We start from the raw sequence: 57406 nt of genomic DNA, 5'->3' as shown, positions 1-57406 counted from the left end.
GCGATCCCTTCCGGGATCGAGCGCTCGCCGTGCGCCGCCGGGCGGCGTTGCTCCGCGCGCTCCGACAGGGTTACTCGGCGAAATGACCAGAAAAGTGGTCAATGCTGCAACGAAAACGCTCGCATCGGCATGCGGGCGCGTCTCGCTCGAAGAGGGCAGTGCCATCCAGGGAAAGACCTTGCTTCATCGGTCGATTCTGCACGCCGTGAACAGCAGTGCGATTCGTGGCAGCGTTCGCCCCGAATTGGCGGTAACACAGGGGAACAGATTGATCAGCGTCGACGTCGGTGGCAACGCTATTTTTTCCAGGCAGGCAGAACTCGTGAAGACAGCCAAAAAAGAGGTGCTGATTCAAACGTTCGCATGGGACCCCAATTCCACGGGCGCCCAAATGATCTTGGACTCGCTGGCAGGGCTGGCCGACCAACGAGCGGACGATGCAGAGAAGCTGGCAGTGCGCCTGATGGTGGACGAGGGAACCGGCTTGGCCAAGAAGTTCATGTTGATGACCTCGGCCAACAAGGGCAAACGCGCCGGCCCCAGTCGTTGGTCATCTTCGCCGCAAGCCCTGGTCGGAAACTATAAAAATAGGCCCGATCACAAGTACGCAAAGATCACCGAAAAAATTGATTTCCAGGTGCGGGTTTATCAGCATAGTTCGTCGAACTCATTGCACAGCAAATCGGTGGTGGTGGATGGGGTCGCAGCAGCCATGACGGGCGCTAACGTTCAGTCCAGAAACCATGGCGAAATGCCGGCCTACGATCTCGGCGTCACGATGTGCGGCCCGATGGCATCGGGTCTGCGCGACGACTTTGTGAGCCATTGGAACGCCGCCGTGAATCCCGATCAGGAAACACAGACCATGCGCTTGGCGCCTATACCAAACGCTATCGAACGGGATGAACCATCCGAAGGCGTTGTCATGGCGTTGCTGACGCGGACATCCAACTGGAACGTGCTGCATAACGGCGTTTCCAGTCCACAAAACCAAGGCTTCATCGCTGCGATGCGCAACGCGGAAAAAAGTATTCAGGTCATGACGCCCAACCTCAATGCGCCTGCTGTTCGCAACGAGTTGGTCCATGCTGCCAACCGAGGGGTGACCGTCCAGATACTGGTTTCGAAGGGGTTCAATGATGAGCGTGTGAAGGGGTTCATTGCGGGCGGTACGAACGATGAGTCTATTCGGGATATCGCCAGCAGAATAGGGGACAAGAGTCGCCTGGATATCCGATATTTTCAGAACCCGAAGCATCTAGGAACGGACCCTCTTCCAGACGGAAATGCCGCCGGTAACGGCGCCAGCCATGTCAAATTTATGGCGGTGGATGGAGAAGTCGTCATTGTTGGATCTTCCAACATGGACAAGACAAGTTGGCACTTCTCTGCCGAAACGAATGTGGCCATCCTCGATGCCGAGGCTACACAAACCATCGGCAACGCGGTATTCGCACCAGCGTGGAACAAGTCACAGCCCGTGCCGTGATCACCGGCTTTTTTGCAGCACCTCCAGAGCCTGCAGGCAATGGCGCAAGGCGCACCTGGGCGACGTGTCAGCCGAGCCTCTCCCCGGCTTTCCCGAAGGGTGGGTCCCGCAGGCAGGCGCTCGCAGCGTTGCGGCCCTTGCCAAGGCCGCAAGACTTGGCGGCGGCCCGCGCCTTGCGATCACCCGCCTGCGGGGCCCACGCGAATACGTCAAAGTGCATAACACGCTCTAGGGTCGGGGGAGTTGCGTCCGGCGTGCGGTAACAATGGACGTCGGGCACAGGGCGCTTCTGCGGTAGTTCTACATTCAAGCTCCACGAAGCGAGCTGACATTGCGGGCTCAAGCTTCGGCCGGCTTTGTCGATACAGTCACCCAGGGCCATGGTTTTCCTGGCACAGCCCGGTACGGAACTTCTTCCAAGATTGGTGACGCTTCATGTTGTTTTCTCGTTCCCGACTCGCCCCGCGCCTGGCCCTGGCTTTCGGCCTGGTATGCATCGTCATGGCGCTGGCCGCCGGCATCGGCATATGGCGCCTGACGCAACTCCAGGGTCTGGCCGACGATTTGGGCGGCGATTCGGCCGAGCGGGCGCTGCTGGCGCGGGAGCTGCACGCCATCGTCGTGCTCAGCGCGAGCCGCGCCGAGACACTGCTGGAGATCGACAACACCACCGCCTACGCCAAGCGGATCGAAGCCGACCGCAAGCTCACCTCGGTCCGCTCCGAGCAGGTGCGAAAGCGCCTGGACGAACTGACCGGCGACGCCGCCTCCAACAAGCTCTTCGCCGCGATCGACTCCGCCGGCGCCCGCTTTCGCGGTGTGCGGGACGGCCTGGTCAAGCGCCGCCAGGCCGGCGAGACGCTTCCGGCCGATGCGGTCGCCACGCAATTGCGTCCCGCCGTCGGCGCCTACACCGCCGCGGTGAACGACCTGGCCGAGCTGCAGCGCCAGCGGGTGGTCGAGGCCCGCGCCGCCGCCCACCACAGCGCGCGAACCGGCACGGTGCTGCTGGTCGCCGGCTCCCTGCTCGGCCTGGCGATCAGCGTGCTAGGCGCCTGGCTGTTGGCGCGCTCGATTCTGCAGCCGCTCTCGCATGCGTCGGGCCTGGCCGGCCGGATCGACCAGGGCGACCTCACCTCCAGCCTGCCGCCGGCCCGGCCCGGCAGCCGCGACGAGGTGCAGGCCCTGCTGGTCGACCTGGGCGGCATGCAGTCACGCCTGGTGGGCCTGGTGACCGACCTGCGCGGTGCCAGCGCCGCCGTGGCCGGCGCCAGCGCCGAGATCGCCACCGGCAACAACGACCTGGCGGCGCGCACCGAGCAGACCGCCTCCAACCTCGAAGAGGTGGCGGCCAGCATGGAGCAGCTGCTCGCCACCGTTCGCCAGACGGCCGATGCCGCCCGGCAGGCCAACGCGCTCGCCGCTTCGGCCGGCAGCGTGGCCGACAGCGGCCGCGACGCGGTGGCCAGGATGGTCGCGACGATGGAGGGCATCGCCGGTTCGTCGCGCCGCATCTCGGACATCACCGGCGTGATCGACAGCATCGCGTTCCAGACCAACATCCTCGCGCTCAACGCCGCGGTGGAGGCGGCGCGGGCCGGCGAGCAGGGCCGCGGCTTCGCGGTCGTGGCGAGCGAGGTGCGCAGCCTGGCCCAGCGCTCGGCCACCGCCGCCCGCGAGATCGGCGGCCTGATCGCCGAGAGCGTGCGCCAGGTCGACGACGGCACTCGACAGGCCCATTCGGCCGGTGCCACCATGGGCGAGATCGTAGATTCGGTCGGCCGGGTGACGGCCATCATCGGCGAGATCACACTCGCCACCGGCGAGCAGAGCGCCGGCCTGGGCCAGGTGAGCGAGGCGGTGACCCAGCTCGACCAGATGACCCAGCAGAATGCCGCACTGGTGGAGGAGTCGTCTGCCGCGGCCGAAGGCCTGAAGGCGCAGGCGCAGCACCTGGCCGACCTGGTCGGCACCTTCCGGCTGCCGGCCGGGGCATCGAACGCCCTGGCGCTGCGCTGAGAAGTTGCGAGAGAACCCGCTTCGCGACCCGATCGCGCCGCTGGGGTTCTCACCGTGCCGAAATACGGCTCCGGTCCGCGCCGCATCCCCGGGCCGCTCGAGACGGTTCTTTCACATCTCATGCGCCGACGTCCGGCGCGTCGCGCCTTCCGACAGGTTCTCGCGGTATCGGGCCGTGGCAACGCTCCGCGCCACGGCCTCGGCCACCTTGATGCCGTCCACGCCCGCCGACAAGATGCCGCCGGCATAGCTGGCGCCTTCGCCGGCCGGGAACAGGCCGCGCAGGTTGAGGCTCTGCAAATCCTCGCCGCGGGTGATGCGGATCGGAGACGAGGTGCGGGTCTCCACACCGGTCAGTACCGCGTCGTGCTGGTCGAAGCCCCGGATCTTGCGGGCGAAGGCGGGGAAGGCCTCGCGCATCGCGGCGATCGCGTAGTCGGGCAGTGCCTCGTGCAGGCTGCCCAGGCGCACCCCGGGCTTGTAGCTGGGCTGCACCGCGCCGAAGGCGGTGGAGGCGCGGCCCGCGACGAAGTCGCCGACCAGCTGGCCCGGCGCCTCGTAGGTGCCGCCGCCGAGCACATAGGCGTTCGATTCCAGCCGGCGCTGCAGCTCGATGCCCGCCAGCGGATGCGGCCGGCCCTGCGTGTCGTCGGCCACGTCGATGTGGCGGTAGTCGGTCGGGTAGTCGGCCGGGTCGATGCCGACCACGATGCCGGCGTTGGCGTTGCGCTCGTTGCGCGAATACTGGCTCATGCCGTTGGTGACCACGCGGCCCGGCTCGCTGGTGGCGGCCACCACCGTGCCGCCCGGGCACATGCAGAAGCTGTAGACCGCACGGCCGTTGCTCGCGTGGTGCACCAGCTTGTAGTCGGCCGCGCCCAGCAGCGGATGGCCGGCGTGCTTGCCCCAGCGCGCCCGGTCGATCAGGCCCTGCGGATGCTCCACCCGGAAGCCGACCGAGAACGGCTTGGCCTCGATGTGCACGCCGCGGCGGTACAGCATCTCGAAGCTGTCGCGGGCGCTGTGGCCGAGCGCCAGCACCACATGGTCGGTGCGCAGCTCCCGCACCGCGCCGGTGGCCTGGTCGAGCACCGTGAGGCCGCGCACCTGGCGGCCGGCGTGGCCGTCCTCTATCAGCACGTCGGTCACCTTCTGCTCGAAACGGATTTCGCCGCCCAACGCGACGATCTGTTCGCGGATGTTCTCGACCACCTTCACCAGCTTGAAGGTGCCGATGTGGGGGCGTGCCACGTAGAGGATCTCGGGCGGCGCGCCGGCCTTGACGAACTCGTGCGTCACCTTGCGGCCCAGGTGGCGCGGGTCCTTGATCTGGCTGTAGAGCTTGCCGTCGGAGAACGTGCCGGCGCCGCCTTCGCCGAACTGCACGTTCGATTCGGGCGTGAGCGTGCTCTTGCGCCAGAGCCGCCAGGTGTCCTTGGTGCGCTCCCGCACCGTCTTGCCGCGCTCCAGCACGATCGGCTTCAGGCCCAGCTGCGCCAGCACCAGCGCCGCGAAGATGCCGCAGGGGCCGAAGCCCACGACCACCGGCCGGGCCGGCGTGGCGAAGGGTGCGCCGGCCGGCGGGTACCAGGCCATGTCGGGCGTCGGGGCGATGTGCGGATGGCCCGCATGGCGGGCGAGCAGCGCGGCCTCGGCCGCCGGGTCGGCCAGTGTCACGTCGGCGATGTAGACCTGCAGCAGCTCGGCCTTGCGGGCGTCGAAGCTGCGCTTGTGGACATGCACGCCGGCGATGGCGGCGGGATCGAGGCCCAGGGCGGCGGCGGCGGCCCGGGGCAGGGCGTCTGCCGTATGGTCGAGCGGCAGCTTGATTTCGGAGAGGCGGATCATGTTCGTCGGGCCCGTGTTGATCGGGCAAAAACGGGTCGCAGAGGGCGCACATGATAGGGGCGGCCGGATGCCCGGGCCGGCGCAAGGCCGGCGCCTACTGGTCGGCGGCCATCTCGCTCAAATCCGTTTGCTATTAATTTAATAGCTAGAGGTCGACGTCTTACGCTGGCTACAGCTCTGTTTCACTCGAAAATGGGCTTCCGGGCCCGGCGCGTGTCATGCACTTCGACGTATCCGCGTGGGTCCCGCAGGCGGGCGATCGCAAGGCGCGGGCGGCCGCCGAGGCTTGCTGCCGTGGCCAGGACCTCTCGCCGGCTTTCGCGGGCACGTCACAGTGCATGACCCGCTCTGGGCGAGGACGGGCCCGCCGCGAAAGGGTCGGGCCGGCAGGAAGCCGTCGACCGAGAGGTATCCGAAAACCTCGCACGGCCTTGCGGGCGTCCAGCGCGGGCCACTGGCGCGCAGGTGGTAACTTCTGCAGCCTTTCCATACCGAGAGCCTATTCGCCATGTCCATTGCCTGCCTGCCGAGCCGCCTGGGAACGCTGTTGCTGCTCGCCGCCGCCGTGTCGGCCCACGCGGTGGAGCTTACCGTCACGATCGAAGGCGAGGGCCTCGGCAAGGGCGCGGTGCAGACCGCGCTGTACTGCGGCGCCGAGGGCTGGCTGAAGGACAAACCGGTGCGCGGCGAAACAGCCCGCGCCGGCGCGGACGGCCGGGCCGTCGTCGTGTTCCGCAAACTGGAGCCGGGCCGCTACGGCCTGTCGGCCTTCCACGACGAGAACGCCGACGGCACGCTCGACACCTACCCGCTCGGCATTCCCCGGGAGGCCTACGGCTTCAGCCGCGATGCGCGCGGCATGTTCGGCCCGCCGTCCTTCGACGCCTCGGCGATTGAGCTGCAGAAGGACACGGCCATCACGGTGCAGGTGAAATAGGGCAACCGTCGCGCACAGGAGGCGCCGGTCGCCCGACGCCGACGGCTACAGCCCGAAGATCGACCGGGTGAGCCGGGGCAGCGTCTTGTCGGCCGGCATCGCTTGGGCCAGGCAATGGCGGGCCCGCTCGACATGCGACTGCAGCCGCTGGCGCGCCGTTGCATGGCCGAGCAGCGAGACGAGGTTCGACTTGCCCACGTCCTGGTGGCAGTCCTTGCCCAGCGCGGCCGGCTCCATCTCCACGTCGGCCAGGTCGTCGGCCAGCTGGAACGCCTGCCCCAGGTGGCCGGCGGCCTCGCGCATCAGGTCGCGGGTGCGCGTACCGGCGCCGGCGGCCAGGCCGGCCAGCTCGAAGGCGGCGGCGAACAGGGCGCCGGTCTTCTGCTCGTTGGTGGCGCTGGCCGCGTCGGTGGTGCAGGCGGTGCCGGCTTCGTGCAGGTCGCGGTACTGGCCGGTGACCAGGCCGTCGAGCCCGACCGCATCCGACAGCACCCCGACCATTTCCGTGCGCACCAGCGGCGCCACATGCGGGGCGGTGGCGGTGGTGCGCCAGGCGCAGGCCAGCAGCGCCACCGCGGCGAGCATCGCCACGTCTTCGCCGAAGGTCACATGCACCGTCGGCTGCCCGCGGCGCAGCTGCGCATCGTCCATGCAGGGCATGTCGTCCAGAAAGAGGGAGGCGGCGTGCACCATCTCCAGCGCGCAGGCCACGTCGACCAGCTTGTCCGGGTCCAGCCCCAGACCCCTGGCCGACAGCAGCAGCAGCAGTGGGCGCACCCGCTTGCCCGGCGCCAGGGTGCCGTAGCGCATCGCGGCCGCGACCCGGTTGCGGCCGTCGGCGGGCAGCAGCGCGGCGAGCCGTTCCTCGACGGTGGCCCGCAGTTCGACCATCAGCAGCTCCTCGCCGTCCTCGCGTCGCGCGGTCGCATTCACAGGCGGCTGGGTTCCGAGATTGACGAGCATGGACGTGGTGGAAGGTACGGCAAAGGCGCTTAGCGTACACACCTTAGCCAAAAAGCGGTTGCGAGGGGCATGCCGGGCACAATCGCGACCACGTCCTACCTCCCGGGTGTACACAATAGCCCTCGCACGCCGCCGGCCCCCGCCGGAGCGCGACAAACCCATGCACCTCGCCTTCATCGCCCCTCCTTTCACCAGCCACGTCCGGGCGCTGGAAGCGCTCGCCGCGGTGCTGCTGGAGCGGGGTCACCGGGTCAGCTGGCTGCACCAAGCCGACGTGGGCGGGGTGGTCCGCGACCGGCGCATCGACTTCCACGTGGTGGGTGCGGCCAGTCGTCCGCCGGGCAGCCTGGAGGCGCTGGTGGCGCGCGCCGCCCGGCCGGGCGGGCCGCTCGGCCTGCGGCGGGTGATAAACGACGTGGCCGCCGGCACCGACATGTTGTGCCGGGAGGCACCGGCGCTGCTGGAGCGGCTCGGCGTCGACGCGATCGTGGCCGACCAGATGGAGGCCGCCGGCGGCCTGCTGGCGGACGGCCTCGGCATTCCGTTCGTGTCGGTCGCCTGCGCGCTGCCGGTCAACCGCGATCCGCGGGTGCCGCTGCCGGTCATGCCATGGGGCTATGCGGCCGACGAGCGCGGCGAGCATCTCAACGAAGGCAGCGCGCGGGTCTACGACTGGCTGATGACGCCGCACGCCAAGGTGATCCGCCACCATGCCGCGCGCTTCGGCCTGCAGGGCCGCGACACGCTGTCGGACTGCCTCTCCACCCGTGCCCAGATCAGCCAGACGACCGCCGGATTCGAATTCCCGCGTACCGCGCTGGAGCCTTACTTCCACCACGTCGGCCCGCTGCGCGGCGCGCGGGCCGAGGAGCCGCCGCTCGACTTGGCGCTGGACCCGGCACGGCCCTTCGTCTTCGCCTCGCTCGGCACGCTGCAGGGCGGCCGCTACCCGCTGTTCAAGCGCATCGCCCAGGCCTGCCGGGCCGAGGGACTGCAGCTGCTGGTGGCCCACTGCGACCGCCTGGGGCCGCGCGACGCGGCCGCGCTGCTGCGCCACGGTGCCACCGCGGTCACCGGCTTCGCGCCGCAGCGCTCGGCTCTGGACCGGGCCGACGTGGTGGTGACGCACGCCGGCCTCAACACCGCGCTCGACGCGCTGGAGGCCGGCACGCCGCAGCTGGCCCTGCCGATCGCCTTCGACCAGCCGGGCGTGGCCGCGCGCATCGTGCATGCCGGCACGGGCCTGCGGGTATCGCCGCCGCTGGCCAGCGTGGGTGCGCTGCGGCGCACGCTGCGGCGGCTGCTGGACGAGCGTTCCTTCGCCGAGCGCAGCCGTGCCCTCGGCGACGAGATCGGCGTCTCGGGCGGTGCCGCGCTGGCGGCCGACATCGCCGAGGCCGCGCTGGCGCCGCGTTCGGCCGCGGCGTCGCATGTCAAGGCCGCACACGAGGTCCGGAGCCCGACCCATGCCTGAAGCACCCGTCGCGACCGACCTCGACGCAGATCTGCTGTTGGTCGGCGGCGGCCTGGCCAACGGCCTGATCGCGCGCTGCCTGCGGCTCGCCCATCCGGATTTGCGGGTACTGCTGCTGGAAGCCAACCCGGCGCTCGGCGGCAACCACACATGGTCCTTCCATTCGACCGACCTGAGCGCCGCGCAGCGGGCCTGGATCGAACCGCTGATCACCTACCGCTGGGATGCGCACGAGGTGGCCTTTCCCGGCTACCGCCGACGGCTGCCGGGCGGCTACAACGCGGTCACGTCGGAGCGCTTCGACGCCACGCTGCGTGCCGAGCTGGGCGATGCGGTGCGCTGCGGCACGCCGGTCGATGCGGTCACGCCCACCACGGTGCGACTGGCCGGCGGCGGCGTGCTGCGGGCCCGGGCGGTGATCGACGGCCGGGGCCATCCGCCGGCCGCGCACCTCGCGCTTCGCTTCCAGAAATTCCTGGGCCAGGAGCTGCAGCTGGCGGTGCCGCACGGCCTGACCGCGCCGGTGCTGATGGACGCCACGGTCGACCAGGTCGACGGCTACCGCTTCGTCTACCTGCTACCCTTTACCGCCGACACGGTGCTGGTCGAGGACACGGTGTATGCCGACGGCGCCACCCTGTCGCGCGACCTGCTGCGCGGCCACATCGCCGACTATGCTGCCGCCCAGGGCTGGACGATCGTGAAGGTGCTGCGCGAAGAGGAGGGCGTGCTGCCGATCGCGCTGGCCGGCGATGCCGAGGCGCTCTGGCGCGGCATGGGCGGCGTGCCGCGGGCCGGCCTGGCCGCGGCGCTGTTCCACCCCACCACCGGCTACTCGCTGCCGCAGGCGGTGCGCCTGGCCGACCACTTGGCCGCGTTGCCCCGCTCGGCCTTCGACGACGGCCGCACGCTGCTGGCCGCGGTGCGGGCGCATGCGCTCGGCCACTGGCATGCGACCGGTTTCTTTCGTGTGCTCAACCGCATGCTGTTCCTGGCCGCGGCGCCCGCTGCGCGACGCAGGGTGATGTCGCGCTTCTACCGCCTGCGCGGCCCGCTGATCGCACGGTTCTACGCCGGCAGATCGTCGTGGCTGGACAAGGCCCGCATCCTGACCGGCCGCCCGCCGGTGCCGCTGGGTGCGGCCCTGCGTGCGGTCCTCTCGCCGGTGCCTTCCGCATCCGCCGTGCCTCCCCCGCCGTCCCCCGGCGGGCCGGCCCCAACGTCCCGCGTGGCACCTCTTCCATGACAACTTCGACAGCATCCCCGCCCACCGCCGCAGTCATCGGTGCCGGTTTCGGCGGCCTGGCGCTCGCCATGCGGCTGCAAGCCGCCGGCGTGCGCACCACCCTCTTCGAATCCCGCGACAAGCCGGGCGGCCGCGCCTACGTCTACCAGGACCGGGGCTTCACCTTCGACGCGGGGCCGACGGTGATCACCGATCCGTCGGCGCTGCAAGAGCTGTTCGCGCTCACCGGCCGCCGCATGGCCGACTACGTGGAGCTGCTGCCGGTCGCACCGTTCTACCGCCTCTGCTGGGAAGACGGCACCCACCTCGACTATGCCAACGACCAGGCGGCGCTCGACGTGCAGATCCGCGCACTGTCGCCGCGCGACGTCGAGGGCTACCAGCGCTTCCTGGCCTATTCCCGTGCGGTGTTCGAGGAGGGCTACCGCAAGCTCGGCACCGTGCCCTTCCTGCAGTTCCGCGACATGGTCGCCGCAGGTCCGGCGCTGGTGAAGCTGCAGGCCTGGCGTAGCGTCTACAGCATCGTGTCGAAGTTCATCGAGGACGAGAAGCTGCGGCAGGTCTTCTCGTTCCATTCGCTGCTGGTCGGCGGCAACCCGTTCGAGACCAGCTCGATCTATGCGCTGATCCATGCGCTGGAGCGCGAGTGGGGCGTCTGGTTTCCGCGCGGCGGCACCGGCGCGCTGGTGCAGGGCATGGTGCGCTGCTTCGAGGACATGGGCGGCACGTTGCGCCTGTCGACGCCGGTCGAGCGTATCGAGGTCGAATCGGGCCGGGTCACCGCGGTGGTGGCCGGCGGGCAGCGCCAGGCCTTCGACCAGGTGGCCTCCAACGCCGACGTGGTCCACACCTACGAGCGGCTCCTGGGCCACACCCCCCGCGGTGCGACCGAGGCCAAACGGCTGCGCGGCAAGCGCTTCAGCATGTCGCTCTTCGTGGTGCACTTCGGACTGTCGCGGCCGCAGCCGCAGCTGCGGCACCACACGGTGTGCTTCGGCGAGCGCTACCGCGAGCTGATCCACGACATCTTCCACGGCAAGGAGATCCCGGCCGATTTCTCGTTGTACCTGCATGCCCCCTGCGCCACCGACCCGTCGCTCGCGCCGCCCGGCTGCTCCAGCCACTACGTGCTGGCGCCGGTGCCGCACCTGGGCAACGCCGACGTCGACTGGCGCGTGGAAGGCCCGCGCCTGCGCGACCGCATCTTCGACTACCTGGAGCAGCACTACATCCCCGGGCTGCGCGAGAGCCTGGTCACGTCCCGGATGTTCACGCCCGACGACTTCCACAGCGAACTCAACGCCCACCTGGGCTCGGCCTTCTCGCTGGAGCCGGTGCTCACGCAGAGCGCCTGGTTCCGGCCGCACAACCGCGATGGGGAGATCCTCAACCTCTACATCGTCGGCGCCGGCACCCACCCCGGCGCGGGCGTGCCCGGCGTGGTCGGCTCGGCCAAGGCCACGGCGGGACTGATGCTGGAAGCGCTGCCATGACGGCGGCCGACGCCGCGGTCGAGGACACTGTCGTCGCCCACGGGGCGGAGGCGATCCGCGTCGGCTCGCACAGCTTCGCGGCCGCCGCGCGGCTCTTCTCCCCGCCGGTCCGTGAGGGCGCGGTGATGCTCTACGCCTGGTGCCGCCACTGCGACGACGTGGTCGACGGCCAGGTGCTCGGCCACGGCCAAATCGGCGGCGCGCGCGACGACGGCGCCGCCCGCCTGGCCGAGTTGCGCGAGCGGACGCGCCGCGCCTGCGCCGGCCGGCCCGGCGACGACCCGGTGTTCCAGGGCATCGCCGCGGTGGTGCGCCGTCACGGCATCCGGCCGGTCTATCTGGAGCAGCACCTGGACGGTTTCGCGATGGACGTGGCGGGCCACCGCTACACCACGCTCGACGACACGCTGGGCTACTGCTGGCGGGTGGCCGGCGTGGTCGGCGTGATGATGTCCCAGATCATGGGCCGCAGCGAGCCGGCGGTGCTCGACCGGGCCTGCGACCTGGGCATGGCGTTCCAGCTGACCAACATCGCCCGTGACCTGGTCGAGGATGCCGCCATCGGCCGCATCTACCTGCCCGCCGAATGGCTGGCCGCCGAGGGTCTGCCGGCCGATGCGCGCCTGGCCGAGCCACGCTACCGCGCCGCGCTGGCCCGGGTCGCCCAGCGCCTGGTGGATACCGCCGAGCCCTATTACGACTCCGCCGCCGCGGGCCTGCCGGCCTTGCCGCTGCGCTCGGCTTGGTCGATCGCCACCGCCCGCAGCGTCTACCGCGCCATCGGCCGCAAGGTGCAGGACCGGGGCGCCGCCGCCTGGGACCGCCGCGCGTCCACCACCGGGACCGAAAAGGCGCTGTGGGTGGCCGCCGCCGCCGCGCAGGCCGTGGCGTCGCGGATGCGCAGCCCGTCTGCGTCGGCGCGCGACGCGGGCCTGTTCCGCCGGCCGGTCTAGAGCGCGTCGGGTTTTTGCTGCGGCTGCCGGGCGTGCAGTTCCTGGATGCGGTGCCGCAGCTGCTCGGGCGCCGGCGCCCACAGGAAGCCGAACGACACGCAGCCCTGGCGTCCCTGTACCGCATGGTGCAGCCGGTGGGCCTGGTAGAGCCGCTTCAGGTAGCCGCTGCGCGGCACCCAGCGCCAGGGCCAGCGCTTGTGGACCAGCCCGTCGTGCACGAAGAAATAGAGGGCGCCGTACAGCGTCATGCCCGTGCCGATCCACTGCAGCGGCCAGCGGCCCGCCGTCCCGAGGGCGATCAGCACGATCGCGACGCCGGCGAACACCACCGCGTACAGGTCGTTCTTCTCGAACCAGCCGCGGGTCCGTTCGTGGTGCGACCGGTGCCAGCCCCAGCCCCAGCCGTGCATCACCCAGCGGTGCGCCGCCCAGGCGAAGACCTCCATGCCGACGACGGTGGCGAGGACGATGCCGATCGGCACCAGAGTGGTGCGCATGGGGGCTCCAGAAATCAGGACAGGGGCAGGGCGGACAGCTCTCGGAGTATGCCGCCGCGCCGGTCGCGCGGTGCCGTACCGGCCGGCGCCCACACCGGCTGCGCGGGATAGGCCTGCCGCACTGCGATAATCCGCAGGTGAAGTCCGCCGGACCGCCGCTGGTGCATGTCTCGAAAGAGCGCACTGGAGGAACGTCCGGACTGCACAGGACAGCGCAGGAGCTAACGGCTCTCCACCGCGAGGTGAGGATCAGAGCAACAGAGACGAGTCTGGGCGGGTACATGCCACCGAAGGTGTTCTGTGGGTGCCGGCGAAAGCCGGTAGTCGGCTGGCGCAAGCCGGTCGGCCCGGGCGCAAGCCCGGAGCCCACAGCCACCCTGGGCAGGCGGCGCCTGCCCAGGGTGAAACGGGCAATCTCTGCGCGCAGCAACACCAAGTAGGCCAGCGTCGATGTGGTTCCGCAGAGCTGGCGGGTAGGTGGCATCGAGCCGGGTGGGCGACCCCCGGCCCAGAGTAATGGCGGTCACGCCGGGCAACCGCAAGCGCGCCCGGCGCACAGAATCCGGCTTACAGGCGGACTTCACACTTTTTTCGTTCCGTGTACACGGTGGTGCGCAGGTAGTAACCGATTCGGCAGCAACGCTGCAGCCCAGCTAAGAGCGGCTAACACAACCCAGCGAAGCGGTTCTGGCTAGGCGCCGCATCGCAGACAGTACGAGTAGTACGACAAGGTGCGGCAACGACGCCAGAAGGGTTGTGTTAGCCGCTCTAACCGCCGCCACGCGTACCGGAGATCAGGGCACGGTGTCGGACCGCCGAAAGTCGTCGGCCGCAGGTTCCGGATGCGGGGACGATGCAGCGCTCGCCGCAGCCTTTTCGCTCCACTCGTCGGAGGACGCTGGCAAGCTTTGCAGTGCATCGAGATAGCGCTGGCGCCACCAGGCCAGGTCCTCCGTCGCCACGTTCTTTAAAAGCATGGAATGTCTGCGCTGGCGCTCGTCCAGCGGCATCGTCAAGGCCCGTTTGTAGGCGTTTGCGATGGCGTGTCTGTCATGCGGCTGAACCATGACCGAGGCGCTGAGTTGAGACGCCGCTCCTGCGCGTTCGGACAGCACCAGGACCCCGGGATTTTCGGGGGGCTGCGCCGCGACATATTCCTTGGCCACGAGGTTCATGCCGTCCGCAGAGGGCGTGACCACGCCCACCGGCCCCATGCGATATATCTCGGGCAACGCTTCGCGTTCCACCGAATGGTTGAAGTACAGCACCGGCTGCCAGGTGTCGGTTCCGAACTCGCTGTTGATCCTGTCCACCAGGGCGCGGGTCTTTTTGCTCAGATCGCGATACGCCTCCACGCTATCGCGTGTCGGCGCAGCGACCTGAACGAAGGTGACCTCTCCTCGCATCTGCGGGTTCTTGTCCAGGAGTTCGCTGAATGCTTCCAGGCGCGTCGGTATGCCTTTGCTGTAATCGAGCCGGTCGACGCCAATCATCAGGCGGCGCCTGCCTGCTTCGCTGCGCACCTTGTCCAGCACTTCCTTCGACTTGGGGGTGGGAACGAGCGCATTGAGCTTCCCGACATCGATCCCGATGGGAAATTCCTTGAAGGAGGTGCTCCTGCCGAAGCTTTTGACCTGCGAGCCGTCGGGCGCCGTGTCGAGGCTCTGCACTGCCATGTACCGGGAGGGGGAACTCCTGCTGAAACTCTCGGCACACGGGCCTTCTATCGCATCGCCCACACTTTCGGCTGTCACGTACTGGCGGAGGTTTTGCACGTCTTTTTCGCTCTGCATACCGACGAGGTCGTACGAGAACAAGGACTTCATCAACTGTTGGTGCCGAGGAATCTCCTTGATGACAGCAGGCGGCGGCAGCGGGATGTGATTGAAGAATCCCATCCGCTGCCGGCAGCCCAGGGCGCGCAATTCCTCCGCGAGAGGGATGAGGTGGTAGTCGTGAATCCACAGAACATCGTCGTTCTTCAACAGCGGGGCCAGCTGGGCGGCGAACATCTTGTTGACCTGCTCGTAGGCTTGGGAGAACTCCGGTTTCGGGTCTGCGTACTCCATCTTCTCGTGGAACACCGGCCACAGCACCGAATTCGCGAAGCCCGCGTAGTAGTTGTCGTGTTGCCAGCGGCTCAAGTCGATCTGCGCGAACGTCGTGCGGCCGAACTGTTGCGACCGGACGCACGGAGACGGCTCGTCATGCGTTTGGCCACTCCAGCCGAACCACAGCACCTTGGCTTCCTGCGACATCTCGCCCAATGCCACGGCAAGCCCGCCAGCCGCCGGTTTCGCAGGGTCTGGCAGCCGGTTGGACACGACGACGATGCGAGCGGCGTTGCATGGGGCGCTCGACATGTCGTCTTCTGCTCGTGGCGGCGGTGCTTGATTCGGACAGCTGTCGTGGCGTGCGGAGAGCGTTTCCAGCGATGGAGGTCCGGCAGGAAAATGGCGGGCCGATGCGGGTGGCGACGTTTCGTTGGGGTGACTCTGATCCGAAGCGGCCGTCCAGCGGGTGTCGATCTGGGCTGCGGTAGGAAGCATCTGCTGCTTTATTACTTTTCAACGTGGGCGGAACCGAGCCGTGTCGCGGTGACGGGCCGCTCGCTGCTGCATGAAAACGAAGTCTTCAACGGGTTGCCATGCGCAAATGCGCGTTAAGCGAAGCCATGTTTTTTAGCGCGAAGCGATCGCCCGCCGAGAGTCAAAACCGCTCGTACGGCATCAGATAGCGCCAGTGCCCCGGTTCCAGCCCGGCCAGGGCCATGCGGCCCACGCGGATGCGCTTCATCGCGCGTACCTTCAGCCGCACCGCCTCGCACATCTGCGCGGCCTGGCCGGGCCAGTGGCCCTTCGTCGCGAAGCGCAGGCCGGTCGTGCCCTCGCCGCTGCGGCTGATGCTGACCTTGGCGGGCAGCATCGCCCGGCCGTCGACCACCGGCGCGCGGTTGAGCCACTCCAGCGCCTCGGGCGAGACCGCGCCGCCCACCTCGACGATCAGCTCGTGCTCGACGAAGGCGGCTTCCTCCAGCAGCTTGCGCTGGATCCGCGGATCCTGGGTGAACACGATCAGGCCCGACGCGGCCGTCTCCAGCGGTGTCACGCACTGCTGCCGCGCGAAATGCCGTTGCAGGCCGCGCTCGGTCGATCGGTCCTGCGCAGATCGGTTGATCGGCTGCAGCAGCTGCAGTGCCGGGCCTTCCCGGCCGGGCCGGGCGCCGGCCTCGAAGCCGATCGGCTTGTGCATCAGCATCGTCACCGGCAGCGACGGGCCGGGTCGGGCCTTCGGGTCCACCGTGACCTGCTGCGCCGGATGCACCCGCTCCTGCGGCACGTCGACCATCACGCCGTCGACCTTCACCCATCCGCCCTCGATCAACTGCTCGGCCTCGCGGCGCGAGCATCCGCGCTGGGCGGCCAGGTGTTTGGCGAGGCGGAGGGTTTCGGTCATGGGGGTGGAGGCGGGAAGCGACGGGCGAAAGGTCCAGTGTAGGCGCGGAGCACGCGCCGTCTGCCTGTCGCTATTGTTGATATGGCTGGTGGCCGTCGCTGCTGGCCGGCATGATGGCGGCGCAAGGAGGACACGACGATGGCGACGGCGCTGGCGATGGGATGGAGCGAATGGGCCGGGCTCGACGGCCTGGGGCTGGCGGCGCTGGTGCGCAGGGGCGAGGTCACGCCGGCCGAGCTGGCCCGCCAGGCGGCCGCCGGGGTGGCGCTGACCGATCCGGCACTGGACGCGGTGGTCGAGCTGTTCGACGACGCGGTGGCCGATCCGCTCTGCGACGGCATGTCGCCCGACGGCGCGTTCGCCGGCACCCCGTTCTTCCTCAAGGACCTGGGGCCGACGCTCGCGGGCCGACTGCAGGAGATGGGCTCCCGCATGATGCAGGGCCACCGGCCGGCGCACGACAGCTTCCTCGCCGGCCGGATGCGGCGGGCCGGCCTCAACATCATCGGCCGCACCACCACGCCCGAGTTCGGCGTCTGCAGCTCGGTCGAGAACACGCTGCACCTGACCCGCAACCCGTGGGACACCGGCTACACCACCTGCGGCTCGTCGGCCGGCACCGCGACGATGGTCGCGGCCGGCGTGGTGCCGCTGTCGCACGCGACCGACGGCGGCGGCTCGATCCGGATCCCCGCGGGTGTCAACGGCAACATCGGCCTGAAGGTGTCGCGCGGCGTCTTCTCGCTGGCGCCGCACGCGTCGGACCTGACCGGGCTGGTGTCGATCCAGGGCTGCCACAGCCGCACCGTGCGCGACACTGCCGCCTTCGTGGACCACTGCCGCGGTGGCGCGCCCGGCGAGTTCATGCCGTTCTGGACGCCGGCGCAGTCGTACGGCGAACTGATCGCCACCGACCCGCGGCCGCTGCGCATCGCGGTGTCCCACGCATGGGGCGACTGGCGCGCGGTGCCGCACTTCGTGGCCGAGCTGGAGAAGGCGGGCCGGCTGCTGCAGGGCCTGGGCCACCAGGTCGAGTGGGTGACGCCGCCGGTCGACTTCCGGGCCGCGTTCGCCGCGCAGACCACCTGCTACATCAGCAACTTCGCCCAGATGATCGAAGGCCACCTGCAGCGGCGCGGCGAAACCCGGCCCGACCCGGACCTGCTGGAGCCGATCAACATCAAGATCTGGGAGGCGGGCCGCGGCATCTCGTTCGCCGAGCGGGCGGCGATGCAGGCGGTCTTCAACACCACCGCGCGGGCCTTCGGCGAATTCTTCGAAAGCTGGGACATCGTCCTCACCCCGATCACCGCGCTGCCCACCCCGAAGGTCGGCACCACCGAGTACCTCACGACCAGCACCAACCCGTCGGTGCACGACTGGTTCGAGAACCTCTGGCGGAACTTCGCCTACACGCCGCTCGCGAACCTGGCCGGCCTGCCGGGCATCTCGCTGCCACTGGGCACGCAGGAGAGCGGCCTGCCGCTGGGCATCCAGGCGCAGGCGCGGCAGGCGAACGACGGCCTGCTGCTGCAGCTGGCGGCGCAGGTGGAGCGCGCGATCGGCGGCCGCTGGAACGACGGCCGCCGGCCGGCTGTGCATGTGGCGCAGGGCGGCTAGTCGCGCGACGCGGCGGGGCGGGCCCGGCACCCGGCCGCCGTCGCACCGGCCGTCGCGGCGGCGGCCCGCCGGACCCACGATGCGCGCGGATAATCGCCCGATGCAGATCCGCTTCACCAAGATGCAGGGCGCCGGCAACGATTTCGTGGTGCTCGACGAAACCGGCGGCCCGCTCGGCCTGACGACCGCGCAGTACCGGTTCCTGGCCGACCGCCACTTCGGCGTCGGCGCCGACCAGATCCTCAGCGTGCGGCCCGCGCCGACGCCGGCGGTCGATTTCGAATACGTGATCCACAACGCCGACGGCGGCGAGGTGGAGCAGTGCGGCAACGGCGCCCGCTGCTTCGCCCGCTTCGTGCGCGACCAGGGCCTCGCCACCCGGGACGAGATCCGGGTCCGGACCCGTGCCGGCACCATCACCCCCCGCATCACCGCCGACGGCCGCGTGACCGTCGACATGGGCGCGCCGGTGTTCGACCTGCCGCAGGTGCCGTTCGATGCGGCCGGCGCCACGCCGCAGACCTCGGGCGGCTGGGAGACCTGGCCGCTGGCGCTCGGCGCCGCCGGCGTGTCCGTGCAGGTAGCGGTGCTCTCGATGGGCAACCCGCACGCGGTGCAGGTCGTGGACGACGTGGACACCGCGCCCGTCGCGCAGCAGGGCCCGTTGATCGAGCGCCACGCCAGCTTTCCCCGCCGCGTCAACGCCGGCTTCCTGCAGGTCGTGGACCGTGGCCATGTGCGGCTGCGGGTCTACGAACGTGGCGCCGGCGAAACGCTCGCCTGCGGCACCGGCGCCTGCGCCGCCGTGGTCGCCGGCATACGCCTCGGGCTGCTCCATTCGCATGTCGACGTGCAGACCCGCGGCGGCCTCCTCACCATCGCCTGGGCGGGCGGCGGCGCGCCGGTCTTCATGACCGGCCCGGCCACCACCGTCTTCCACGGCCATATCGACCTACCGGACCTCCCATGACCAGCCTGCCCCCTTCCGCCGACTCCGCCACCGCGGTGCCCCCGATCACCGAGGACGACATCGCCGACTACCTCGCCAACACGCCCGACTTCTTCGAGCGCCATGCCCAGGTGCTGGCCGCGGTGCAGCTCACCAGCCCGCACGGCAGCCGCGCGGTCAGCCTGCAGGAGCGCCAGGCCGAGATGCTGCGCGAGAAGATCAAGGGCCTGGAGCAGCGAATCATGGAGATGATGCGCAACGGCAGCGAGAACACGGTGATCGCCGACCGGCTTCAGCAGTGGTCGCGCGCGCTGGTCGCCGCCCGCGACGCCGCCACGCTGCCCGAGCGCATCGTGGCCGAGGCGCGGGAGCAGTTCCTCGTGCCGCAGGCGGCCATCCGCCTCTGGGACCTGGCCCCCGCCTATGCTGTGCAGCCGTGGGCCGCCGACGTGGGCACCGACACCCGCAGCTTCGCCGCATCGCTCGCCACGCCGTACTGCGGACCCAACCGCGGCTTCGACGCGGTGCGCTGGCTGGAGGCGCCCGAGCGCGCCGCCTCGGTGGCGCTGCTGCCGCTGCGCAACGGCCCGGTCGCGGCGCAGGGCCCGGTCTTCGGCCTGCTGGTGCTGGCCTCGGCCGAGGCCGACCGGTTCGACCCGGCGATGGCCACCGATTTCCTGGAGCGCATGGCCGAACTGGCCGGTGCCGCCACCGAGCGGCTGCGCGCCGTCCCATGAGCGCCGCCGGCCGGCTGGTGGTGCCTGGGGCGGGCGGGCGGCATACCGCACCGGCCGAGCGGCGCAAGGCCGCTGCGGCCGCGGCTGCATCGGCCGGTGGCACGGCCAAGTCCCCGGCGAAGGTCGGTGTCGCTCCCGCTCCGGCCGGAGAAAACGCAGACGCGACGCCCCCGCTCGGTCCGCTGATGGCCCGCTACCTCGAACACGCCACCTTCGAAAAACGCCTGGCCACCCGCACCGTCACGCTCTACGCGCTCGATCTGCAGAAGCTCGCGGACGCCTGCGCCGCGGCAGGCGTGGCGCCCGAGGCCGCGGCGCACCACCACATCCGCCGTTTCGTCGCCCAGATGCATGCGGGCGGCCGCAGCGCGCGCGGCATCGCGCTGATCCTGTCGGGCTGGCGCGGCTTCTACGCCTGGCTCGGCCGCGAAGGCCGCATCGCGCAGAACCCGGTGCAGCATGTGCGGGCGCCCAAGGCTCCCAAGCCGCTGCCGAAGGCGCTGCCGGTCGATGCCGCGGTGCAGCTGGCCGATTTCGCGGACCCGTCGGACGAGCCGCAGGATGCTTGGCTGGACGCGCGCGACGGCGCGATGGTCGAGCTGCTCTACGGCTGCGGTCTGCGGGTGGGCGAGCTGGTCGGCCTGGACGCCGCCCCCACCGCCGCCGGCCAGGCCGCCGGGCGCGGCTGGATCGACCTGCAGGACGGCATGGTCCACACCTGCGGCAAGGGCCGCAAATGGCGCAGCGTGCCGATCGGCGGGCAGGCCGCGGCGGCCATCGCGCTGTGGCTGCCCCAGCGGCTGGCCGCGCTGCCGGCCGATGCGCTGTCGCAGCCGGCGCTGTTCCCGGGCCGGCGCGGCACCCGGCTCACCCCGCAGGCGGTGTGGCAGCGCCTGCGCCGCCGCAGTGCCGCCGCGGGCCTGGCGGCGCCGGTGCATCCCCACATGCTGCGGCATTCGTATGCGAGCCACCTGCTGCAGTCCAGCAGCGACCTGCGTGCGGTGCAGGAGCTGCTGGGGCACGCGAGCATCACCACCACGCAGGTGTACACCCGGCTCGATTTCCAGCACTTGGCGCAGGTGTACGACGCGACCCACCCGAGGAAATAGTTCACCCCCAGGCTTCGCACTGCGTGTCTTCGCCTACCCCCTTTCCGGGGGCGCCGCCGAGCGACCGGCAGAGCCGGATCGCTGGCGGCCCTGGGGTCTTCGCTGCGCTCGACGGATGGGAATGCGATGCTATTGAAAGAGTAGCTGGAGGTCGGCGTGGGGCGACGGCCAGGGGCAATTTTTGTTCGGAAATCGGCGTGCTGGACAATCGGGGGCTTATGAAAACCATCCGCTTGCGCGAAGGCAAGGAGCGATCGCTCCTGCGCCGACATCCCTGGATATTCGAATCGGCCATCGCCAAGGGCGGCGGCGACAGCGGGGAGACGGTGCGGGTCGAGGGGCACGACGGGCGCTTCCTGGGCTGGGCGGCGTTCAGTCCGGCGTCGCGGATCCGGGCGCGGGTGTGGAGCTTCGACGAAGGACAGCGGATCGACGCGGGCTTCTTCCACGCCACGCTGGCGCGGGCGATCGCGGCGCGGGCCTGGTTCGATATCCAGAGCGACGGCCAGCGGCTGGTGCACGGCGAATCGGACGGGCTACCGGGGCTGGTGGTCGACCGGTACGGCGACGTGCTGGTGGCGCAGTTCGGCTCGGCCGGGGTGGAGCGCTGGAAACCGCAGATCGCCGACGCGCTGCTCCGGATCACCGGCCTGTCGCAGCTCTACGAGCGGTCGGATGCCAGCGTGCGCGCCCTCGAAGGCCTGCCGGCGGCTACCGGCTGGTTGCGCGGCGACGCGGCGGTGCCGACCGAGCTGACGATCCGCGAGCACGGCTGGCGCCTCACGCTGGACGTGGCCGAGGGCCACAAGACCGGCTTCTACCTGGACCAGCGTGACAGCCGCCGGCGCTTCTTCGAGACCACGCGGCGGCGCGGCTTCCAGCGGGTGCTCAACTGCTACTGCTACACCGGCGGCTTCACCGTGGCGGCGCTGGCGGGCGGTGCCGAACACGTCACCTCGATCGATTCTTCGGCACCCGCGCTGGAACGGGCCGCAGCGCATGTCGCATTGAACGGTTTCGACCCGGCGCGCGCTGAATTCCTGGACGCGGACGTGAACGCCGCGCTGCGCCGCTTCGCGCAGGAGGGCCGGACGTTCGACGCGATCGTGCTCGACCCGCCCAAGTTCGCGCCCACGGCGGCCCATGCCGACCGGGCCGCGCGGGCCTACAAAGACATCAACCGCATCGCACTGGGCCTGCTGGAGCCGGGCGGCGTGCTGTTCACCTATTCGTGCTCGGGCGGCATCCCGCCGGAGCTGTTCCACAAGATCGTCGCCTCGGCCGGGGCCGACGCCATGGTGGACGGCTTCATCGCCGAGCGGCTGATGGGCGCGCCCGACCATCCGATGACGCTCTCGTTTCCGGAAGGCGACTATCTCAAGGGCCTGGTCGTCGTGCGCCGGTCCTAGAGCGTGTTATGCACTTCGACGTAACCGCGTGGGTCCCACGAGCGCCTGCCCGCGGGACCCACCCTTCGGGAAAGCCGGGCAGAGGCCCGGCCGCCGCGTTGCAGTCCGCTTGCGGTATCCATACCGCGGTACATCCTGCGCCATGCCGCCGGGCCTCTCCCCGGCTTTCGCGGGTACGTCGAAGTGCATAACACGCTCTAGGGCATCCCGGGAAGGTGTTCGGGCAGCCAGCCGGGCGCGGCCAGCCGCAGGCCGTAGGCGACCACGTCGCGCGGCCAGTGCGCGGTGTGGCGCGCGAACGCCTCCCGATCGCCGGCGAAGAGAGCGCAGCAGGCGTCGTCGAAGCCCGGCGCATCGCCCGCCAGCGTGCGCAGAGCGCGGTAGGCAGCCTCGCGGGCACCTCGGACTTCGTCGTGTACATCGGCCGCGCGCTGCCGGGCCTCGTCGACCAAATGCCGCAGCGTGACCGACGCGCCGTCGGACTGCTCGCTGAGCCAGTTCCAGTGCCGCGGCAGCAGGCTGACCTGGCAGGCGACGGCGCTGCGCAGGAAGACGGCTTCCTCCTCTGCCGCCAAGTCGTCGCCGACGGCGGCTGTCGCCGCGGGCAGCCCGTCGGGTACAGTACCGTCGCGGCCACCACTCCAGAGCGGGGCGCCGCAGTCGTTTTCGATGAAGATGCCGAAGGAGGGATCGCGATGCCGGTCCCGGAAAACTGCCACCGGCGCCGAGAGCGAACTGCAGCTCTGGACGAAAGAGGGACAAGGCAGTTTGGGCGAAGCGAATGTCATAGGCACTGACGAGCGGTCACGATTCCATTCTACCCATGTAGAAACATATTTGTAAACCGCCGTATGTCCGTTCGACAAGAAAAGCCGGCACCGAAATCGCACTCGCTCGCTACACTGGCCGATTGCTCGTTTTTTCACCAGGACGCATCATGAGCCTCATACCCGCCACGATTCTTACAGGCTTCCTGGGATCCGGTAAAACCACACTGCTCAAGCGTGTGTTGTCGGAGGCTCACGGCCAGAAGATCGCGATCATCGAGAACGAATTCGGCGAGGAGAACATCGACAACGACATCCTCGTCTCCGAAAGCAAGGAGCAGATCGTGCAGATGAGCAACGGCTGCATCTGCTGCACGATCCGCGAGGACCTGCGCGAGGCGCTGCAGCTGCTGGCCGCCAAGAAGCGCAAGGGGCTGCTCGATTTCGACCGCGTGGTGATCGAGACCACCGGCCTGGCCGACCCCGGCCCGGTGGCGCAGACCTTCTTCATGGACGAGGAGATCGCCGAGAGCTTCTTGCTCGATTCGATCCTGACGCTGGTCGATGCCAAGCATGCCCAGACGCAGCTCGACGACCGCCAGGAGGCGCGCCGCCAGGTCGGTTTCGCCGACCAGATCTTCCTGAGCAAGACCGACTTGGTCGCCCAGGACGAGGCCGATGCGCTGATCCACCGGCTGAAGCACATGAATCCGCGTGCCCCGATCCAGGCGGTGCATTTCGGCGAAGTGCCGATCAAGGATGTGTTCGATCTGCGCGGCTTCAACCTCAACGCCAAACTCGACATCGATCCCGACTTTCTGAAGGAAGACGACCACGACCACGACCATGCCGAGGAGGGCGAAGCCTGCGACCATCCGTCGCACCAGCACGGCGCCGGTCACCACCATCACCATGACGACGATGTGAAGAGCTTCGCCTTCCGGTCCGACCGGGCGTTCGACCCGGCCAGGCTGGAGGATTTCCTGGGCGCAGTGGTCAACATCTACGGTCCGCGGATGCTGCGCTACAAGGGAGTGCTCCACATGCAGGGCACCGACAGGAAGGTGATCTTCCAGGGCGTGCACCAGCTGATGGGCAGCGACCTGGGTCCGGCCTGGGCCGATGGCGAAGCGCGCAGCAGCAAGATGGTCTTCATCGGCATCGACCTGCCGCGGGACATCTTCCTTCAAGGTCTGGAGCAGTGCCTGATCCCGTCGACATGATTCCGCGTTTTTCGTACGTCGCAGGCCCTGCCGCGGGTGCGGAAAGATTATATGACCGGGGGTGCGTGACCGACACTCCAAATCGATACAATCGCGCCCCGGCGACAAACCGGGGGCGATCGGCCACCGTGATGATGTCGTCAATCCCGCGAGGAGACAGCGAGTGACAGCCCAGTCCAAGAAACCCAAGAAGGCCGCCGGCCCGGCCCCTGTGCCGGAGGCGCCCGCAGCCCCCGTCGCGCCCGTCGCCACGTCCACGCCGGATGTGCCGCGCAGCACCCGTCCCTCGTCGCGCCTGACGCAGTTGACCGTGCCGTCGATGGCCCAGCATGCGGTCGCCTCCACGGCGGCCAAGGCCAGTTTCTCCCAGGCGTCGTCGTCGCCGGTGCCTGCGCCCGTGTCGTACACGGTGCCCAAGAAGGATCCGAAGCTCGCCCAGAACTGGAAGACCAAGTCGGCCGAGGAGCTGACCGACGAGGAAGTCCTGTCGATGGCCGACGCCGAATACATGAACGAGAAGCAGACGGCCTTCTTCCGCCTGAAGCTCGTGCGCCTGAAGCAGGACATGCTCAACAACGCCGGCGAGACCACCGAACACCTGCGCGAAGACACCGTCGTCGTGCCCGACCCGGCCGACCGCGCGACGATCGAGGAAGAGCACGCCCTGGAGCTGCGCACCCGCGACCGCGAGCGCAAGCTGCTCAAGAAGATCGAGCAGTCGATCGTGCGCATCGACGCCGGCGACTACGGCTACTGCGACGAGACCGGCGAGCCGATCGGCGTAGGCCGCCTGCTGGCCCGCCCGACCGCGACGCTTTCGCTCGAAGCGCAGCAGCGGCGCGAGCTCAAGCAGAAGATGTTCGGGGACTGAGTTCCCGCCGACGGTCCGAGCAACACCGGATGTAGGCCATGGCCAAGAACGAAACGCCGGGTTTTCTGTCCAGGGTGGTGCGCTTCGTGCGCAGGCCGGACGCTGCCTGGGCCGACGACGACGTGCCCGGCGATGAAGCCGACAGCGGCTACAGCAAGCAGCTGCTCAAGGAGGTGGTGGAGCGGCGTCGGCGCGACGATACGGTCCGCAAGCGCGAGTTCGACCAGCTGCGGCGCCTGCGCCGCCGCGGGGCCGGAGTCGACACCGGCGGCGAAGGCGCGGTGTCGTTCTTCGCCACCAGCCTCCTGAGCCGGCCCGACGACCGGGCCGTCACCTTGCGCAAGATCGACGAGATCGAAGAGCAGATGTCGCAGCAGTGGTGGACCACCCGGCCGGCAGAGCCGGGCGAACTGCCGGTCCGCGTGGTGCCGGCGGGCGGTCCCCCTCTCTACGCCCATCGTGCCCGGGCATCGGCGTCCGGCGGCGCCGCGCGCGGCGGCCCCGATACCGGGGCCCCCGTATCCGGCGATCTGCAGGTCGACATCGAACTTCCCGACGCCGGCCACGATCTGCCCGAGGCGCCGCCCCTGATGGCGGAGCTGGAGCTGCAGTCCACGGTCGAGGACCTGCCCGGCTTCGTTCACGATCCGCAGCTCGAGGAGTCCGCGATCCGCTTCGCCAATGCCGACTACAGCGGCGCGGAGGCCGCGCTGCGGCTGCTGGCCGCGGAAGACGGCGGCGCGAGCGAGTCCGCATGGGGTGCTTTGTTCGACCTCTACCGCTGTATCGGCCAACAGGAGCGTTTCGAGTCGGCGGCGCTGGAGTTCGCGCAGCGCTTCGGTCGGTCGCCGCCGTCCTGGTACTGGGTCTGCCCGCCGGGCACGGCGACCCATTCGCTGGAGCAGGACGATTTCCGCTGGCACTGCGCGGCGCAGGTCGACGGCGCCGCCGTCAAAGCACTGGAGGATTCCCTGGTCGATGCGCCCGCGCCCTGGCTGCTCGACTGGTCGGCGCTGGAAGGCTTCCACGACGACGTGGTGCTGCCGCTGCTGGCCGCTTTCACCCGCTGGGGCGATCTGCGGATCCCGATCCGGCTGGCCGGGGTCGAGTCGCTGCTGCAGGCGCTGCAGGCGCGCACCCCGTCGGCCGATGCGCTGGTCGATCCCATCTGGTGGCGGCTGCACATGGAAGTGCTGCGCGTCTTGGGTCAGCCCGATGCCTTCGAGATGGTGGCGCTCGACTACTGCGTCACCTACGAGGTCTCGCCGCCCTCGTGGCAGCCGGCGCGCTGCGAATGCCGCACCGTCAGCGGCAGCGCGGCGGAGGACGATTCGACTCTCGGTCCAGACCTGTCGGCCGCCGCCGCAGGGGCCACGGTGCCGCCCCCGGATGCCCGGGGGGCGGGCTTCGGGTCGCACTTCCCGGTGCTCACTCAGACCCTGCTGCCGCCCGCGCCGGTGGCCGAGCTGGCCGGTGAGATCACCGGCGACCCGGATGCCGCCATCGCCCGGCTCGACGCCGCGGCCGAGCACGGTGCCGACACGGTGATCGTCTCGTGCGACCGGTTGGTGCGGATGGATTTCTCGGCGGCCGGCTCGGTCCTCAACTGGGCCGCGGCGCAGGCCGCCGCCGGGCGCAAGGTGCAGTTCCGCAACCTGCATCGACTGGCGGCCACGTTCCTGAACGTCATCGGGGTGGACGAATACGCCCGGGTGCACGCCCGCAAAGATTAGTCTGTCGCCCCCCCGCCCTCGCCCGGCGACCTCCGGGCTTGTTTCCAGCGGTTTCGGCCGGCCGTCGCGGCATTGCAAAGCGGGGCTCCGGCCCTACCTGACGCGGCTATGGAACAATTTCACGGCACCACCATCCTCAGCGTGCGCCGCCAGACGCCGCAGGGTATCCGGGTGGCGATCGGCGGCGACGGGCAGGTCACGCTCGGCAACATCGTCGTCAAAGGCACCGCCCGCAAGGTGCGCAAGCTGCACCACGACAAGGTGCTGGCCGGCTTCGCCGGCGCCACCGCCGATGCCTTCACGCTCTTCGAGCGGTTCGAATCCAAGCTGGAAAAGCACCAGGGCCAGCTGGTCCGCGCCGCGATCGAGCTGACCAAGGACTGGCGCACCGACCGGGTCCTCCGGCGGCTGGAGGCGATGCTGGCGGTGGCCGACCGCACCGCCTCGCTGATCATCACCGGCAACGGCGACGTGCTGGAGCCCGAGCAGGGCATCGTGGCGATCGGGTCGGGCGGCGCCTACGCGCATTCGGCCGCCAAGGCGCTGCTGGAGCACACCGATCTGGCGCCGCGCGACATCGTCAAGAAGTCGCTGGAGATCGCGGGCGAGCTGTGCATCTACACCAACATGCACCACACCCTGGAAACCCTCGACTGACGCGGCAGGGTGAGGTCGGTCGCCGCGCGTCGCCATCGGTGCCAACGCCTTCGGTACGTCCCGGACACCCATCTCCAAGAGAAAAATGGCTGTAGCCGGCGCCGCACGCCGGCAATCAGCTATCAATTGAATAGCAACCCAATTCCGAGCACGCCATGTCCTCCATGACCCCCCAGGAGATCGTCTCCGAACTCGACCACCACATCGTCGGCCAGCAGCAGGCCAAGCGGGCCGTCGCGATCGCGTTGCGCAACCGCTGGCGGCGCCAGCAGGTCGAGGGCAAGCTGCGCCACGAGATCACGCCGAAGAACATCCTGATGATCGGCCCGACCGGCGTCGGCAAGACCGAGATCGCCCGCCGGCTGGCCCGCCTGGCCGACGCGCCCTTCATCAAGGTCGAGGCCACCAAGTTCACCGAGGTGGGCTACGTCGGCAAGGATGTCGACTCGATCATCCGCGACCTGGTCGAGGTGGCGGTCAAGCAGACCCGCGAATCCGAGATGAAGAAGCACCGCGCCCGCGCCGAGGACGCCGCCGAGGACCGCATCCTCGACGTGCTGATTCCGCCGGCCCGCCCCACCGGCGTGCCGGACGCCTCGGCCGCGCCGGCCCTGGCCGCGCCCGAGGGTGGTGCCCGCCAGGCCTTCCGCAAGAAGCTGCGCGAGGGGCAGCTCGACGACAGGGAGATCGAGATCGATCTGGCCGAGCCCGCCCGGGCTCTGGAGGTGAGCGGCCCGGCCGGCATGGAAGAGATGACCGAGCAGCTGCGCGGCATGTTCAGCCAGATGGGCGCTACCAAACGCAGGACCCGCAAGCTGCGGATCGACGAGGCGATCAAGCTGCTGGTGGAGGAGGAGGCTGGCAAACTGGTCAACGAGGAAGACAGTCGCACCCGCGCTGTGACCAACGCAGAGCAGAACGGCATCGTCTTCATCGACGAGATCGACAAGGTCACCTCGCGCAGCGAGGGCGGTGGCAGCAGTGCCGACATCTCGCGCCAGGGTGTGCAGCGCGACCTGCTGCCGCTGGTGGAAGGCACGGCGGTCTCGACCAAGTACGGCATGGTCAAGACCGACCACATCTTGTTCATCGCCTCGGGCGCGTTCCACCTGAGCAAGCCGAGCGACCTGATCCCCGAACTGCAGGGCCGGTTTCCGATCCGTGTCGAGCTGCAGTCGCTTTCGGTCCAGGATTTCGAAGCGATCCTCACCCAGACCGATGCGTCGCTGGTCAAGCAGTACCAGGCGCTGCTGGCGACGGAGGGCGTCGAGGTCGATTTCGCGCCCGAGGGCATCACCCGCCTGGCCCACATCGCTTACGACGTCAACGAGCGCACCGAGAACATCGGCGCGCGGCGCCTGTCGACGGTGATGGAGCGGCTGCTCGACGAGGTGAGCTTCGACGCGGCCCGCATGTCCGGTCAGACGGTGACGGTCGATGTCGCCTATGTCGACAAGCGCCTGGGCGAATTGAGCAAGGACGAAGACCTGTCTCGCTACATCCTCTAGGCGGACGAAGCGCCGCAGATCGCCACGGTTCGCCGCGTACGGGCGGTGCATTCGGCATAGAAAACTGCTGCCTGCAACCAGGCCACGCCGCGTGCGAACGCCAGGCGTGGTCTTCTCGCGTCCAGAGCGTGTCACGCACCTCGACTTACAGCGGCTAACACAACCCAGCGAAGCGGTTCTGGCTAGGCGCCGCATCGCAGACAGTACGAGTAGTACGACAAGGTGCGGCAACGACGCCAGAAGGGTTGTGTTAGCCGCTCTTAACCGCGAAAGCCGGGCCTCTCCCCGGCTTTCCCGAAGGGTGGGTTCCGTGGGCAGGCGCTCGCGGCGTTGCGGTCCTTGCCGAGGACGAGCTTTTGGCGGCGGCCCGCGCCTTGCGATCACCCGCCTGCGGGACCCCCGCGGGTACGTCAAGTGCGTAACGCGCTTTAGGACCCGAGCCTTCGCGCTGGCGTAGGACAGCGGGAAGCACCGGTGCAGGCAGGGTGCGCGCTGCGACGTCGGTGTTTCCGCAGGTTTGTTACGTGTCGGGCCTGCTTCGCACAGGTCGGCCGGGTCTGAGGAAGCACTTTGACTGGCTCTCCTAAGTGCTTAATTCAGAAGGTTTTTCCCTCACAACAGGCATTCGCAAGTGCTTGTAAGTTGTTGATTTCATTGTGGAAGTTGATAGCCGGCATTGGTGTGCGCCGCTTTTCCTGCTACAGTGCAAAAAAGTGCAATTAAGTGGTGAAAAGTGGCTGCGCGCCCGCTTTCCCCCGGCACTACAAGCGAATCCAAACCCAGGGGTCTTCCAGTCGTGTTTCAAGGAGCGTCATCGCTGAGTCTCGATGCGAAGGGGCGGCTGTCCGTCCCTACGCGGCATCGTGACGTCCTGGCGGCGACGGCGGCGGGCCAGCTGACGATCACCCGGCATCCCGACGGCTGCCTGATGGTTTTCCCGCGCCCCGAATGGGAGAAGTTTCGCGAGCGCATCGCCCAGCTGCCGATGTCGGCCCAGTGGTGGAAGCGCATCTTCCTCGGCAACGCGATGGACGTGGAGATGGACGCCACCGGCCGGGTGCTGGTCTCGCCCGAACTGCGCCAGGCCGCCGGCATCGTCAAGGACACGATCCTGCTCGGCATGGGCAGCCATTTCGAGTTGTGGGACAAGGCCGCCTACGAGGCGCAGGAAGCCGAAGCGCTGCAGGGCGCGATGCCCGATGCGTTCAAGGACTTTTCCTTCTGAGGCCGCCGGTGTCGATCGACGTGCCCAACCACCACACCACCGTCCTGCTGCAGGAAGCGGTGGACGCGCTCGTCGTCTCGGGCGGCGGCGCCTATATCGACGCCACCTTCGGCCGCGGCGGCCATGCGCGGCTGATCCTGTCGCGCCTCTCGGCCGCGGGCCGGCTGCTCGCCTTCGACAAGGACCCGGACGCGATCGCCGAGGCGGCGCGGATCGAGGACCGGCGCTTCGCCATCCGCCACGAGGGCTTCCGCCAACTCGGCGATCTGCCGCCGGCCAGCGCCGATGGCCTGCTGATGGACATCGGTGTCAGCTCTCCGCAGATCGACAACCCCGCACGGGGTTTTTCTTTTCGTTTCGACGGCCCGCTCGACATGCGCATGGACACCACGCGCGGCGAGAGCGTGGCCGACTGGCTGGCCACGGCCGAGATCCCACAGATGGCGGAGGTGATTCGTGACTATGGCGAAGAACGGTTTGCTCTACCGATTGCAAAGGCGATTGCAGCTCGCCGACAGGAACGGGGCCCAATTTCAACCACCACCGAGCTGGCCGAGCTCGTGGCTGGTACGGTCAAAACCCGCGAGCAGGGCCAGAACCCTGCAACGCGCACATTTCAGGCTCTTCGGATTTTCATCAATGCCGAGCTTGAAGAGCTGCAACAGGCGCTAGAGGCCAGCCTGTCGGTGCTGCGCCCGGGCGGCCGTCTGGCGGTGATCAGCTTCCATTCGCTCGAAGACCGCATCGTCAAGACCTTCATCGCCCGGCACTCCAAAGAGGTGTACGACCGCCGCGCGCCCTTCGCCGCGCCGCAGCCGATGCACTTGAAGGCGCTGGGCCGGTTGCGCGCCTCGGCCGAAGAGGTGGCCGCCAACCCGCGGTCGCGCAGCGCGATCCTGCGGGTGGCCGAACGCACCGAGGTCCCGCTGTGAGCGGGTCTGCACCATGACGCGGCTGTCCGTCGTGCTCCTGATGGCCGTGCTGGCCAGTGCGCTGTATCTGGTGCACACCCAGTACGAATCGCGCCGCCTGTTCACCGAGCTGGAGCGGGTGCGGGCCGAGGCGGTGCGTCTCGACGTCGAGCGCGACCGGCTGCAGGTCGACAAGCGCGCCCAGGCCACGCCGCTGCGGGTCGAGAGGCTCGCCCGCGACCAGCTCAAGATGCAGGCCGCCACGCCGGCGATCACCCAGTACATCGGCTATCCGGTGCTGCCGCCCACCCGCACCGCGACGCCGCCCGCCGGCACGCCCGCGGCCGCCGCGGCCACGGCCGCAGCCGCAGCAAGGAAGGCCACGCGATGAGCCGCAGCCGCAGCGTCCAGTACACCTCCAGCCCCTTGCTCGCCAGCAAGACGCCGGTCTGGCGCAGCAAGTTCATCGTGGCCGCGATCGCGCTCGGCTTCACGGGGCTGGTCGCGCGGGCGGTGTACGTGCAGGTCATCGGCAACGACTTCTTCCAGCGCCAGGGCGAGGTGCGCTTCGCCCGCACGCTGGAGCTGCCCGCCAACCGCGGCCGCATCCTCGACCGCAACGGCCTGCTGCTGGCGTCGAGCGTCATCGCGCCCAGCATCTGGGCGATTCCCGAGGATGTCGACCGGCAGGACCCGGAGGTGGTCGCCAAGCTGCGCCAGATGGCCAGGCTGCTCGACATGACGCCCGCCGCGCTCGACAAGAAGCTGGCCGACGAGGACAAAAGCTTCGTCTGGATCCAGCGCCAGGTCGACGAGCCCATCGTCAAGCAGATCGCCGCGCTCGACATCAAGGGCATCTACCAGCGCAAGGAATACAAGCGCCAGTACCCCGAAGGCGAGTCGGCGGCGCACATCGTCGGCTTCACCAACGTGGAAGACCGCGGCCAGGAAGGCATCGAGCTGGCCTTCAACGAGGCGCTCGGCGGCAAGGCCGGCTCGCGCCGGGTGATCAAGGACCGCCTGGGCCGCGCGGTCGAGAGCGTGGGCGAGACGGTGCCGCCGCTCGACGGCAAGGACATCCAGCTCTCGATCGACAGCAAGGTGCAGTTCTTCGCGTACCAGAAGCTGCGCGACCAGGTGATCGCCCAGAAGGCCAAGGCCGGCAGCGTGGTGGTGCTCGACACCGTCACCGGCGAGATCCTGGCCCTGGCCAACTATCCGAGCTACGTGCCCGACAAGCGCCAGAACCTCACCGGCGAGCAGCTGCGCAACCGCGCGCTCACCGACACCTTCGAGCCCGGCTCCACCATGAAGCCGATCACCATCGGCACCGCGCTGGAGCTGGGCCGCGTCAAGCCCAGCACGATGATCGACACCTCGCCGGGCCGCATCACCGTCACCGGCTCGACGATCACCGACACCCACAACTACGGCATGCAGACGGTCGAGGGCGTGATCCAGAAGTCGAGCAACGTGGGCGCCACCAAGGTGTCGCAGAGGATGACGGCGCACGAGATGTGGGACAGCTTCTCGGCGCTGGGCTTCGGCCAGAAGCCGCAGATCTCGTTCCCGGGCGCGGTGACAGGGCGGCTGCGCCCGTGGAAGACCTGGAAGCCGATCGAGCAGGCGACGATGTCGTACGGCTACGGCCTGTCGGCCAGCCTGTTCCAGATGGCGCGCTCCTACACCGCCTTCGCGCACGACGGCCAGATCATCCCGGCCACCATCCTCAAGTCGGACACGCCCGCGGTCGGCACCCAGGTCTTCTCGCCGCAGAACGCGGCCGCGGTGCGCCACATGCTGTGGCTGGCCGCCGGCCCCGGCGGCACCGGCCAGAAGGCGCAGACGGTGGGCTATTCGATCGGCGGCAAGTCGGGCACCGCCCGCAAGCAGGCCGGCAAGGGCTACGCCGCCGGCAAGTACCGCTCGTGGTTCACCGGCATGGCGCCGATCGAGAAGCCGCGGATCATCGTCGCGGTGATGATCGACGAGCCCAACGCCGGCTCCTACTACGGCGGCACCGTGGCCGGCCCGGTCTTCGGCGAGGTGGTGCAGCAGACGTTGCGCATGATGGGCGTGCAGCCCGACATGGCGGTCAAGCCGCAGATCGTCGCGACCGAAGTCGAGGAGTCGTTCTGATGGCCGTCGCCTCTCCGATGCCCGCCTTCACCACCGTGCCGCAGGCGCTGGAGTGGCTGCGCGCGCACGTCCACGGCGGCCTGCAGGTCGACAGCCGCAAGGTCGGTGCCGGCGACGGCTTCATCGCCTGGCCCGGCGCGGCGAGCGACGGCCGAGCGCATGTGCGGGCCGCCTTCGCCCAGGGTGCGGCCGCCTGCCTGGTCGAGCACGAAGGCATCGCCGCATTCGACTTCGACGGCGCCGGCCCGGTGGCGGCGTTCGCGGGCCTCAAGGCCGCGACCGGGCCGCTGGCCGCGGAATGGTTCGGCGCACCCTCGGCCGCGCTCGACGTGCTGGCGGTCACCGGCACCAACGGCAAGACGACCACCGCTTGGTGGCTGGCGCAGGCGCTATCGAAAGTAGAGCATGAAGCCGGCACCGGATGCGGGCTGATCGGCACTTTGGGCATCGGAATCCCGCCCCGGGTGGTGAGCAGCGGCCTGACGACGCCCGACCCGGTGCTGCTGCAGCGCGAGTTCCGCCGCTTCGCCGATGCCGGCCTGGGCGCCTGCGCGATCGAGGCGTCGTCCATCGGCATCGCCGAGCGGCGGCTGGACGGCACCCGGATCCGCGTGGCGGTGTTCACCAACTTCACCCAAGACCACCTCGACTACCACGGCACGATGGAGGCCTACTGGCAGGCCAAGGCGGGCCTCTTCGTCTGGCCGGGCCTGCAGGCCGCGGTGGTCAACATCGACGACGCGGCCGGTGCCGAGCTGGCCCGCATCGTGCCTGCGGGCTCGGTCGACCTGTGGACCGTGTCGCTGCAGGGCCCGGCGCGTCTGACCGCCGAAGACATCGGCTACGACGCTGTCGGCCACCTGCGCTGCACCGTGGTCGAGGGCGCCGACCGGCACCCGCTGGCCGCGCCGGTGATCGGCCGCTTCAACCTCTACAACCTGCTCGGCGTGCTGGGCACGCTGCGGGCGCTGGGCGTGCCGCTGGCCGCCGCCGTGGCCGCCTGCGCCGACCTCGCGCCGGTGCCGGGCCGCATGGACTGCATCGCCCGCGCCGGCGCGCCGCTGGTGGCGGTGGACTACGCCCACACGCCAGACGCGCTGGAGAAGGCACTGCAGGCGCTGCGGCCCCTGGCGGCCGAGCGGGGCGGGGCGCTGGTCTGCGTCTTCGGCTGCGGCGGCGGGCGCGATCCGTTCAAGCGGCCCCGCATGGCCGCCGCCGCCGCGCAGCAGGCCGACCGCGTCTGGATCACCAGCGACAACCCGCGCCACGAATCGCCCGCTACGATCGTCGCGCAGACCGCCGTCGGCCTGCCCGTCGGCACCCGTGCCGAGACCGAGGTCGACCGTGCCCTCGCGATCCGCCGCGCGGTGGCCGAGGCCGGCCCGCACGACGTGGTGCTGGTGGCCGGCAAGGGCCACGAGGACTACCAGGACATCGCCGGCACGCGGCTGCCGTTCTCCGACCGCGAACAGGTCGAGGACGCACTCGACCGCCGCGCCGCACACGAGGCCCGCGCATGACGCCGCACGACACCACCGCTTCCATGCCGATGCAGCTGACGCTGGCGCAGGCCCACGCCTGGACCGGCGGCCCCCGCCTGGTCGGCGACGGCACGCTGCCGATCGCGCGGGTGCACACCGACACCCGCAGCCTGCAGCCCGGCGACCTGTTCGTCGCGCTGCGCGGCGAGCATTTCGATGCCAACGACTTCCTGGCCGAGGCACGCGCCGCCGGTGCGCAGGCGGCCATCGCCCACGGCGGCCTGGCCGCGGCCGGCCTGCAGGGCGTGGAGGTGCCCGACACCCGCGCCGCGCTGGCCGCGCTGGCCGCCGGCTGGCGCCTGCAGTTCCGGCTGCCGCTGATCGCGGTGACCGGCAGCAACGGCAAGACGACCGTCACCCAGATGGTCGCGTCGATCCTGCGCGCGGCGCACGCAGAGGCCGCCTTCGCCACCCAGGGCAACCTGAACAACGACGTCGGCGTGCCGCTGACGCTGCTGCGGCTGCGGCCCCACCACCGTGCCGGCGTTGTCGAGCTGGGCATGAACCACCCCGGTGAGATCGCGGTGCTGGCCCACATGGCCCGGCCCACCGTGGCACTGGTCAACAACGCCCAGCGCGAGCACCAGGAGTTCATGCACACCGTCGAAGCGGTGGCGCACGAGAACGGCGTGGTGCTGACCGCGCTGCCCGACGACGGCGTGGCCGTGTTCCCCGCGGGCGACACCTTCACCCCGCTCTGGCGCACCCTGGCCGGCGCCCGGCGCTGCCTGACCTTCACCGACGCGGCCGCCGACGCGGTGCCCGACGCCGACCTGCGCCTTGCCGACGCGCAATGGCAGGGCGACGCCTGGCGGGTCCGCGCCGACACGCCGGAAGGCTCGCTCGGCTTCCACCTGGCCGTCGCCGGGCGCCACAACCTGCGCAATGCGCTGGCCGCCGCCGCCTGCGCGCTGGCCGCCGGCGTGCGGCTGCCGGCCATCGCCGCCGGGCTGGGCGCGTTCCACCCGGTCAAGGGCCGCTCGCGTGCGGCGCAGCTGACGGTGCAGGGACGGGCGGTCACACTGGTGGACGACAGCTACAACGCCAACCCGGATTCGGTGCGCGCCGCGATCGACGTGCTGGCCGCGCTGCCCGGCCCGCGCCTGCTGGTGCTGGGCGACATGGGCGAGGTGGGCATCCAGGGCCCCGCGTTCCACGCCGAGGCCGGCGCCTATGCGCGAGAGCGCGGCATCGAGCGGCTCTTCGCCTTGGGCGCCCAGTCCACCGCCGCCGTGGCCCGCTTCGCGCAGGCGGGCGGCGACGGCCGCCATTTCGCCGACTACGCCGCGCTCGAAGCCACCGTGCTGCTGGCCACCCGCGAGGCCGCCAGCGTCCTCGTCAAGGGCTCCCGCTCGATGCAGATGGAGCGGGTGGTCCAGGCCCTCGAACGCCTCGCGGCCGATGCCGGCGGCGCCGCTTTTCCAGAACAACCATCCCACCACGAGGCGACCCGCCATGCCGTTCCCTGAACCCGCCCGCCGGGCCGCCCCCACCGGAGCCGCCGCATGCTGCTGAGCCTGGCGCAGTGGCTGCAGACGATCTCGCCCGACTTCGGTTGGGCGCGCGTGTTCCAGTACCTCACCTTCCGCGCCGTGATGGCCGCGATGACCGCGCTGCTGCTGAGCCTGGCCGCCGGACCGTTCGTGATCCGCCGCCTCACCGCGCTCAAGATCGGCCAGCCGGTGCGCGGCTACGGCATGGAGACGCATCTCTCCAAGAGCGGCACGCCGACCATGGGCGGCGTGCTGATCCTGCTGGCGATCGCCATCTCGACCGTGCTCTGGGCCGATCTGGCCAACCGCTTCGTCTGGATCGTGCTGCTGGTGACGCTGGGCTTCGGCGCCATCGGCTGGGTGGACGACTGGCGCAAGGTGGTGCGCAAGGACCCCGAGGGCATGCGCTCGCGCGAGAAGTACATGTGGCAGTCGCTGATCGGCCTGGTCGCGGCGCTGTACCTGGTGTTCAGCATCTCCGAGAGCTCCAACTGGCGGGTGATCGAGCTCTTCGGCACCTGGGTGCGCTCGGGCTTCGACGTCGACCTGCCGCCCAAGGCCGGCCTGCTGCTGCCCTTCTTCAAGGAAGTGTCGTATCCGCTGGGCGTGTTCGGCTTCGTGATCATGACCTACCTGGTCATCGTCGGATCGAGCAACGCGGTCAACCTCACCGACGGCCTCGACGGCCTGGCGATCATGCCGGTGGTGATGGTCGGCTCGGCGCTGGGCATCTTCGCCTACATCACCGGCAACGCCACCTTCTCGCGCTACCTGCTGTTCCCGCACATCCCCGGCTCGGGCGAGCTGCTGATCTTCTGCGCGGCCATGGCCGGCGCGGGCCTGGCCTTCCTGTGGTTCAACGCGCATCCGGCGCAGGTCTTCATGGGCGACGTGGGCGCGCTGGCGCTGGGCGCAGCGCTGGGCACCATCGCGGTCATCGTGCGCCAGGAGATCGTGCTGTCGATCATGGGCGGCATCTTCGTGGCCGAGGCGCTGTCGGTGATGGCCCAGGTGCTGTACTTCAAGTACACCCGCAAGCGCTACGGCGAAGGCCGCCGGCTGCTGAAGATGGCGCCGCTGCACCACCATTTCGAGAAAAGCGGCTGGAAGGAGACCCAGGTCGTCGTGCGCTTCTGGATCGTGACGATGCTGCTGTGCTTGGTCGGTCTCTCCACGCTGAAGCTCCGGTAAGCGCATGCGCCATCTGCAAGACCTCCCCGTACTGGTCCTGGGTCTCGGCGCCTCGGGCCTGGCCATGGCGCGCTGGTGCGCGCGCCACGGCGCAGGGGTGACCGTGGCCGACACCCGCGAGGCGCCGCCGCAGCTGACCGCGCTGCGCCATGACGTGCCCGGCGCGACCTTCGTCGCCGGCCCGCTGACCGCGGCGCTGGTCGAAGGCGCCGCGGTGCGCGCGGTCTACCGCTCGCCCGGCCTTCCGCCGACGGTGACGGCCGAGGTGCTGGACGCCGCGCGGGCGCTGGGCCTGCCGGTGGGCGGCGAGCTGGACCTGTTCGCCCGCGCGCTGGCCGATTTGCGCGACCAGACGGCGGACGCGGCCGACGCCACCGCTGCGCCGGACGCAATCGACGGCGTGACACGAGGGGAAGCTGCGGACGCGGAGGGCGTCGATACCCCGTCCGCCGATCCCGCACCCGATGCGTCTTCCACTGTGGATGCCGACGCCGATGCGGCCATCGATTCCGACACGGCAGCGCCCGCCGACGTTCCCGCTGCCCATTCCGACACGCCGTCAGCCGCCGACACCGACGGCACGGCCACCGCCGTCGCCGCCATCCCCGACGCCGACGACCCGCTGCACTTCGCCGACGCCGTCCCGATCGAGCCTCCCGCCGTGCTCACCGGCTACCGACCCGCGGTGCTGGCGATCACCGGCACCAACGGCAAGACGACCGTCACCGCGCTCACCGGCCTGCTGGTCGAGCGCGCCGGCAAGACGGTGGCGGTGGCCGGCAACATCGGCCCCACGCTGCTCGACACCCTGTCCGCGCACATCGACGCCGACACGCTGCCCGACGTCTGGGTGCTGGAACTCTCCAGCTTCCAGCTCGACGGCGTGCAGGGCTTCGAGCCGACCGCCGCCACGGTGCTCAACATCTCGCAGGACCACCTGGACTGGCACGGCAGCCTCGACGCCTACGCCGCCGCCAAGGCACGGGTGTTCGGCAGCCGCGCGCTGATGCTGCTCAACCGCGAAGACCCGCGGGTGATGGCGATGCTGGACGGCGCGGCGCAGCCGGCACCCGCAGCCGCCGATGCGGCCACCGCCGTCACGCCGGCACGGCGCACGCCCTTCAAGCTCAGGCAACCCAAGCCGGTCGCGCGCACCTGGTTCAGCTTCGGTGCCGATGCGCCGCAGCGCGCGGGCGACTACGGCATCGACCTGGTCAACGGCATGGCCTGGCTCAGCCGCGCGCTGGAGGCCGACGAGACCCGCAAGTCGCGCCGTGCCGCCGCCGAAGACCTGCACCTGCAGCGCCTGATGCCGGCCGACGCGCTGCGCATCCGCGGCCGGCACAACGCGGTCAATGCCCTGGCGGCGTTGGCCCTGGCCCAAGCCGCGGGCTGCGCGCTGGCGCCGATGCTCTACGGCCTGCGCGAGTACCGCGGCGAGCCGCACCGCGTCGCGTCGGTCGCGGTGGTCGAGGGCGTCGAGTATTTCGACGACAGCAAGGGCACCAACGTGGGCGCCACCGTCGCCGCGCTGCAGGGCCTGGGCGCAGAGCGGCGCATCGTCGTGATCCTGGGCGGCGACGGCAAGGGCCAGGACTTTTCGCCGCTGGCGGCCCCCGTGGCGGCACATGCCCGCGGCGTGGTGCTGATCGGCCGCGACGCCGTGGCGATCCGCGCCGCATTGGCCGATGCCGGCGTGCCGCAGGTCGCGGCCGACACGCTGCAGGACGCGGTGCAGGCCGCGCGCGGTCTGGCGCAGGCCGGCGATGCGGTGCTGCTCTCGCCCGCCTGCGCCAGCTTCGACATGTTCACCGGCTACGCGCACCGTGCCCGCGTCTTCTGCGAGGCGGTTGAGGCGCTGGCCGAAGACGCCCTGGCGGGCGGCCAGGGCAGCCAAGACAACGACGCGCACGCGCCCACCACCGAGGTTTCTTCTTCATGAGCGCCGAGTCCGCAACCCCGGGCCTCGGTGCCCGCATGCACGGCTGGTTCGGCGGCCTGTCGCAGGCGGCGGGCGAGGTGCTGCCGGTGCGCATCGGCTCTCGCGAATTCGCCCGCACCCAGTCGGCACCGGCGCGGCTGCTGGGCTTCGACCAGGCGCTGCTCTGGGTCACCGCGGCGCTGCTGGTCTGGGGCTTGGTGATGGTGTATTCGGCCTCGATCGCGATGCCCGACAACCCGCGCTTCGGCCGCATGGGCTACAGCCAGACCTATTTCCTGATCCGCCACGTGATGGCGCTGGTGCTGGCCTTCGCCGCGGCGGTGCTGGCCTTCCAGGTACCGGTGCGCACCTGGGAGAAGGCGGCGCCCTGGCTCTTCGTCGCCTCGATCGTGCTGCTGATGCTGGTGCTGGTGCCGCACGTGGGCCGCAGCGTCAACGGTGCGCGCCGCTGGCTGCCGATGGGCGTGATGAACTTCCAGCCGTCCGAACTCGCCAAGCTGGCGATCGTGCTGTACGCGGCCGACTACATGGTGCGCCGCATGGAGGTGAAGGAACGCTTCTTCCGCGCGGTGCTGCCGATGGCGCTGGCGGTGGCCATCGTCGGCGCGCTGCTGCTGGCAGAGCCCGACATGGGCGCATTCATGGTGATCGCGGTGATCGCCATGGGCATCCTGTTCCTGGGCGGCGTGAACGCCCGCATGTTCTTCATGATCGCCACGGTGATCGTGTTCGCCTTCGGCACGATGGTGATGTCGAGCCCCTGGCGGCGCGAGCGGATCTTCGCCTACCTCGACCCGTGGAGCGAGCAGCACGCCCTCGGCAAGGGCTACCAGCTCTCGCACTCGCTGATCGCCATCGGCCGCGGCGAGATCTTCGGCGTGGGCCTGGGCGGCAGCGTCGAGAAGCTGCACTGGCTGCCCGAGGCGCACACCGACTTCCTGCTGGCGGTGATCGGCGAGGAGTGCGGCCTGGTCGGCGTGGGCATCCTGATCGTGCTGTTCCTCTGGCTGACCCGCCGCATCATGCACATCGGCCGCCAGGCGATCGCGCTCGACCGGGTCTTCGCCGGCCTGGTGGCGCAGGGCATCGGCATGTGGGTCGGCTTCCAGTCGTTCATCAACATGGGCGTGAACCTGGGCGCGCTGCCGACCAAGGGGCTCACGCTGCCGTTCATGAGCTACGGCGGCTCGGCGATCCTGATGAACCTGATCGCCGTCGCGATCGTCCTGCGGATCGATTATGAGAATCGTGTGCTCATGAGAGGCGGGCGGGTATGAGCGCAAAGACCGCACTCGTCATGGCCGGCGGCACCGGCGGCCACATCTTCCCCGGCCTGGCCGTGGCCGAGGCGCTGCGCGCGGCCGGCTGGCAGGTGCACTGGATCGGCGCGCCTGGCAGCATGGAGAGCCGGCTGGTGCCGCCGCGCGGCTTCGCCTTCGAGCAGATCGCGTTCTCGGGCGTGCGCGGCAAGGGTCCGCTCACGCTGGCGCTGCTGCCGGTGCGACTGCTGCGCGCCTTCTGGCAGAGCGTGCAGGTGCTGCGTCGGGTGCGGCCGCAGGTGGTGCTGGGCTTCGGCGGCTACATCACCTTTCCCGCCGGCCTGATGGCCCTGCTGCTGGGCAGGCCGCTGGTGCTGCACGAGCAGAACTCGGTCGCGGGCCTGGTCAACAAGGTGCTGGCCCAGGTGTCGGACCGCAGCTTCACCGCGTTCCCCGAGGTGCTGAAGATCGCCGAATGGATCGGCAATCCGCTGCGTCCCGCCTTCCTCGCCCAGCCGGTGCCGGCCGCACGCTTCGCAGGCCGCAGCGGCCCGCTGCGGCTGCTGGTGGTCGGCGGCAGCCTGGGCGCCAAGGCGCTCAACGACACGGTGCCGCAAGCGCTGGCGCTGATCCCCGCGGCCGAGCGTCCGGTGGTGGTGCACCAGAGCGGCGAGAAACAGATCGACGCCCTGCGCGCCGCCTATGCGCAGGCAGGCGTCGAGGCGACGCTCAACCCCTTCATCGACGACACCGCGCAGGCCTTCGCCGATGCCGACGTCGTCCTGTGCCGCGCCGGCGCCAGCACGGTGACCGAGATCGCGGCCGTGGGTGCCGCGGCCGTCTTCGTGCCGTTCCCCTCGGCGGTGGACGACCACCAGACGACCAACGCCCGCTTCCTGTCGGATGCCGGCGCCGCCTGGCTGCTGCCGCAGCCGCAGCTCGGCGCCGCGGGCCTCGCGCAGCTGCTGCATTCGCTGACCCGCAGCGAGTTGCAGGCCCGCGCCGAAAAAGCCCTGGCGCTGCGCAAGACCGGCGCGGTCGAGACGATGGTCGCCGCCTGCGAGGAGCTGGTGGCATGAACGCCCGGAATATGAATAAAAAGTGCCTCCAGCCGGCGCCGTGCGCCGACTGCATGCTACAAAAAAAGGAGCGTTCCGCATGAAGCATGCGATTCGCCACATCCATTTCGTGGGCCTCGGGGGGGCCGGCATGAGCGGCATCGCCGAAGTGCTGTTCAACCTGGGCTACGCCATCTCCGGCTCCGACCTGAGCGACAGTCCCACGCTGCACCGGCTGAAGGCGCTCGGCATCCGCACCTGCATCGGCCATGCGGCCGCGCACATCGACGGCGCCGACGCGGTCGTCACCTCGACCGCGGTGCAGGCCGACAACCCCGAGGTGCTGGCCGCCCGCGAGAAGCGCATCCCGGTGGTGCCGCGCGCGCTGATGCTGGCCGAGCTGATGCGCCTGAAGCAGGGCATCGCCATCGCCGGCACCCACGGCAAGACGACCACCACCAGCCTGGTCACCAGCGTGCTGGCCGAGGCGGGCCTGGACCCGACCTTCGTCATCGGCGGCCGGCTCAACAGCGCCGGCGCCAACGCCAAGCTGGGCAGCGGCGACTACATCGTGGTCGAGGCCGACGAGTCGGACGCCTCCTTCCTCAACCTGCTGCCGGTGATGGCCGTCGTCACCAACATCGACGCCGACCACATGGAGACCTACGGCCACGACTTTTCGCGGCTGAAGGGCGCCTTCGTCGATTTCCTGCACCGCATGCCCTTCTACGGCACGGCGGTGCTCTGCATCGACAACCCGGCGGTGCGCGAGATCCTGCCGCAGGTCACCTGCCCCGTCACCAGCTACGGCTTCGCCGTAGACGCCGAGGTGCGGGCGCTGAACGTGCGGGCCGTGGCCGGCAAGATGCACTTCACCGTGCAGCGGCGCAACGGCGTGGTGCTGCCCGACCTGGAGGTGGTGCTGAACCTTGCCGGCGAACACAACGTGCTCAACGCGCTGTCGGCCATCGCCATCGCGGTCGAGCTGAACATTCCCGATGCGGCGGTCGTCGCAGCGCTGGCCCACTTCAAGGGCGTCGGCCGGCGGTTCCAGCCCTACGGCGACTGGCCGGTCGATGCGGCGCACGGCGGCGGCCGCTTCACCGTGATCGACGACTACGGCCACCACCCGGTCGAGATGGCCGCCACCCTGGCCGCGGCGCGCGGCGCGTTCCCGGGCCGCCGGCTGGTGCTGGCGTTCCAGCCGCACCGCTACAGCCGCACCCGGGACTGCTTCGACGACTTCGTGCAGGTGATCGGCCAGTTCGCCGACGCGGTGCTGCTGACCGAGGTCTATGCCGCCGGCGAGGCGCCGATCGTGGCGGCCGACAGCCGGTCGCTCGCCCGTGCGCTGCGGGTGGCCGGCAAGGTCGAGCCGCTTTTCGTGGCCGACGTGGCCGATCTGCCGCAGGCGATCCGCGACAACGCCCGCGGCGGCGACGTGGTGCTCTGCATGGGCGCCGGATCGATCGGCGCCGTGCCCGGCAGGCTGGTCGACCTGCTACAGGAAACAGAGCAAATGGCCGTGGAAGGACAAAGGCGTTGAGCACATTCGATTCACCATTCGCGCCCGACGTGGCGGCCTTCGGCAAGGTGGCCGTCCTGATGGGCGGCGCATCGGCCGAGCGCGAGGTGTCGTTGATGTCGGGCACCGGCGTACTGGCGGCGCTGCGTTCGCGCGGTGTCGATGCGCACGCGTTCGACCCGACCGAGCGCGACCTCTCGGCGCTGAAGGCCGAGGGCTTCGCCCGCTGCTTCGTCACGCTGCACGGCCGCTTCGGCGAAGACGGCACGGTGCAGGGCGCTCTGGAACTGCTGGGCATTCCCTACACCGGCCCCGGCGTGATGGCGTCCGCCATCGCGGTAGACAAGGTCATGACCAAGCGCTTGTGGCAGGCCGATTCGCTGCCGGTGCCGCGCTACGTGCGCCTGGCACCGGACCGGCACTCGGCCGACCAACTGCATGCGGTGCCGGGCGTGCTGGGTTTGCCACTGATCGTCAAGCCGCCGCGCGAGGGCTCGTCCATCGGCGTGACCAAGGTGCGTGAGGCTGGCGCGCTCGGCGCCGCGGTGGCGCTGGCCGCCCGCTACGACCCCGACGTGCTGTGCGAGGAGTTCATCGACGGCGAGGAATACACCTGCCCGGTGCTTGGCACCGGCGCCGAGGCGCACGCCCTGCCGGTGGTCCGCATCGTCGCGCCGGGCGGGCTCTACGACTACCAGAACAAGTATTTCACCGACGATGTGCGCTACGACTGCCCGAGCGGCCTGCCTGCTGCCGAAGAGGTCGAACTGCAGCGCTTGGCGCTCGCCGCCTACCGCACGCTGGGCTGCCGCGGCTGGAGCCGGGCCGATTTCATGGTCCGCGCAAGCGACCGGCAGCCCTTCCTGCTGGAGATGAACACCTCGCCCGGCATGACCTCGCATTCGCTGGTGCCGATGTCGGCGCGCGCCGCGGGCATCGGCTACGAAGAACTGTGCCTGCGCATCCTCGCGACCGCGTCGCTCGACTACGCCGCCACCGTGCGGCATTCGCACGCCGTGCAGGCCTGAGAGATCCATGGCCGATACGCTGCCGCAACCCTTCGACGTCCGGCTCATGAACGTGACCGCCGCGGTCCTGTTCCTGGGCTGCGTCGCGCTGGTCGTGGCCGCCTGCGGCTGGTGGGTGGTGCGCAACCCTGCGTTCGCGCTCGGCAGCATCGTCATCGAGGGCGACCTGGCCCACAACAACGAGGCCACGCTGCGTGACCATGTCGCGCAGAAGCTCGAAGGCAACTTCTTCACCGTCGACATCGCCGGCACCCGCGCGGCCTTCGAGCAGGTGCCGTGGGTGCGCCGCGCCGCGGTGCGCCGCGAGTTCCCGAACCGGCTGCACGTGGTGCTGGAAGAGCATGTGCCGGTCGCCTTCTGGGGGCCCGACACCGGCTCGGCGATGGTCAACGACCACGGCGAGGTGTTCGACCCGAAGGTGGCCGATGCCGAGGACGACACGCTGCCCCGCCTGGGCGGCCCCGACGGCCAGGCCCGCGAGGTGCTGGCGATGGAGCGCCGGCTGGTGCCGGTCGTCGCGCCGCTCGAGATGCCGCTGGAAGAGCTGCTGCTCTCCAACCGGGGCAGCTGGCGCGCGACGTTGGCTGGCGGCGCGGTGGTGGAGCTGGGCAGCGGCACGCCGGAAGAGGTGGAGACGCGGCTCGGCCGCTTCGTGCGCACCCTGAAGGACGTGACCGCCAAGTACGGCCGCAAGTCCGACGCGCTCGAGGCCGCCGACCTGCGCCATGCCGACGGCTATGCGCTGCGGCTGCGCGGCGTGACCACCGTCAGCGCCGAAGTCGCGGCCCGGCCGAAGCCGGTGCCTCGGCCCAGGCCGGCAGTCCCGGCCGCGCCCAGGAAACCGACAGCGCCCGAGAAAAACGACATATAGCGCACAGCACAAGAATTACGGGATCACATATGGCAAAAGAGTACAAAGATCTGGTGGTGGGGCTCGACATCGGCACGGCCAAGGTGATGGTGGTCGTGGCCGAGGTGCAGTCGGGCGGCGACCTGAAGCTGGCCGGCCTGGGCGTGGCGCCGAGCCATGGCTTGAAGCGCGGCGTGGTCGTCAACATCGACGCGACGGTGCAGAGCATCCAGCAGGCGCTCAAAGAGGCCGAGCTGATGGCCGACTGCAAGATCACCCGCGTCTACACCGGCATCACCGGCAGCCATATCCGCGGCCTCAATTCCAGCGGCATGGTGGCGATCAAGGACAAGGAAGTCACCCCGGCCGACGTGGCCCGGGTGGTGGAGACCGCCAAGGCGATCAACATCTCGACCGACCAGCGGCTGCTGCTGGTCGAGCCGCAGGAGTTCGTGATCGACGGTCAGGACGTGCGCGAGCCGATCGGCATGAGCGGCATCCGGCTGGAAGCCAAGGTGCATATCGTCACCGGCGCCCAGAGCGCGGCGGAGAACATCGTCAAGTGCGTGCGCCGCTGCGGCCTCGATGTCGACCAGTTGATGCTGAACCCGCTGGCCAGCAGCCAGGCGGTGCTGACCGACGACGAGCGCGAGCTGGGCGTGGCGGTGGTCGACATCGGCGCCGGCACCACCGACGTGGCGATCTTCACCGGCGGCGCGATCCGCCACACCGCGGTGATCCCGATCGCGGGCGATCTGATCACCAGCGACATCGCGATGGCGCTGCGCACGCCCACCAAGGATGCGGAAGACATCAAGGTCGAATCGGGCGTCGCCAAGCAGCTGCTGGCCGATCCCGACGCGCAGGTGGAGGTGCCGGGCCTGGGCGACCGCGGCCCGCGCATGCTGAGCAAGCAGGCCCTGGCCGGCGTGATCGAACCGCGCATCGAGGAGATCTTCTCGCTGGTGCAGCAGGTGATCCGCGAGTCGGGCTACGAGGAAATGCTCTCGTCGGGCATCGTGCTGACCGGCGGCAGCGCCGTGATGCCCGGCATGGTCGAGCTGGGCGAGGACATCTTCCTGAAGCCGGTGCGCCGCGGCGTGCCCAAGTATTCGAGCGCCTTGGCCGACATGGTCAGCCAGCCGCGCGCCTCCACCGTGATGGGCCTGATGGAAGAGGCCCGGCTGGCGCGGCTGCGCGGCTTCAAGGTGGCGCAGAAACATGGCTCCGTGAAGACGGCTTTCGGCCGCTTCAAGGACTTCATCGTGGGGAATTTTTAATGAACCCCCAGGCTGCGCGCTGCGCGTCTTCGCCGACCCGCTTGCAGGGGGCGGCACCGGTGGCCCGGCAAAGCCGGCTCCACGGTGCCCCTGGTACGTCGCGCGCTTTCTGCTCCGCAGGAGCCTTGGCATGAGCTATTCCTGCAAGCCCTGGCTGGCACGTGGCAGCCCGCCGCCGTCCGAGCGGCGTTGGCGATGGCGACGCTCCGGCCCGCCGGAGCCCGCCGCATGACCCGATTTTCAGATTCCCTTCCATTCCCGCATCCGTCCGCACCAGTTTCAAGGAGATTCACATGAGCATCGAAATGATCGAAGTAGAAGAGTTCAACCAAGGCACCCAGATCAAGGTGATCGGCGTCGGCGGCGGCGGCGGCAACGCCGTCGAGCACATGATCGACCGCGCGGTGCAGGGCGTCGAATTCATCTGCGCCAACACCGATGCACAGGCCCTGTCGCGCACCGCGTCGCACCGCACCATCCAGCTCGGCCACAGCGGCCTGGGCGCCGGCAGCAAGCCCGACAAGGGCAAGGAAGCGGCCGAAGCGGCGGTGGACGACATCCGCGCGGCGATCGACGGCGCCCACATGCTCTTCATCACCGCCGGCATGGGCGGCGGCACCGGCACCGGCGCGGCGCCCGTCATCGCCCGGATCGCCAAGGAGATGGGCATCCTGACGGTCGGCGTGGTCACCAAGCCGTTCGAGTTCGAAGGCGGCCGCCGCATGACCAATGCCGACGCCGGCCTGCTGGAGCTGGAGGCGAACGTCGATTCGCTGATCGTGGTGCTGAACGAGAAACTGCTCGAAGTGCTGGGCGACGACGTGACCCAGGACGAGGCCTTCGCCCATGCCAACGACGTGCTGAAGAACGCGGTGGGCGGCATCGCCGAGATCATCAACGTGCCCGGCCATGTGAACGTCGACTTCGAGGACGTGCGCACCGTGATGGGCGAGCCCGGCAAGGCGATGATGGGCACGGCCGTGGCCGACGGCCCCGACCGCGCCCGCATCGCGGCCGAGCAGGCTGTCGCCTGCCCGCTGCTGGAGGGCATCGACCTGTCGGGCGCCAAGGGCGTGCTGGTGCTGATCACCGCCGCCAAGGGCAGCCTGAAGCTGTCGGAATCGAAGCTGGCGATGAACACCATCCGCGCCTATGCCTCGCCCGATGCGCACGTCATCTACGGCACCGCCTACGAAGACAGCCTGGGCGACCAGATCCGCGTCACCGTGGTGGCCACCGGCCTGTCGCGCGAAGGCCAGCAGCGCCGCACCGCGCCGCCGCTGCAGGTGCTGCGCACCGGCACCCACGACATGGCGTTCAACCTGCCGGTGGGCGTGTCGGGCGGCGCGATCTCGGGCAACCACCTGAGCGGCGTGTCCCAGGCCGACTACGGCAACATGGCCGTGCCGAGCGTCTGGCGCACCAACCGTACCCAGGCGGCTGCCCGGGTCGATGCGCTGGCTTCCGGCGGCATGGACGACCTGGAAATTCCGGCGTTCCTGCGCAAGCAGGCCGACTAGATCTAGCTCCCCCCAGGCTTCGCACTTCGTGTCTTCGCCTCCCCCTCGAGGGGCGGTGCTGGCCGACCGGCGGAGCCGGATCGGCGGCACCCTGGGGGTTCGGCTCGTGCTGCGCACATCGCCTTTTTGGAAGGTGTGCGCTTTTTGCTATCTGCGGGATAGGCGGGGGAACGTCCCTGCTTTACCTGGGCGCAACCCGCCAAAACTAGAATCCGGGCCTATGTTGCAGCAACGCACTCTCAAGACACTGACCCGCGCCGTCGGCGTGGGCCTGCACAGTGGCCAGCGGGTCGAGCTGACGCTGCGGCCGGCGCAGCCGGACACGGGTATCGTGTTCCGGCGGGTCGACCTGCCGGAGCCGGTGGACATTCCGATGGCGGCCACCGCCGTCACCGACACGCGGCTGGCGTCGACCATCTCGACCGGCAGCGCCAAGGTGCATACGGTGGAGCATTTGATGTCGGCCTGCGCGGGGCTGGGCATCGACAACCTGTATGTGGACATCACGGCCGAAGAGGTGCCGATCCTCGACGGGTCGTCGTCGTCCTTCGTGTTTTTGCTGCAGAGCGCCGGCATCGAGCTGCAGCGCGCGCCCAAGCGTTTTATCCGCGTACTGCGACCGGTGGAGGTGCGCCAGGGCGAGGGCGCTGCCGCCAAGTTGGCGCGGCTGGAGCCGTACCACGGCTACAAGCTGAGCTTCGAGATCGACTTCGACCACCCGGCGGTCGACCTGACCGGCCAGCGCGTCGAGTTCGATTTCGGCGTCGGCAACTACAGCCGCGACATCGCCCGCGCCCGCACCTTCGGCTTCACCAAGGATGTGGAGACGATGCGCTCCAGCGGCCTGGCCCTGGGCGGCGGTCTCGACAACGCGATCGTGATGGACGACTACAAGGTCTTGAACAGCGACGGTCTGCGCTACGACGACGAGTTCGTGAAGCACAAGATCCTCGACGCCATCGGCGACCTGTACTGCGTCGGCCGCCCCCTGCTGGCCGCCTACAGCGCCTTCCGCTCGGGCCATGCTATGAACAACCAGCTGCTGCGCGCCCTGCTGGCCGAAGAAGCCAACTACGAGATCGCCACCTTCGCCGACGAGCGCCAGGCCCCGCGCGGCTTCGCGCAGATGGTGCGGGCGTGGTAGGGGGTGAGGTATCGGGATTCGGGTTTGACCGGCCCTGGCTAAAAATTTAGGGGTGCGCACCCGCTGGTGCTTACATCCGTCGGTAGATCCCGAATGTCAGGCACATGATGGTGATCATCGGGATTGTCGCGGAGAAAGCCGCTGTGACGCCAAATCGATCGGCGAGCGCACCCAGAGTGAACGACGCAAGCTGTCCACCCAGGGTAAGAGAAACAACCATCAACATCGAAAGCGTGGCGCTTGACGCGGGATTCCGATCCATGGCCCGCCCGAGAAATATCGGAAACAGACCGCCAATCCCACTGCCTAGCAGGAAGTTTCCGATCAACATCGAGGGGACGGTCTTTCCCATGACAACAAGGGCTTCGCCACTCAACGCAAGGAAAAGCATCGCCCATTGAGCACGAGCGGATTGCACGCCTTCGTCAAATAGGATGATGGATAATCTTGAGACGATCATTCCGGCAGTGAAGACCGATATGCAGAAACGCGCGAGGTCCGGTCCCATGCCACCTTCGATCGCATAGGTGACGAACCATACATTCTGGGTCCATTCGACTGTGCCGAGCGAGAAGCTGGCAATCGCCAATACCGCGACTTCGGCAAAGGGCGGCGCACCGTGGCCAGCTTCGGTTTTTTCGATGGTGGTGGCCGATCTTGCAGAGCGCTCAGCGAAACGGCGTTGCGTGAATTGCCAAAAGAACAGGATTCCAACGGCTGAAAATCCGATGGCGAGCACCAGGTAAAAAGTTTGCCACTGCATCTGCCGGTGCAACAGGGCCACAATGGCAAGTGGGGCCGCCATGTTTCCGATACTGAATACGACATCGAGGACTGCCAGAGCCGAAGATCGGCGTTCGGCGAAGAGATCTCCGAAAAGCGTGTGCGATGCAGTGAAGATCGATCCGCCGCAAAGTCCAAGAGCGAGATAGAGCGCGAAAAAATGGCCTGCGTATATCGTCGCGAACTGCAGCAGCGACAAAACAGCGGTAACGCAGGACAGCACCGCGAGAACCAGGACCGCTCCATATGCCCGCAATAACACCGTGGCTGTGAAAGAGCCGGCGCTGAAGCCAATGGACCACAGGACAAAAAGCATGCCTGCCATGAATGGCGACAAGGAAAAATCCTGCATCGCATTCGGAAGCAGCGCGCCTATCGAGACGCCCAGCAAACCCCAGAAAAAGAAAGATATGCTGGCCGAAGCGCCGAGGAAATATCGGTTATTTGTCAAAAAGGATTACTGTTTTGAGCTGCGAGGTGAGGTGATAGTTTTCAAAAAAATGGATGATCTCATTCGGCTTCCAAAAAGACATGTCCTTGGTCATGATCCAGGCGGGATCGATAATTTTGCTGAGCAGTAATTTCTTGGCGGTTCTCATGACGAAGGCCGTGTGATGCATAGGGAAGTGGTCGACATCGAAGCCGGCCGACGACAGCGTGATGCCCTTGGCCAGCATGAGCCAGGTATCGAATTGCTGAAGGGTCTGGGAGGCACCGTACAGCACGTATTTGGAACCCGGTTTCGTTGCACGCATGGCCGCACGCCGAGGGCATGATTCCGCATCGATATTCACCAATGGCGGCAGCGCGTCGAAAACATAGTCAAAGACGTTGTCTTCCGATTCGCAAAGTTCGTCAGTGGATCCAAATACCATGTCGGCATAATTTTTGCGGGCGATGTCCTGATGCGCCGGATTGTTTTCGAGAACCGCAACAGACTTCGTAGCATGGAGATTTTGCAGGATCGCTCCGGCGATCGCGCCGCAAGGGCCGCCGCCCAGCACGAGCACGCGGCTGCCGACCGCGGGAGGATGGGAAAGAATGGATCGAAGCACGGCCGTAATCGGCTCGATCAACGGGGCGTCGCGATCCGCCAGTTCGGCGGGGAGCGCAATGGCGGCAGCACGTTCGTCGTCGCGGAAGTAGCGCCCCGTCTTGAAGGGTGAAGATCGCAAATCCCCGGCAAAGAGCGGTCGCAAAGCGCGATACTCGGCCAACCCGCCAAAATCGGTCTGTCCGAAGTAGGCAAGGCGCTGGTCAAGCAGCGAGGACGGGCAGTCGTCCCCTGTGTCGACAACGGTGCCGCAATATTCGTGACCCAGAATGGCCGGGTACTGCTCGGCCGACAGATTTCCGTGAAAATGGGAAATGTCGGTGGAGCAAATAGAAACTGCCGATGTTTTAAGAAGAACGCCATCTTTCGGCGTCTCCGGGATTGCGCGGTGCGATACGGCAAGCTGGGTTGGGGCGCTAAGCTCGATAACTTGCATAGTGCAGGACATGGAAATCTCCTCTGAGCGCAGCGCTGACCAAACAGGGCGTATTCACACTTTAAGCGCAGAATCCTGGATTTCAATGGACGAGGGTGGAATGCGGAGAACTGCTGGTGAGCAGCTCCGTTAGAACGTCGGCGGAGACCGTACGCCCAAGCCCTGGCGGGGCGACCGTCGATTTAGCGACGATGGCATCGAGCTGCATCCGGCTGTGTGTCCGTGCCCCTGGGCGGATACACGCTCTAGTAGCTCCGGCCATCCTTGTACATCGCATGCTGGCGCCGCTGCAGCGGCGCCACCGCGGCCAGCTTGGCCATCGCATGCCCTGCATGCGCCTGAATGATCGCCAGGCCCAGCGCATCGGCCGCGTCCGGTCCCGGCAGGCCGGGCAGCTGCAGCAAGCGCTTGACCATCTCCTGCACCTGGTTCTTGGCCGCGCGGCCGTGGCCGACGATCGCCTTCTTCATCTGCAGCGCGGTGTACTCCGTCACCAGCAGCGGCTCTTGCCGTGCTACCAGCGCGGCGATACAAGCACCCCGCGCCTGGCCCAGCAGCAGGGTGGACTGCGGGTTGACGTTGACGAACACGATCTCGACCGTGGCGATTTCGGGCTTGTAGCGCTCGACCACCTCGCGCACGCCTTCGTACAGCACCTTGATCCGGCCGGGCAAATCGCCCAGCGGCAGGTGGGTGGTGCGGATCGTGCCGCTGGCCACGTAGGCCAGGGCATGGCCCTCGGCATCCACCACGCCGAAGCCGGTGGTCTGCAGCCCCGGGTCTATTCCAAGAATGCGCATGCTATGTTTTTTATAGCTAGTAGCCGTTGCCAATCGACGGCTACACGCTCTAAAGATCGTAGTATCAGCGGCGGACAAATGCTGGCGCAGCCGCTTCAACGCGTCGGCGTGCTGGCCGCCGCGGGCAGTTCCGGCAGCAGCGACGGCGCGACCGACGTGGGCGACACGGGCGTCGTTTCGGCAGACGAGGGTGGATCTTCCATGCCGCTTTCGGTTGGGTCCGTCACCGGGGCGGGGGGCGATGCGGAGGGAGATTCGGCGGGCAGGGCCGTGTCCGACGAAGAGGCGGCCGGTGCGGGCGCTGCGGCCGCTGCCGGCGTGGGTGCCGGCTGCAGCCGTGCGGCCCGGGCGCGCAAGGCAGCGTTGTCGGGGTCCAGCACCAGGGCACGGGCATACCGCTGTTGTGCCAGCGCCAGGTACACGTCGCCCAGGTTTTCATATGCCACGGCGTAGTCGGGTTTGAGGCGCAGCGCGGCTTCCAGCGACTGCAGCGCCGCGTCCCACTGGCCGTCGGCGGCCTGCAGCGCGGCCAGGTTGTTGAGCGGCTCGGGCAGGGCGGGGTAGTCCTGCGTCAGCTCGCGCAGCGTGGCCAGGGCGGCGGCGCGCCGTCCCAGAGCCGATTCGGCGCGGGCCTTGACGAAGCGCATCTGCGCATCGCGCGGGTGGTTCTGCAGGAACGCGTCGGCCTTCGCCAGGGCCTCGGCGTTGCGGCCTTTGCGCAGCAGGGCGTCGGCGGTCTCGGCGGCGTGGGTGGGGGAGGTGCAAAGTGCGCCGAGCAAGGCCAGCACAGGCAGCAGGCGGGCGGCGGAGCGGTGGGATCGGGTCATGGTGTTACGGTGTTCAGGGCGCCTGCACCGCGCCCATGCGGCCGACGATGGTGGCCGCGCGCTGGCCGAGGTAGGCCGATTGCGGCGCGCGTTCGAAGAATTTGGGGCGGGGCAGCATCACCGCCAGCCGTGCCGCTTCGACCGGGCTCAGCCGGGCGGCGGGCTTGCCGTAGTAACGCTGGGCGGCGGCCTCGGCGCCGAAGACGCCGTTGCCCCATTCCACGCTGTTGAGGTACAGCTCCAGGATACGCTGCTTGGAGAGCAGCGCGTCCAGCAGCAGCGCCAGGACCAGTTCCTGGCCCTTGCGCAGCAGGGTGCGCTCGCCCGAGAGGAACAGGTTCTTGGCCAGCTGCTGGGTGATGGTGGAGCCGCCGTAGACCTTGGGTGTCGGGGCGGTGCCGCCCGCTCGCCGGGCCCGCCGCGCGGCGCGCTCGGCGGCGATCGCATTCTTCTGCCAGGCGCCTTCGATCGCGCCCCACTCCACGCCGCGGTGCTCGGCGAACGAGGCGTCTTCCGAGGCGATCACCGCCCGCTTCAGGCTGTCGGCGATCCGGTCGTACGGCACCCAGGTCTGGCGCCACTGCACCGGTGCGTCGCCCCGCGCCAGGCGGAAGGCCTCGGAGCGCTGGAACGCGGTCGATCGCGGATCGATGATCGCCATCGCCGCCACCCGCCCGACGAAGTAGAGCTGCAGCCCCAGCCCGGCCAGCAGCACCAGCCCCATCAAGCGCAGGGTGGCCTTCATCGCGCGGTGCCCTGCCATTGCGATGCGGGCCGGCTCCGGTGGCGGGTAGGAGGCATGCGGCGCGGGTCGGGCTAGGCCATTTCGGCGCGCAGCGCCGCCAGCACGTCCTGGGTGGGCGGCTGCACGCCGCGCCAGAAGCGGAACGCCTCGGCCGCCTGCTCCACCAGCATGCCTAGGCCGTCGCGGGGCGCGGCGCCGTAGCGCTGCGCCCACGACAGGAAGGGCCGCGACGCGGGGCCGTACATCATGTCGAGCGCCAGCGTGCCCGGCCGCAGCACCAGCGGCGGCACCGGGATGCCGCCACCCTCCAGGCTGCTGGAGGTGGCGTTGACGACGATGTCGAAGGAGTCGTCCAGTTCTGCGATCGGCACCGCCTCCAGCACAGTGCCGCAGGCGCGGGCCCAGGCGGCATGGCGCGCGACCAGCGCCTCGGCCCGGGCCGGGGTGCGGTTGACCACCACCAGCCGCGCCGGCGCCGTCGCCACCAGCGGCCCCAGCGCTCCGGCCGAAGCGCCGCCCGCGCCCACCAGCAGCACGCTGCTGCCGGCCAGCGGCACGCCGGCATTGCGCTCGATGTCGGCCACCAGGCCGGCGCCGTCGGTGTTGTCGGCATGGATGCCGTCGGTCTCGAAGCGCAGGGTGTTGGCGGCACCGGCCAGCAGGGCGCGGTCGGTCAGGCGGTGGGCGAAGCCGGCGGCCTCGAACTTGAACGGCACCGTCACGTTGCAGCCCCTGCCGCCGCTGGCCGCGAAGGTGCGCAGGCCGTCGACGAAGCCGTCGAGCGGCACCAGCAGCCGGTCGTATTCGATCGACTCGCCGGTCAGGCGCGCGAAGGCGGCGTGGATCCAAGGCGAGCGGCTGTGCGCCACCGGGTTGCCGACCACGCAGTAGCGGTCGGGCGTGGCGCCCGCCGTCACGGCGCGGGTTTCCGAGGGGATTACGTCAGCGGACATTGGTTTCCAGTGTGGCGTCGCGGGTGAACTTGAAGCGCGAGACGACCGCGATCTGGTCGGCCTTGGCGCGCATCGCGGCATCGAACGGGCCGAACGGCGCGGCGCTCCGTGCGATGGCCTCGGCGCGGCGGTCGAGCACCGCGTTGCCGGAGGTCTGCACGACGTCGGTAGCGAGCACGCTGCCGTCGAAATTCACCGTGATGATCATCGTCAGCTCGCCGTAGAGCTTCTTGCCGGCGGCCTCGGGGAAGTTGACGGTGCCGCGGTCTTCCACCTTGTGGCGCAGCGCGTCGTAGTACACGGCATAGACCGCCTCGCGCGTGGCGGGGCTCACGTAGCGCTTGCGGGGCCGGGCGTTCTCTTCGTTGATGCGGCGTTCGATCTCGGCCAGCAGCTTGACCAGCTGGCGGTGCTTTTCCTCCTGGGCCTGTTTCTCCGCCGATTCGGCGGGCTTGCGCGGGTCGGGCGGCGGCATCGAGGCGATCTGCTGGCGGATCTGCGCCAGCAGCTGCATCTGCTGCTCCTGCATCGCATCGACCTGGCGCTGCGTCTCCTCGAAGCTCTCGCCGATGGTTGTCAGCGCCGAGTAGGGCAGGGGCGAGGCGGCGCGACCGGCGGCCGCCTCGCCGCCACCGGCCAGCGACGCCTGCGCGATCGCCTGGGCTTTTTCGGGCGGCGGCTCGTTGGTGCGGGCGTTGACCAGGATCACGTCGAGCGGCGTGTCCTGCAGCACCCGGCTGAACGCCTCGGGGTCGACGAAGCGCACGGTGAGCAGCACCGCGTGCGCCGCGATCGATGCGCCCAGCGCGATCTTCAGCGGCGAGAGGGAGGCGAGAAATGTGCGCAGCGACACGGGGGCTCCGGTAGAGGGGCGGCGGGTATGCGTAAAGGGACGGGGCGGGGTCGGGTGGTCAGGGCGCGGCGTCGGCCGGCGCGGGCGCCGCGGCCTCGTTCACGTCCAGCGCGATCGCGATCGGGCCGGCCACGGCTTCCTCTTCGCCCGACTCGTCCTCTTCCTCGGCCGGTGCCGCCTCGGCATCGAGTCGCTCGACCACGGTGCCGTGCACGTCGAGCGCGATCTCGTCGATCTCGCCCAGCCGTACCCGCACCCGGGCGCCGCGCGGCAGCTGCTGGCTGCCGAACACCGGCAGCACCAGCGGCAGCGCATCGGCGCGCACCAGCACGCCGCCGCCGGGCAGGTTGTCCTTGAAGACGGCGCAGTCCAGCTCGGTGATGCCGTTCTGCTGCAGGTACTTGAGCGTCCAGAAGCGTTCCATGCCGCCCTGGTGGGCGTTGTAGGCGCTGTAGGCCGCGTCGAAGCCCGAGATGATCGAGAACAGCTCGGCACCCTTGGGCTTGAACGGCGCGGCCAGAGCGGCGGTGCGACCGTGGCGGGCGGCGGCGATGATCTGCCACTGGTTGACCAGATCGACATAGCGGCGCAGCGGCGAGGTGCTCCAGGCATAGCTGGGCACGCCGATGCCCGCATGCGGCAGGGCCTTGGTGCCCATGCGCACCTTCACGCCCGGCAGCATGCTGGCCTGGCTGCGGTAGATGCCGGGCACGCCCAGCGCGCCCAGCCAGTGGCCCCAGGTGCTGTTGGCCAGGATCATCGCCTCGGCGACGATCAAATCGAGCGGTGCGCCGCGGCGGCGGGTGGTGATCTGCACTTGCTCGGCGCCGGTGGGTTCGCTGCCGTCGTGGTCCTGCAGGCGGAAGTTGTAGTCGGGCCGGTTGAAGTTCTCGGGCTTGCCGCGCACCACCTCGCGCCGGGCCTTCAGGGTTTGCGCCAGGCGGAATAAAAATGATAGCGCGTCGCCGGCGCCGGGCAACGGCTCCAGGGGGTTTCGGTGCCTGACAGCGGCATCGGTGAGCCACTGCTCGGTGATCAGGTCGTCGAGCTGGTCGTGGCGCAGGTTGGCGACCACCGGCACCCGCTCGATTTTCGTCTCGGTGCCGGTGATCTCCAGCGTCGCCTCGTCCATCGCCACGTAGAGCGACACGGCCGGCCGGGCCTGGCCTGCGCCCAGGGTGTAGCGCTGCACCACCTCGTCGGGCAGCATCGTGATTTTGTGGCCGGGCATGTAGACGGTGGAGAGCCGGTGGCGGGCCACCTGGTCGATCGCGTCGCCCGGCGCCAGCACCAGGCCGGGCGCGGCGATGTGGATGCCGACCGTCACCGTGCCCGAGCCCAGGCCCTGGACCGACAGCGCGTCGTCGATCTCGGTGGTCTGCGAATCGTCGATCGAGAAGGCCTCGACGCCCGCGGCCAACGGCAGCGCGTCGTCGGCGATCTCCGGCGCCTGCAGCGGCGGGAAGCCGGTGCCCCTGGGGAAGTTGTCGAAGAGGAAGCGCTTCCAGTGGAACTCGTAGGCCGAGGCGATCGCGCCGGCCTTCTGCAGCAGGTCGAGCGGCGCGGTTTGGGTGGCGCGGGAGGCCTCGACGACGGCCTTGTACTCGGGCGTATTCTTGTCGGGCTTGAACAGGATCTTGTAGAGCTGGTCGCGGATCGGCTGCGGGCATTCGCCGCGGCCGAGGGCGGCGGCCCAGTCGTCGATCTGCTGGGCGACCAGCTTCTTCTTCTCGATGGCGGCCAGGGCCTGCTGCAGGATCTCGGCCGGCGCCCGCTTGAAGCGGCCCTTGCCGGCGCGGCGGAAGTAGTGCGGCGCGTCGAAGAGCCGGAGCAGCATCGCCACCTGCTGGACCAGGGTTGCGTTGGCGCTGTAGTAGTCGCGGGCCAGGTC

The 57406-nt window shown here is 69.2% G+C and carries 46 protein-coding genes, 1 other RNA gene and 1 pseudogene (2 of these 48 running past the window's edge); 34 read left to right on the top strand and 14 right to left on the bottom strand.

What is annotated here, in order from left to right; genetic code table 11:
* Together DFQ15_RS04580 and DFQ15_RS04575 are read left to right on the top strand one after the other, a co-directional pair.
* Window positions 1-1489 carry the 3' portion of a phospholipase D-like domain-containing protein gene (locus DFQ15_RS04580; protein ID WP_158529001.1) on the top strand. It extends 110 nt beyond the left edge of the window, so the window shows 1489 of its 1599 coding nt (coding positions 111-1599); its start codon lies off the left edge, out of view; its stop codon occupies window positions 1487-1489.
* A 435-nt stretch (window positions 1490-1924) separates the two neighbouring features.
* Window positions 1925-3508, top strand: coding sequence for a methyl-accepting chemotaxis protein (locus tag DFQ15_RS04575; protein ID WP_110464839.1), 1584 nt, complete (start codon window positions 1925-1927; stop codon window positions 3506-3508).
* A gap of 111 nt (window positions 3509-3619) precedes the next feature.
* On the opposite strand, the gene DFQ15_RS04570 is transcribed toward DFQ15_RS04575, so the two are convergent.
* Window positions 3620-5356: an NAD(P)/FAD-dependent oxidoreductase gene (locus tag DFQ15_RS04570; protein ID WP_110464838.1), complete on the bottom strand. Its 1737-nt coding sequence runs from the start codon at window positions 5354-5356 to the stop codon at window positions 3620-3622.
* 508 nt (window positions 5357-5864) lie between these two features.
* Here DFQ15_RS04570 and DFQ15_RS04565 point away from each other — a divergent pair.
* Window positions 5865-6293, top strand: coding sequence for a DUF2141 domain-containing protein (locus tag DFQ15_RS04565; RefSeq protein ID WP_110464837.1), 429 nt, complete (start codon window positions 5865-5867; stop codon window positions 6291-6293).
* 45 nt (window positions 6294-6338) lie between these two features.
* Here DFQ15_RS04565 and DFQ15_RS04560 read toward each other — a convergent pair whose 3' ends face one another.
* Complete coding sequence (locus DFQ15_RS04560) at window positions 6339-7256, bottom strand: polyprenyl synthetase family protein (RefSeq protein ID WP_199399810.1); 918 nt, start codon at window positions 7254-7256, stop codon at window positions 6339-6341.
* A 160-nt stretch (window positions 7257-7416) separates the two neighbouring features.
* On the opposite strand from DFQ15_RS04560, the gene DFQ15_RS04555 reads away from it, so the two are divergent.
* From DFQ15_RS04555 to DFQ15_RS04540, 4 genes are read left to right on the top strand one after another with little or no spacing between them, the layout of a single operon-like run.
* Complete coding sequence (locus DFQ15_RS04555) at window positions 7417-8730, top strand: glycosyltransferase (protein ID WP_110464836.1); 1314 nt, start codon at window positions 7417-7419, stop codon at window positions 8728-8730.
* Complete coding sequence (gene crtY / locus DFQ15_RS04550) at window positions 8723-9976, top strand: lycopene beta-cyclase CrtY (protein WP_110464835.1); 1254 nt, start codon at window positions 8723-8725, stop codon at window positions 9974-9976. Before DFQ15_RS04555 ends, crtY begins: the two co-directional genes overlap by 8 nt.
* Window positions 9973-11469, top strand: a complete 1497-nt coding sequence (locus DFQ15_RS04545) for a phytoene desaturase (protein ID WP_110464834.1) — start codon at window positions 9973-9975, stop codon at window positions 11467-11469. The genes crtY and DFQ15_RS04545 overlap by 4 nt, the downstream gene beginning before the upstream one ends.
* Window positions 11466-12422, top strand: a complete 957-nt coding sequence (locus tag DFQ15_RS04540; protein WP_110464833.1) for a phytoene/squalene synthase family protein — start codon at window positions 11466-11468, stop codon at window positions 12420-12422. Before DFQ15_RS04545 ends, DFQ15_RS04540 begins: the two co-directional genes overlap by 4 nt.
* On the opposite strand, the gene DFQ15_RS04535 is transcribed toward DFQ15_RS04540, so the two are convergent.
* Window positions 12419-12919, bottom strand: coding sequence for a sterol desaturase family protein (locus DFQ15_RS04535; protein WP_110464832.1), 501 nt, complete (start codon window positions 12917-12919; stop codon window positions 12419-12421). The genes DFQ15_RS04540 and DFQ15_RS04535 overlap by 4 nt on opposite strands.
* Window positions 12920-13058: 139 nt before the next feature.
* Here DFQ15_RS04535 and rnpB point away from each other — a divergent pair.
* Window positions 13059-13505: RNase P RNA component class A (gene rnpB, locus DFQ15_RS04530), an RNA gene on the top strand.
* Between the two features lie 208 nt (window positions 13506-13713).
* On the opposite strand, the gene DFQ15_RS04525 is transcribed toward rnpB, so the two are convergent.
* Window positions 13714-15468 carry an alpha,alpha-trehalose-phosphate synthase (UDP-forming) gene (locus DFQ15_RS04525; protein WP_110464831.1) on the bottom strand — a complete coding sequence of 585 codons (1755 nt, stop codon included), beginning with the start codon at window positions 15466-15468 and terminating at the stop codon, window positions 13714-13716.
* A 160-nt stretch (window positions 15469-15628) separates the two neighbouring features.
* Window positions 15629-16375, bottom strand: a complete 747-nt coding sequence (locus tag DFQ15_RS04520; RefSeq protein WP_110464830.1) for an RNA pseudouridine synthase — start codon at window positions 16373-16375, stop codon at window positions 15629-15631.
* Window positions 16376-16513: 138 nt separating this feature from the next.
* Between DFQ15_RS04520 and DFQ15_RS04515 the strand changes: the two genes are divergently transcribed.
* From DFQ15_RS04515 to DFQ15_RS04495, 5 genes are all read left to right on the top strand, one after another.
* Window positions 16514-17995 carry an amidase gene (locus tag DFQ15_RS04515; protein ID WP_233504275.1) on the top strand — a complete coding sequence of 494 codons (1482 nt, stop codon included), beginning with the start codon at window positions 16514-16516 and terminating at the stop codon, window positions 17993-17995.
* Between the two features lie 100 nt (window positions 17996-18095).
* Window positions 18096-18965 (top strand): diaminopimelate epimerase, encoded by an 870-nt coding sequence (gene dapF / locus DFQ15_RS04510; protein ID WP_110464829.1) that lies wholly within the window; start codon window positions 18096-18098, stop codon window positions 18963-18965.
* On the top strand, window positions 18962-19681 hold the full coding sequence (locus tag DFQ15_RS04505; protein ID WP_110464828.1) for a DUF484 family protein: 720 nt from the start codon (window positions 18962-18964) through the stop codon (window positions 19679-19681). Before dapF ends, DFQ15_RS04505 begins: the two co-directional genes overlap by 4 nt.
* Window positions 19682-19866: 185 nt before the next feature.
* Window positions 19867-20790, top strand: a complete 924-nt coding sequence (locus DFQ15_RS04500) for a tyrosine-type recombinase/integrase (RefSeq protein ID WP_110464925.1) — start codon at window positions 19867-19869, stop codon at window positions 20788-20790.
* Window positions 20791-21008: 218 nt separating this feature from the next.
* Window positions 21009-22199: a class I SAM-dependent rRNA methyltransferase gene (locus tag DFQ15_RS04495; protein WP_110464827.1), complete on the top strand. Its 1191-nt coding sequence runs from the start codon at window positions 21009-21011 to the stop codon at window positions 22197-22199.
* A gap of 197 nt (window positions 22200-22396) precedes the next feature.
* Here DFQ15_RS04495 and DFQ15_RS04490 read toward each other — a convergent pair whose 3' ends face one another.
* Window positions 22397-22987 carry a DUF2239 family protein gene (locus DFQ15_RS04490; protein WP_110464826.1) on the bottom strand — a complete coding sequence of 197 codons (591 nt, stop codon included), beginning with the start codon at window positions 22985-22987 and terminating at the stop codon, window positions 22397-22399.
* Window positions 22988-23136: 149 nt separating this feature from the next.
* Between DFQ15_RS04490 and DFQ15_RS04485 the strand changes: the two genes are divergently transcribed.
* The 21 genes and pseudogenes from DFQ15_RS04485 to lpxC all read left to right on the top strand — a co-directional run bounded on the left by DFQ15_RS04485 (window position 23137) and on the right by lpxC (window position 49064).
* On the top strand, window positions 23137-24189 hold the full coding sequence (locus DFQ15_RS04485) for a CobW family GTP-binding protein (protein WP_110464825.1): 1053 nt from the start codon (window positions 23137-23139) through the stop codon (window positions 24187-24189).
* Between the two features lie 163 nt (window positions 24190-24352).
* The gene (gene dksA / locus DFQ15_RS04480; RefSeq protein WP_407703851.1) at window positions 24353-25060 is read left to right on the top strand and encodes an RNA polymerase-binding protein DksA; all 708 of its coding nucleotides are present in this window, start codon (window positions 24353-24355) and stop codon (window positions 25058-25060) included.
* Between the two features lie 38 nt (window positions 25061-25098).
* Window positions 25099-26793, top strand: a complete 1695-nt coding sequence (locus tag DFQ15_RS04475) for an STAS domain-containing protein (protein ID WP_110464824.1) — start codon at window positions 25099-25101, stop codon at window positions 26791-26793.
* Between the two features lie 108 nt (window positions 26794-26901).
* Entirely contained in the window at window positions 26902-27450 is a 549-nt protein-coding gene (hslV, locus tag DFQ15_RS04470; protein ID WP_110464823.1) for an ATP-dependent protease subunit HslV, read from the top strand.
* 155 nt (window positions 27451-27605) lie between these two features.
* Window positions 27606-28958: an ATP-dependent protease ATPase subunit HslU gene (gene hslU / locus DFQ15_RS04465; RefSeq protein WP_110464822.1), complete on the top strand. Its 1353-nt coding sequence runs from the start codon at window positions 27606-27608 to the stop codon at window positions 28956-28958.
* 796 nt (window positions 28959-29754) lie between these two features.
* Window positions 29755-30183: a division/cell wall cluster transcriptional repressor MraZ gene (mraZ, locus tag DFQ15_RS04460; RefSeq protein WP_110464821.1), complete on the top strand. Its 429-nt coding sequence runs from the start codon at window positions 29755-29757 to the stop codon at window positions 30181-30183.
* A gap of 14 nt (window positions 30184-30197) precedes the next feature.
* Entirely contained in the window at window positions 30198-31115 is a 918-nt protein-coding gene (rsmH, locus tag DFQ15_RS04455; RefSeq protein WP_110464923.1) for a 16S rRNA (cytosine(1402)-N(4))-methyltransferase RsmH, read from the top strand.
* Window positions 31116-31125: 10 nt separating this feature from the next.
* Window positions 31126-31485 (top strand): annotated as a pseudogene (gene ftsL / locus DFQ15_RS04450) (cell division protein FtsL); the annotation flags it as partial.
* Window positions 31482-33233: a peptidoglycan D,D-transpeptidase FtsI family protein gene (locus DFQ15_RS04445; protein WP_110464819.1), complete on the top strand. Its 1752-nt coding sequence runs from the start codon at window positions 31482-31484 to the stop codon at window positions 33231-33233. The pseudogene ftsL and the gene DFQ15_RS04445, both read left to right, overlap by 4 nt.
* Window positions 33233-34753, top strand: coding sequence for a UDP-N-acetylmuramoyl-L-alanyl-D-glutamate--2,6-diaminopimelate ligase (locus tag DFQ15_RS04440; protein WP_233504274.1), 1521 nt, complete (start codon window positions 33233-33235; stop codon window positions 34751-34753). Before DFQ15_RS04445 ends, DFQ15_RS04440 begins: the two co-directional genes overlap by 1 nt.
* Window positions 34750-36243, top strand: a complete 1494-nt coding sequence (locus DFQ15_RS04435) for a UDP-N-acetylmuramoyl-tripeptide--D-alanyl-D-alanine ligase (RefSeq protein ID WP_374941003.1) — start codon at window positions 34750-34752, stop codon at window positions 36241-36243. Before DFQ15_RS04440 ends, DFQ15_RS04435 begins: the two co-directional genes overlap by 4 nt.
* 36 nt (window positions 36244-36279) lie before the next feature.
* Window positions 36280-37458, top strand: a complete 1179-nt coding sequence (mraY, locus tag DFQ15_RS04430; protein ID WP_110464817.1) for a phospho-N-acetylmuramoyl-pentapeptide-transferase — start codon at window positions 36280-36282, stop codon at window positions 37456-37458.
* A 4-nt stretch (window positions 37459-37462) separates the two neighbouring features.
* On the top strand, window positions 37463-39400 hold the full coding sequence (locus tag DFQ15_RS04425) for a Mur ligase family protein (RefSeq protein ID WP_110464816.1): 1938 nt from the start codon (window positions 37463-37465) through the stop codon (window positions 39398-39400).
* Complete coding sequence (gene ftsW, locus DFQ15_RS04420) at window positions 39397-40677, top strand: putative lipid II flippase FtsW (RefSeq protein ID WP_110464815.1); 1281 nt, start codon at window positions 39397-39399, stop codon at window positions 40675-40677. Before DFQ15_RS04425 ends, ftsW begins: the two co-directional genes overlap by 4 nt.
* On the top strand, window positions 40674-41738 hold the full coding sequence (gene murG / locus DFQ15_RS04415; RefSeq protein ID WP_110464814.1) for an undecaprenyldiphospho-muramoylpentapeptide beta-N-acetylglucosaminyltransferase: 1065 nt from the start codon (window positions 40674-40676) through the stop codon (window positions 41736-41738). The genes ftsW and murG overlap by 4 nt, the downstream gene beginning before the upstream one ends.
* A 79-nt stretch (window positions 41739-41817) precedes the next feature.
* Window positions 41818-43263: a UDP-N-acetylmuramate--L-alanine ligase gene (murC, locus tag DFQ15_RS04410; RefSeq protein ID WP_110464813.1), complete on the top strand. Its 1446-nt coding sequence runs from the start codon at window positions 41818-41820 to the stop codon at window positions 43261-43263.
* Window positions 43264-43322: 59 nt separating this feature from the next.
* Window positions 43323-44270 (top strand): D-alanine--D-alanine ligase, encoded by a 948-nt coding sequence (locus DFQ15_RS04405; RefSeq protein ID WP_233504281.1) that lies wholly within the window; start codon window positions 43323-43325, stop codon window positions 44268-44270.
* Between the two features lie 7 nt (window positions 44271-44277).
* Entirely contained in the window at window positions 44278-45141 is an 864-nt protein-coding gene (locus DFQ15_RS04400; RefSeq protein ID WP_110464811.1) for a cell division protein FtsQ/DivIB, read from the top strand.
* 29 nt (window positions 45142-45170) lie between these two features.
* Window positions 45171-46400, top strand: coding sequence for a cell division protein FtsA (ftsA, locus tag DFQ15_RS04395; protein ID WP_110464810.1), 1230 nt, complete (start codon window positions 45171-45173; stop codon window positions 46398-46400).
* 293 nt (window positions 46401-46693) lie between these two features.
* Window positions 46694-47920 (top strand): cell division protein FtsZ, encoded by a 1227-nt coding sequence (gene ftsZ, locus DFQ15_RS04390; RefSeq protein WP_055840538.1) that lies wholly within the window; start codon window positions 46694-46696, stop codon window positions 47918-47920.
* Between the two features lie 220 nt (window positions 47921-48140).
* Window positions 48141-49064, top strand: coding sequence for a UDP-3-O-acyl-N-acetylglucosamine deacetylase (gene lpxC, locus DFQ15_RS04385; protein WP_110464809.1), 924 nt, complete (start codon window positions 48141-48143; stop codon window positions 49062-49064).
* Window positions 49065-49134: 70 nt separating this feature from the next.
* On the opposite strand, the gene DFQ15_RS04380 is transcribed toward lpxC, so the two are convergent.
* From DFQ15_RS04380 to DFQ15_RS04345, 8 genes are all read right to left on the bottom strand, one after another.
* The gene (locus DFQ15_RS04380) at window positions 49135-50298 is read right to left on the bottom strand and encodes an MFS transporter (protein ID WP_199399809.1); all 1164 of its coding nucleotides are present in this window, start codon (window positions 50296-50298) and stop codon (window positions 49135-49137) included.
* Window positions 50288-51349 carry an alcohol dehydrogenase catalytic domain-containing protein gene (locus tag DFQ15_RS04375; RefSeq protein WP_110464808.1) on the bottom strand — a complete coding sequence of 354 codons (1062 nt, stop codon included), beginning with the start codon at window positions 51347-51349 and terminating at the stop codon, window positions 50288-50290. The genes DFQ15_RS04380 and DFQ15_RS04375 overlap by 11 nt, the downstream gene beginning before the upstream one ends.
* A 233-nt stretch (window positions 51350-51582) precedes the next feature.
* Window positions 51583-52137 (bottom strand): crossover junction endodeoxyribonuclease RuvC, encoded by a 555-nt coding sequence (gene ruvC / locus DFQ15_RS04370; protein WP_110464807.1) that lies wholly within the window; start codon window positions 52135-52137, stop codon window positions 51583-51585.
* A gap of 95 nt (window positions 52138-52232) precedes the next feature.
* Window positions 52233-52964 (bottom strand): tetratricopeptide repeat protein, encoded by a 732-nt coding sequence (locus DFQ15_RS04365; protein ID WP_110464806.1) that lies wholly within the window; start codon window positions 52962-52964, stop codon window positions 52233-52235.
* A gap of 13 nt (window positions 52965-52977) precedes the next feature.
* Window positions 52978-53709 carry a monofunctional biosynthetic peptidoglycan transglycosylase gene (gene mtgA, locus DFQ15_RS04360; protein WP_110464805.1) on the bottom strand — a complete coding sequence of 244 codons (732 nt, stop codon included), beginning with the start codon at window positions 53707-53709 and terminating at the stop codon, window positions 52978-52980.
* Between the two features lie 71 nt (window positions 53710-53780).
* Window positions 53781-54662: a shikimate dehydrogenase gene (gene aroE, locus DFQ15_RS04355; protein WP_374941004.1), complete on the bottom strand. Its 882-nt coding sequence runs from the start codon at window positions 54660-54662 to the stop codon at window positions 53781-53783.
* Window positions 54652-55515, bottom strand: coding sequence for an energy transducer TonB (locus tag DFQ15_RS04350; protein ID WP_110464803.1), 864 nt, complete (start codon window positions 55513-55515; stop codon window positions 54652-54654). The genes aroE and DFQ15_RS04350 overlap by 11 nt, the downstream gene beginning before the upstream one ends.
* A 58-nt stretch (window positions 55516-55573) precedes the next feature.
* Window positions 55574-57406: the 3' portion of a ribonuclease catalytic domain-containing protein gene (locus DFQ15_RS04345; RefSeq protein ID WP_110464802.1), read on the bottom strand. It continues 243 nt past the right edge of the window; the window shows 1833 of its 2076 coding nt (coding positions 244-2076); its start codon lies beyond the right edge, outside the window — the gene reads right to left on this strand; it ends in the stop codon at window positions 55574-55576.

This window comes from Xylophilus ampelinus (assembly GCF_003217575.1).
GTDB lineage: Bacteria > Pseudomonadota > Gammaproteobacteria > Burkholderiales > Burkholderiaceae_C > Xylophilus > Xylophilus ampelinus.
The sequence above is the reverse complement of the archived record's forward strand: the minus strand, read 5'-3'. Positions and strand labels throughout refer to the sequence as shown.

What these genes read in the sequence shown, in the direction of transcription:
- DFQ15_RS04575 (WP_110464839.1), top strand. Translation starts at nt 1,925, where the DNA reads ATGTTGTTTTCTCGTTCCCGACTCGCCCCGCGCCTGGCCCTGGCTTTC.
- DFQ15_RS04570 (WP_110464838.1), bottom strand. Translation starts at nt 5,356, where the DNA reads ATGATCCGCCTCTCCGAAATCAAGCTGCCGCTCGACCATACGGCAGAC.
- DFQ15_RS04565 (WP_110464837.1), top strand. Translation starts at nt 5,865, where the DNA reads ATGTCCATTGCCTGCCTGCCGAGCCGCCTGGGAACGCTGTTGCTGCTC.
- DFQ15_RS04560 (WP_199399810.1), bottom strand. Translation starts at nt 7,256, where the DNA reads ATGCTCGTCAATCTCGGAACCCAGCCGCCTGTGAATGCGACCGCGCGA.
- DFQ15_RS04555 (WP_110464836.1), top strand. Translation starts at nt 7,417, where the DNA reads ATGCACCTCGCCTTCATCGCCCCTCCTTTCACCAGCCACGTCCGGGCG.
- crtY (WP_110464835.1), top strand. Translation starts at nt 8,723, where the DNA reads ATGCCTGAAGCACCCGTCGCGACCGACCTCGACGCAGATCTGCTGTTG.
- DFQ15_RS04545 (WP_110464834.1), top strand. Translation starts at nt 9,973, where the DNA reads ATGACAACTTCGACAGCATCCCCGCCCACCGCCGCAGTCATCGGTGCC.
- DFQ15_RS04540 (WP_110464833.1), top strand. Translation starts at nt 11,466, where the DNA reads ATGACGGCGGCCGACGCCGCGGTCGAGGACACTGTCGTCGCCCACGGG.
- DFQ15_RS04535 (WP_110464832.1), bottom strand. Translation starts at nt 12,919, where the DNA reads ATGCGCACCACTCTGGTGCCGATCGGCATCGTCCTCGCCACCGTCGTC.
- DFQ15_RS04525 (WP_110464831.1), bottom strand. Translation starts at nt 15,468, where the DNA reads ATGCTTCCTACCGCAGCCCAGATCGACACCCGCTGGACGGCCGCTTCG.
- DFQ15_RS04520 (WP_110464830.1), bottom strand. Translation starts at nt 16,375, where the DNA reads ATGACCGAAACCCTCCGCCTCGCCAAACACCTGGCCGCCCAGCGCGGA.
- DFQ15_RS04515 (WP_233504275.1), top strand. Translation starts at nt 16,514, where the DNA reads ATGGCGACGGCGCTGGCGATGGGATGGAGCGAATGGGCCGGGCTCGAC.
- dapF (WP_110464829.1), top strand. Translation starts at nt 18,096, where the DNA reads ATGCAGATCCGCTTCACCAAGATGCAGGGCGCCGGCAACGATTTCGTG.
- DFQ15_RS04505 (WP_110464828.1), top strand. Translation starts at nt 18,962, where the DNA reads ATGACCAGCCTGCCCCCTTCCGCCGACTCCGCCACCGCGGTGCCCCCG.
- DFQ15_RS04500 (WP_110464925.1), top strand. Translation starts at nt 19,867, where the DNA reads ATGGCCCGCTACCTCGAACACGCCACCTTCGAAAAACGCCTGGCCACC.
- DFQ15_RS04495 (WP_110464827.1), top strand. Translation starts at nt 21,009, where the DNA reads ATGAAAACCATCCGCTTGCGCGAAGGCAAGGAGCGATCGCTCCTGCGC.
- DFQ15_RS04490 (WP_110464826.1), bottom strand. Translation starts at nt 22,987, where the DNA reads ATGACATTCGCTTCGCCCAAACTGCCTTGTCCCTCTTTCGTCCAGAGC.
- DFQ15_RS04485 (WP_110464825.1), top strand. Translation starts at nt 23,137, where the DNA reads ATGAGCCTCATACCCGCCACGATTCTTACAGGCTTCCTGGGATCCGGT.
- DFQ15_RS04475 (WP_110464824.1), top strand. Translation starts at nt 25,099, where the DNA reads ATGGCCAAGAACGAAACGCCGGGTTTTCTGTCCAGGGTGGTGCGCTTC.
- hslV (WP_110464823.1), top strand. Translation starts at nt 26,902, where the DNA reads ATGGAACAATTTCACGGCACCACCATCCTCAGCGTGCGCCGCCAGACG.
- hslU (WP_110464822.1), top strand. Translation starts at nt 27,606, where the DNA reads ATGTCCTCCATGACCCCCCAGGAGATCGTCTCCGAACTCGACCACCAC.
- DFQ15_RS04445 (WP_110464819.1), top strand. Translation starts at nt 31,482, where the DNA reads ATGAGCCGCAGCCGCAGCGTCCAGTACACCTCCAGCCCCTTGCTCGCC.
- DFQ15_RS04440 (WP_233504274.1), top strand. Translation starts at nt 33,233, where the DNA reads ATGGCCGTCGCCTCTCCGATGCCCGCCTTCACCACCGTGCCGCAGGCG.
- DFQ15_RS04435 (WP_374941003.1), top strand. Translation starts at nt 34,750, where the DNA reads ATGACGCCGCACGACACCACCGCTTCCATGCCGATGCAGCTGACGCTG.
- mraY (WP_110464817.1), top strand. Translation starts at nt 36,280, where the DNA reads ATGCTGCTGAGCCTGGCGCAGTGGCTGCAGACGATCTCGCCCGACTTC.
- DFQ15_RS04425 (WP_110464816.1), top strand. Translation starts at nt 37,463, where the DNA reads ATGCGCCATCTGCAAGACCTCCCCGTACTGGTCCTGGGTCTCGGCGCC.
- ftsW (WP_110464815.1), top strand. Translation starts at nt 39,397, where the DNA reads ATGAGCGCCGAGTCCGCAACCCCGGGCCTCGGTGCCCGCATGCACGGC.
- murG (WP_110464814.1), top strand. Translation starts at nt 40,674, where the DNA reads ATGAGCGCAAAGACCGCACTCGTCATGGCCGGCGGCACCGGCGGCCAC.
- murC (WP_110464813.1), top strand. Translation starts at nt 41,818, where the DNA reads ATGAAGCATGCGATTCGCCACATCCATTTCGTGGGCCTCGGGGGGGCC.
- DFQ15_RS04405 (WP_233504281.1), top strand. Translation starts at nt 43,323, where the DNA reads ATGGGCGGCGCATCGGCCGAGCGCGAGGTGTCGTTGATGTCGGGCACC.
- DFQ15_RS04400 (WP_110464811.1), top strand. Translation starts at nt 44,278, where the DNA reads ATGGCCGATACGCTGCCGCAACCCTTCGACGTCCGGCTCATGAACGTG.
- ftsA (WP_110464810.1), top strand. Translation starts at nt 45,171, where the DNA reads ATGGCAAAAGAGTACAAAGATCTGGTGGTGGGGCTCGACATCGGCACG.
- ftsZ (WP_055840538.1), top strand. Translation starts at nt 46,694, where the DNA reads ATGAGCATCGAAATGATCGAAGTAGAAGAGTTCAACCAAGGCACCCAG.
- lpxC (WP_110464809.1), top strand. Translation starts at nt 48,141, where the DNA reads ATGTTGCAGCAACGCACTCTCAAGACACTGACCCGCGCCGTCGGCGTG.
- DFQ15_RS04375 (WP_110464808.1), bottom strand. Translation starts at nt 51,349, where the DNA reads ATGTCCTGCACTATGCAAGTTATCGAGCTTAGCGCCCCAACCCAGCTT.
- ruvC (WP_110464807.1), bottom strand. Translation starts at nt 52,137, where the DNA reads ATGCGCATTCTTGGAATAGACCCGGGGCTGCAGACCACCGGCTTCGGC.
- DFQ15_RS04365 (WP_110464806.1), bottom strand. Translation starts at nt 52,964, where the DNA reads ATGACCCGATCCCACCGCTCCGCCGCCCGCCTGCTGCCTGTGCTGGCC.
- mtgA (WP_110464805.1), bottom strand. Translation starts at nt 53,709, where the DNA reads ATGAAGGCCACCCTGCGCTTGATGGGGCTGGTGCTGCTGGCCGGGCTG.
- aroE (WP_374941004.1), bottom strand. Translation starts at nt 54,662, where the DNA reads ATGTCCGCTGACGTAATCCCCTCGGAAACCCGCGCCGTGACGGCGGGC.